This is a genomic window from Streptomyces netropsis, from assembly GCF_014203545.1.
Lineage (GTDB): Bacteria > Actinomycetota > Actinomycetes > Streptomycetales > Streptomycetaceae > Streptomyces > Streptomyces netropsis.
On sequence record NZ_JACHJG010000022.1, the window covers coordinates 1 to 57,671 of the forward strand.

At 72.0% G+C, this 57,671-nt stretch carries 46 protein-coding genes and 1 other RNA gene (1 of these 47 running past the window's edge); 17 read left to right on the forward strand and 30 right to left on the reverse strand.

The features are described 5' to 3' along the window. Nucleotides 1-832 precede the first annotated feature (832 nt). The 3 genes from FHS38_RS33000 to FHS38_RS33010 all read right to left on the reverse strand — a co-directional run bounded on the left by FHS38_RS33000 (nucleotide 833) and on the right by FHS38_RS33010 (nucleotide 4,592). The gene (locus FHS38_RS33000; protein WP_184739962.1) at nucleotides 833-3,232 is read right to left on the reverse strand and encodes a HelD family protein; all 2,400 of its coding nucleotides are present in this window, start codon (nucleotides 3,230-3,232) and stop codon (nucleotides 833-835) included. 146 nt (nucleotides 3,233-3,378) lie between these two features. Continuing rightward, a complete protein-coding gene (locus FHS38_RS33005; RefSeq protein WP_184739964.1) occupies nucleotides 3,379-4,107 on the reverse strand; it encodes an anti-sigma factor family protein in 729 nt (242 codons plus the stop codon). Then, entirely contained in the window at nucleotides 4,104-4,592 is a 489-nt protein-coding gene (locus tag FHS38_RS33010) for a sigma-70 family RNA polymerase sigma factor (RefSeq protein WP_229822898.1), read from the reverse strand. The genes FHS38_RS33005 and FHS38_RS33010 overlap by 4 nt, the downstream gene beginning before the upstream one ends. A gap of 467 nt (nucleotides 4,593-5,059) precedes the next feature. On the opposite strand from FHS38_RS33010, the gene FHS38_RS33015 reads away from it, so the two are divergent. Further along, nucleotides 5,060-6,064, forward strand: coding sequence for a CHRD domain-containing protein (locus FHS38_RS33015; RefSeq protein ID WP_184739968.1), 1,005 nt, complete (start codon nucleotides 5,060-5,062; stop codon nucleotides 6,062-6,064). 22 nt (nucleotides 6,065-6,086) lie between these two features. Here FHS38_RS33015 and FHS38_RS33020 read toward each other — a convergent pair whose 3' ends face one another. Further along, nucleotides 6,087-6,692, reverse strand: a complete 606-nt coding sequence (locus FHS38_RS33020) for a CGNR zinc finger domain-containing protein (protein ID WP_184739970.1) — start codon at nucleotides 6,690-6,692, stop codon at nucleotides 6,087-6,089. A 217-nt stretch (nucleotides 6,693-6,909) separates the two neighbouring features. Here FHS38_RS33020 and FHS38_RS33025 point away from each other — a divergent pair, with 217 nt between their 5' ends. Further along, a complete protein-coding gene (locus tag FHS38_RS33025; protein WP_184739972.1) occupies nucleotides 6,910-7,911 on the forward strand; it encodes a helix-turn-helix domain-containing protein in 1,002 nt (333 codons plus the stop codon). A gap of 179 nt (nucleotides 7,912-8,090) precedes the next feature. Here FHS38_RS33025 and FHS38_RS33030 read toward each other — a convergent pair whose 3' ends face one another. Genes FHS38_RS33030 through FHS38_RS33040 form a run of 4 tightly spaced genes read right to left on the reverse strand, consistent with a single transcriptional unit; the run spans nucleotide 8,091 to nucleotide 10,006 of the window. Next, nucleotides 8,091-8,687 carry an HD domain-containing protein gene (locus FHS38_RS33030; protein ID WP_184739974.1) on the reverse strand — a complete coding sequence of 199 codons (597 nt, stop codon included), beginning with the start codon at nucleotides 8,685-8,687 and terminating at the stop codon, nucleotides 8,091-8,093. Nucleotides 8,688-8,707: 20 nt separating this feature from the next. Beyond that, the gene (locus FHS38_RS33035; RefSeq protein ID WP_229822890.1) at nucleotides 8,708-9,325 is read right to left on the reverse strand and encodes a hypothetical protein; all 618 of its coding nucleotides are present in this window, start codon (nucleotides 9,323-9,325) and stop codon (nucleotides 8,708-8,710) included. Between the two features lie 25 nt (nucleotides 9,326-9,350). After that, a complete protein-coding gene (locus FHS38_RS36480) occupies nucleotides 9,351-9,587 on the reverse strand; it encodes a DUF6255 family natural product biosynthesis protein (protein WP_221495649.1) in 237 nt (78 codons plus the stop codon). Then, a complete protein-coding gene (locus tag FHS38_RS33040) occupies nucleotides 9,584-10,006 on the reverse strand; it encodes an ATP-binding protein (protein ID WP_184739976.1) in 423 nt (140 codons plus the stop codon). Before FHS38_RS33040 ends, FHS38_RS36480 begins: the two co-directional genes overlap by 4 nt. Nucleotides 10,007-10,118: 112 nt before the next feature. Between FHS38_RS33040 and FHS38_RS33045 the strand changes: the two genes are divergently transcribed. From FHS38_RS33045 to FHS38_RS33070, 6 genes are all read left to right on the forward strand, one after another. Then, complete coding sequence (locus tag FHS38_RS33045; protein ID WP_229822891.1) at nucleotides 10,119-10,943, forward strand: helix-turn-helix domain-containing protein; 825 nt, start codon at nucleotides 10,119-10,121, stop codon at nucleotides 10,941-10,943. Next, a complete protein-coding gene (locus FHS38_RS33050; protein ID WP_184739978.1) occupies nucleotides 10,940-11,182 on the forward strand; it encodes a DUF397 domain-containing protein in 243 nt (80 codons plus the stop codon). Before FHS38_RS33045 ends, FHS38_RS33050 begins: the two co-directional genes overlap by 4 nt. Nucleotides 11,183-11,681: 499 nt before the next feature. Then, nucleotides 11,682-12,578 (forward strand): helix-turn-helix domain-containing protein, encoded by an 897-nt coding sequence (locus FHS38_RS33055; protein WP_184739980.1) that lies wholly within the window; start codon nucleotides 11,682-11,684, stop codon nucleotides 12,576-12,578. Between the two features lie 137 nt (nucleotides 12,579-12,715). Continuing rightward, nucleotides 12,716-13,093 (forward strand): hypothetical protein, encoded by a 378-nt coding sequence (locus tag FHS38_RS33060; RefSeq protein ID WP_184739982.1) that lies wholly within the window; start codon nucleotides 12,716-12,718, stop codon nucleotides 13,091-13,093. A gap of 482 nt (nucleotides 13,094-13,575) precedes the next feature. Then, a complete protein-coding gene (locus FHS38_RS33065; RefSeq protein WP_229822892.1) occupies nucleotides 13,576-13,776 on the forward strand; it encodes a DUF397 domain-containing protein in 201 nt (66 codons plus the stop codon). Between the two features lie 211 nt (nucleotides 13,777-13,987). Beyond that, the gene (locus tag FHS38_RS33070; protein ID WP_184739984.1) at nucleotides 13,988-14,428 is read left to right on the forward strand and encodes an LppU/SCO3897 family protein; all 441 of its coding nucleotides are present in this window, start codon (nucleotides 13,988-13,990) and stop codon (nucleotides 14,426-14,428) included. 42 nt (nucleotides 14,429-14,470) lie between these two features. Here FHS38_RS33070 and FHS38_RS33075 read toward each other — a convergent pair whose 3' ends face one another. Further along, entirely contained in the window at nucleotides 14,471-15,439 is a 969-nt protein-coding gene (locus FHS38_RS33075; RefSeq protein WP_184739986.1) for a LysR family transcriptional regulator, read from the reverse strand. Between the two features lie 84 nt (nucleotides 15,440-15,523). Between FHS38_RS33075 and FHS38_RS33080 the strand changes: the two genes are divergently transcribed. Next, nucleotides 15,524-15,688 (forward strand): hypothetical protein, encoded by a 165-nt coding sequence (locus FHS38_RS33080; protein WP_184739988.1) that lies wholly within the window; start codon nucleotides 15,524-15,526, stop codon nucleotides 15,686-15,688. A 53-nt stretch (nucleotides 15,689-15,741) separates the two neighbouring features. Then, nucleotides 15,742-16,443: an antibiotic biosynthesis monooxygenase gene (locus FHS38_RS36255; protein WP_184739990.1), complete on the forward strand. Its 702-nt coding sequence runs from the start codon at nucleotides 15,742-15,744 to the stop codon at nucleotides 16,441-16,443. Nucleotides 16,444-16,509: 66 nt separating this feature from the next. Here FHS38_RS36255 and FHS38_RS33090 read toward each other — a convergent pair whose 3' ends face one another. The 6 genes from FHS38_RS33090 to ftsE all read right to left on the reverse strand — a co-directional run bounded on the left by FHS38_RS33090 (nucleotide 16,510) and on the right by ftsE (nucleotide 21,783). Next, nucleotides 16,510-17,655, reverse strand: a complete 1,146-nt coding sequence (locus FHS38_RS33090) for a hypothetical protein (RefSeq protein ID WP_184739992.1) — start codon at nucleotides 17,653-17,655, stop codon at nucleotides 16,510-16,512. A 188-nt stretch (nucleotides 17,656-17,843) separates the two neighbouring features. After that, nucleotides 17,844-18,213, reverse strand: a transfer-messenger RNA (tmRNA) gene (ssrA, locus tag FHS38_RS33095). Between the two features lie 113 nt (nucleotides 18,214-18,326). Beyond that, nucleotides 18,327-18,824, reverse strand: coding sequence for an SsrA-binding protein SmpB (smpB, locus tag FHS38_RS33100; protein ID WP_184739994.1), 498 nt, complete (start codon nucleotides 18,822-18,824; stop codon nucleotides 18,327-18,329). 18 nt (nucleotides 18,825-18,842) lie between these two features. Further along, nucleotides 18,843-20,081 carry a S41 family peptidase gene (locus FHS38_RS33105; RefSeq protein ID WP_184739996.1) on the reverse strand — a complete coding sequence of 413 codons (1,239 nt, stop codon included), beginning with the start codon at nucleotides 20,079-20,081 and terminating at the stop codon, nucleotides 18,843-18,845. Between the two features lie 91 nt (nucleotides 20,082-20,172). Next, complete coding sequence (gene ftsX, locus FHS38_RS33110) at nucleotides 20,173-21,084, reverse strand: permease-like cell division protein FtsX (protein ID WP_184739998.1); 912 nt, start codon at nucleotides 21,082-21,084, stop codon at nucleotides 20,173-20,175. Nucleotides 21,085-21,093: 9 nt separating this feature from the next. Beyond that, on the reverse strand, nucleotides 21,094-21,783 hold the full coding sequence (ftsE, locus tag FHS38_RS33115) for a cell division ATP-binding protein FtsE (protein ID WP_130878113.1): 690 nt from the start codon (nucleotides 21,781-21,783) through the stop codon (nucleotides 21,094-21,096). Nucleotides 21,784-22,059: 276 nt separating this feature from the next. On the opposite strand from ftsE, the gene FHS38_RS33120 reads away from it, so the two are divergent. Next, entirely contained in the window at nucleotides 22,060-22,254 is a 195-nt protein-coding gene (locus FHS38_RS33120; RefSeq protein ID WP_130878114.1) for a hypothetical protein, read from the forward strand. A gap of 161 nt (nucleotides 22,255-22,415) precedes the next feature. Here FHS38_RS33120 and FHS38_RS33125 read toward each other — a convergent pair whose 3' ends face one another. The 4 genes from FHS38_RS33125 to FHS38_RS33140 form a co-directional block, all read right to left on the reverse strand. Continuing rightward, the gene (locus tag FHS38_RS33125) at nucleotides 22,416-23,465 is read right to left on the reverse strand and encodes an LPXTG cell wall anchor domain-containing protein (protein WP_184740000.1); all 1,050 of its coding nucleotides are present in this window, start codon (nucleotides 23,463-23,465) and stop codon (nucleotides 22,416-22,418) included. 222 nt (nucleotides 23,466-23,687) lie between these two features. Beyond that, on the reverse strand, nucleotides 23,688-24,794 hold the full coding sequence (gene prfB, locus FHS38_RS33130; RefSeq protein ID WP_184740002.1) for a peptide chain release factor 2: 1,107 nt from the start codon (nucleotides 24,792-24,794) through the stop codon (nucleotides 23,688-23,690). A 413-nt stretch (nucleotides 24,795-25,207) separates the two neighbouring features. Then, the gene (locus FHS38_RS33135; protein WP_184740005.1) at nucleotides 25,208-26,527 is read right to left on the reverse strand and encodes a serine/threonine-protein kinase; all 1,320 of its coding nucleotides are present in this window, start codon (nucleotides 26,525-26,527) and stop codon (nucleotides 25,208-25,210) included. 215 nt (nucleotides 26,528-26,742) lie between these two features. Next, nucleotides 26,743-28,539: a serine/threonine-protein kinase gene (locus tag FHS38_RS33140; RefSeq protein WP_184740007.1), complete on the reverse strand. Its 1,797-nt coding sequence runs from the start codon at nucleotides 28,537-28,539 to the stop codon at nucleotides 26,743-26,745. Between the two features lie 513 nt (nucleotides 28,540-29,052). On the opposite strand from FHS38_RS33140, the gene FHS38_RS33145 reads away from it, so the two are divergent. The 4 genes from FHS38_RS33145 (at nucleotide 29,053) to FHS38_RS33160 (ending at nucleotide 36,477) form a co-directional block, all read left to right on the forward strand. Beyond that, nucleotides 29,053-32,616, forward strand: coding sequence for an FtsK/SpoIIIE domain-containing protein (locus FHS38_RS33145; RefSeq protein WP_184740042.1), 3,564 nt, complete (start codon nucleotides 29,053-29,055; stop codon nucleotides 32,614-32,616). Between the two features lie 204 nt (nucleotides 32,617-32,820). Continuing rightward, a complete protein-coding gene (locus FHS38_RS33150) occupies nucleotides 32,821-34,221 on the forward strand; it encodes an ABC transporter substrate-binding protein (protein WP_184740009.1) in 1,401 nt (466 codons plus the stop codon). Nucleotides 34,222-34,234: 13 nt separating this feature from the next. Then, entirely contained in the window at nucleotides 34,235-35,599 is a 1,365-nt protein-coding gene (locus tag FHS38_RS33155; protein ID WP_184740011.1) for a carbohydrate ABC transporter permease, read from the forward strand. Then, the gene (locus tag FHS38_RS33160) at nucleotides 35,596-36,477 is read left to right on the forward strand and encodes a carbohydrate ABC transporter permease (RefSeq protein ID WP_184740013.1); all 882 of its coding nucleotides are present in this window, start codon (nucleotides 35,596-35,598) and stop codon (nucleotides 36,475-36,477) included. Before FHS38_RS33155 ends, FHS38_RS33160 begins: the two co-directional genes overlap by 4 nt. Here the strand turns inward: FHS38_RS33160 and FHS38_RS33165 are convergent. Next, nucleotides 36,470-38,161, reverse strand: a complete 1,692-nt coding sequence (locus tag FHS38_RS33165; protein WP_229822893.1) for a glycosyltransferase family 39 protein — start codon at nucleotides 38,159-38,161, stop codon at nucleotides 36,470-36,472. The two genes, FHS38_RS33160 and FHS38_RS33165, sit on opposite strands and share 8 nt — an antisense overlap. Nucleotides 38,162-38,268: 107 nt before the next feature. On the opposite strand from FHS38_RS33165, the gene FHS38_RS33170 reads away from it, so the two are divergent. Further along, on the forward strand, nucleotides 38,269-40,167 hold the full coding sequence (locus FHS38_RS33170) for a glycosyltransferase family 2 protein (protein WP_229822894.1): 1,899 nt from the start codon (nucleotides 38,269-38,271) through the stop codon (nucleotides 40,165-40,167). 172 nt (nucleotides 40,168-40,339) lie between these two features. On the opposite strand, the gene FHS38_RS33175 is transcribed toward FHS38_RS33170, so the two are convergent. From FHS38_RS33175 to manB, 6 genes are all read right to left on the reverse strand, one after another. After that, the gene (locus FHS38_RS33175; protein WP_229822895.1) at nucleotides 40,340-41,491 is read right to left on the reverse strand and encodes a glycosyltransferase; all 1,152 of its coding nucleotides are present in this window, start codon (nucleotides 41,489-41,491) and stop codon (nucleotides 40,340-40,342) included. Continuing rightward, the gene (locus tag FHS38_RS33180) at nucleotides 41,488-44,310 is read right to left on the reverse strand and encodes a bifunctional glycosyltransferase/CDP-glycerol:glycerophosphate glycerophosphotransferase (protein ID WP_184740015.1); all 2,823 of its coding nucleotides are present in this window, start codon (nucleotides 44,308-44,310) and stop codon (nucleotides 41,488-41,490) included. Before FHS38_RS33180 ends, FHS38_RS33175 begins: the two co-directional genes overlap by 4 nt. A 3-nt stretch (nucleotides 44,311-44,313) precedes the next feature. Next, a complete protein-coding gene (locus tag FHS38_RS33185; RefSeq protein ID WP_184740017.1) occupies nucleotides 44,314-45,576 on the reverse strand; it encodes a glycosyltransferase 87 family protein in 1,263 nt (420 codons plus the stop codon). Continuing rightward, entirely contained in the window at nucleotides 45,573-47,240 is a 1,668-nt protein-coding gene (locus tag FHS38_RS33190) for a hypothetical protein (RefSeq protein ID WP_184740019.1), read from the reverse strand. Before FHS38_RS33190 ends, FHS38_RS33185 begins: the two co-directional genes overlap by 4 nt. Nucleotides 47,241-47,244: 4 nt before the next feature. Next, nucleotides 47,245-48,066, reverse strand: a complete 822-nt coding sequence (locus tag FHS38_RS33195; protein WP_184740021.1) for a polyprenol monophosphomannose synthase — start codon at nucleotides 48,064-48,066, stop codon at nucleotides 47,245-47,247. A gap of 138 nt (nucleotides 48,067-48,204) precedes the next feature. Next, on the reverse strand, nucleotides 48,205-49,284 hold the full coding sequence (gene manB / locus FHS38_RS33200) for a mannose-1-phosphate guanylyltransferase (RefSeq protein ID WP_184740023.1): 1,080 nt from the start codon (nucleotides 49,282-49,284) through the stop codon (nucleotides 48,205-48,207). 325 nt (nucleotides 49,285-49,609) lie between these two features. On the opposite strand from manB, the gene FHS38_RS33205 reads away from it, so the two are divergent. Further along, a complete protein-coding gene (locus FHS38_RS33205; protein ID WP_184740050.1) occupies nucleotides 49,610-50,116 on the forward strand; it encodes a GtrA family protein in 507 nt (168 codons plus the stop codon). Here the strand turns inward: FHS38_RS33205 and FHS38_RS33210 are convergent. The 4 genes from FHS38_RS33210 to FHS38_RS33225 all read right to left on the reverse strand — a co-directional run. Next, nucleotides 50,044-51,207: a putative hexosyltransferase gene (locus tag FHS38_RS33210; RefSeq protein ID WP_184740025.1), complete on the reverse strand. Its 1,164-nt coding sequence runs from the start codon at nucleotides 51,205-51,207 to the stop codon at nucleotides 50,044-50,046. The two genes, FHS38_RS33205 and FHS38_RS33210, sit on opposite strands and share 73 nt — an antisense overlap. 79 nt (nucleotides 51,208-51,286) lie before the next feature. Further along, on the reverse strand, nucleotides 51,287-56,296 hold the full coding sequence (locus FHS38_RS33215; protein ID WP_184740027.1) for an NAD-glutamate dehydrogenase: 5,010 nt from the start codon (nucleotides 56,294-56,296) through the stop codon (nucleotides 51,287-51,289). 473 nt (nucleotides 56,297-56,769) lie between these two features. Further along, nucleotides 56,770-57,432 carry an HAD family hydrolase gene (locus FHS38_RS33220; protein WP_184740034.1) on the reverse strand — a complete coding sequence of 221 codons (663 nt, stop codon included), beginning with the start codon at nucleotides 57,430-57,432 and terminating at the stop codon, nucleotides 56,770-56,772. A 57-nt stretch (nucleotides 57,433-57,489) separates the two neighbouring features. Further along, a protein-coding gene (locus tag FHS38_RS33225; protein WP_184740035.1) for a DUF6912 family protein crosses the window boundary here: on the reverse strand, nucleotides 57,490-57,671 show its 3' end. It continues 322 nt past the right edge of the window; only the last 182 of its 504 coding nucleotides appear in the window; its start codon lies beyond the right edge, outside the window; its stop codon occupies nucleotides 57,490-57,492.

Consider the following 57,671-nt stretch of genomic DNA (forward strand, 5'->3'; position numbering starts at 1 on the left):
GGCCGTGGTGAGCTGGCTGACCGCGGTCCCGCTCGCGGGAACCTCCAGCCGAACCGTCATCGAGTACGAGACGCTAGGCGCCGTTGCCATGGCCGACTTCCCTCTGCTTTCCCTGTGTCGCTTGATACGCGCGAACCTCGGCGGTCGCCCAGGAACGCGGGGTCCGATCGTCCCACCTACTGGTCGGTATACGGTAACCAGCCCCGTTTTTCGGAAGGAAATTTCCGTCATACGGGAGCCGTACGGGTACCGACGAGCCGGGTGGGACCGCTCCCGCCAACGCCGACGGGCGCCCTTCTCCATTGAGAAGGACGCCCGTCGGACATCGCTTGGGTGGCACCGACCCGCCATGCTCGCCTCGCGGCAAGTGGTCGCTCGAAGCGACTAAGGTTGGGCCCGGGGGCTTGGATCGAGCCGGTGCCACACCCAGGCTAACAAACCGTCCCGGGAAGTGATTCCGGTAGCGCGGGTTGCCTGTCCGGCGGATCATCCGAACGGGCGCTGCGGGCCGCTCTCAGCGGCGGACAGGCTTGATTGAGCTGAGCTCAGCACAACCAGCCCGTCCGGCGTTTGAGGACGCGCCCGCAGGGCGCTCGCCGCCGCAGGCGGCAACACGACCCTCAGTCGGCGGAGCCACGGCCCGAAGGGACGCTGCGGGCCGTGTCGTCCGCACCACCGCTGCGCGGTAGTTGTCCTCAATCGCCGGACGGGCTTGATGTGGCTGAGCTCAGCCGAAACCAGCCCGTCCGGCGATTGAGGACGCGCCCGCAGGGCGCCCGCCGCCGCAGGCGGCAACACGACCCGCAGCCGGCGGAGCCACCCCGCGGAGCGTTCAGTCCCGCAAAAGATCCGGCACACCCTCCGTGTCCGGGTCGTCCCGCTCGCCCGACAGGACCGTCAGCCGCTGCGTCGCTCGGGTCAGGGCCACGTACAGCACCCGCAGCCCCGCCGGGGACTCGTCCGCGATCTCCGCGGGCGTCACGACGATCGTCGCGTCGTACTCCAGGCCCTTGGCCTCCAGGCTGCCCAGCACGACCACCCGGTCGCCCAGCCCGGCCAGCCAGCGCCGCGCCTCCGCGCGGCGCCCCATCGGCACGACGACGCCGACCGTGCCGTCCACGTCGGCCAGCAGGTGCAGCGCCTCGTCCCGCACCGACGCCGCCAGATCGCCGCCCGCGACCGCGAACCGCGGCACGACGCCCGTCGAGCGGACCGCCGCCGGGGAGCGCATGCCGGGCATGGCCAGGGCCAGCACCTTGGCCGCCAGCTCGGCGATCTCGGCCGGGTTGCGGTAGTTCACCGTCAGCTCGAAACGACGACGCGGGCGGGTGCCGAGCGCCTCGTCACGGGCCGCGCCCGCCTCGTCCGGGTCGGACCAGGAGGACTGCGCCGGGTCGCCGACGATCGTCCAGGTGGCGGTGCGGCCCCTGCGGCCGACCATCCGCCACTGCATGGGCGTCAGGTCCTGCGCCTCGTCGACGATGACGTGCGCGTAGTCCGTCCGCTCCAGGGCCAGCCGCTCCGCCCGCTCGCGCCGCGTCTCCGAGCGCTCGGGCATCAGCTCCTCCAGCCCGGTGAGATGGGCCAGCGGGTCCGCCTCGCGCGGCTGCTTGGGGCGGAAGGGGACGCCGAGCAGCGTCTCCAACTCGTCCAGCAGCGCCACGTCGTGGACGGACAGCGGCCCCCGGCCGTGCTCGTCCAGCCGCTTGAGCGACCGGGCCAGCAGCCGGACCTCGCGCGGGTTGAGCACCCGGCGCGCCCAGCGGGAGAGCCTGCGCTCGTCGGCCATCGCGGCGAGCACGCCGCGGGGGGTGAGCTCCGGCCACCAGGCGGCGAGGAAGTCGAGGAAGTAGTCCTCGGTGGAGATGTCCTCGTCGAAGCCCTGCCGTGCCTCGGCCAGCAGCTCCGGGTCGGAGTAGCGCTTGGCGGCGCCCGACTTCGACCACAGCGCGTCCAGGATCAGCCGCCGGGCGCGCGGCCGCAGCAGGTTGACGGGCGCGGTGCCGCCGAGCACGGTCTGCCGGATGCGCCGCAGGTCGTCGGCGCCCAGCTCCACCCGGCCGCCGAAGGCGACCACGCGCAGCCGGTCCGGCGTGTCCGCCGGGGCGGCGGTCCCGAGGCCGTCCAGCGACAGCTGGCCGTCGTCCGCCGAGGACGCGGAGCCCCCCGGGGACGGCGCGGCCGACGGTGAGTCGAGCGCCCCCCGTACGGCCTTGCGCAGCACCTTGAGCATGCGCGAGGAGCCCTTGATCCGGGATACGGCGGGCTCGTCGTACGTGTCGGCCTCGGCGCCGTCCACCAGATTGCCGACCGCGCGGATCGCGACCTGGCCCTCCTCGCCCAGCGAGGGCAGCACACCCTCGGTGTAGGCGACGAGCAGCGGCGTCGGGGAGACGACGAGGATGCCGCCCGCGTAGCGCCTGCGGTCCTGGTAGAGGAGGTAGGCGGCGCGGTGCAGGGCGACGGCGGTCTTGCCCGTGCCCGGGCCGCCCTCGACCTCGGTCACCGACGCGGCGGGGGCGCGGATGACCATGTCCTGCTCGGCCTGGATGGAGGCGACGATGTCCCGCATGGTGTGGCTGCGGGCCTGGCCGAGCGCGGCCATCAGCGCGCCGTCGCCGACCACCGCCAGCTCCGCCCCGCCCAGGGTCGCGGTCAGCTCGGGGCGCAGCAGGTCGTCCTCGACGCCGAGGACCTTGCGGCCCTTGGAGCGGATCACCCGGCGGCGGACCACCCGGCCCGGCGCCACCGGGGTCGACCGGTAGAAGGGCGCGGCGGCGGGCGCGCGCCAGTCGATGACGAGCGGCGCGTAGTCGGCGTCGAGCACGCCGATGCGGCCGATGTGCAGCGTCTCGGCGATCTCCGCCCGGTCGTCCCGCACCGCGTCGTCGGCGGGCTCGACGGAGGTGTACGCCCCGTCCGGGCCCTTCTTGCCGTCCTTTCCGAGCAGCAGGTCGATCCGCCCGAAGAGGAAGTCCTCGAACTCGCTGTTCAGCCGGTTGAGGTGCACGCCGGCGCGGAACACCTGGGCGTCCCGCTCGGCGAGCGCTCCCGGCGTGCCGACCTGGCCGCGCTTGGCGGCGTCGTCCATGAGGAATTCGGCCTCGTGGATCTTCTCCTCGAGGCGTCGGTACACCCGGTCGAGATGCTGCTGTTCGGCACCGATCTCGCGGTCGCGGACCCCGTCCGGTTCCGTCACCACGTGCGCGTCCGTGGCGTTCTGCGCGGCCACCCAGGCCCCCTTCTGCTGTGCGTAGGGCAGCCGTCAACCGTACGCGAACAGGGGTACTGAGCGCACCTGTCAGGACATGAGCGGTTTGCTATGACTGTTCACACGTTGACAGATGGCCACGGATGGGCTGACGGGTGCGCGCACCGTCACGCGTTGTCGACCGTGGCGAGCCGTTTGCCGTCGAGCGTGCGGACCTCGAACCGGTCGATCTGGTCGCGGTTGAGGGCGGCGCCGCCGTGCGTGTACAGCGGTTCCTTGTTCCACTTCTCCGTGGCCTTCGGCAGTCCGTAGCCGCCCGCCGGCACGGCCCAGGTGGTGACGACCTGCCGTTCGCCGTTCTTGCCGACGGCGACGAGGTCGCAGCTCAGCGGGCCCTTGACGTTGCCGAGCTTGAGGGCGACGTGGGTGCCCCAGGGCTTGGACTGGAGGGAGACCGTCGCGTCGACCTTGGTGACGGGGTCGACGGTGCCGATCTTGTCGCCCTCCTCGTACATCTCCTTGGCCGCGCTCACCGTGCTGTGGCTGGGCGCGTCCTGCGAGGTGACGGCCGCGCCGACCAGGGGACCGGCGACGATCAGGGCGGCGGCCGCCGCGACGAGGCACAGACGGCGGGTGCGCTGCGCGCGGCGGACGGTGCCGACCTCGCTCAGCAGCCGGTCCAGGAGTGCCGGGTCGGGCCGGGCTTCGAGCACGTCGGGGTCGGGCGAGGACTCCTTGAGTTCGGCGAGGAGCGGGGACAGGCCCATCAGGTCGTCCAGCTCGGCGGCGCACCGGTCGCATACGGCGAGGTGCTCCTCGAAGCGGGCGGCGTCCGCTTCGTCGAGGACGCCGAGTGCGTAGGCGCCCACGTCCGTGTGCTGTGCCGGCGGGTTCATGCCGTCACTCCCCGTTCCTCCAGCGAGAGCTTCATGGAGCGCAGCGCGTAGAAGACCCGGGACCGTACGGTCCCGGCCGGTACGCCCAGCACTTCCGCCGCCTCGCTCACCGTACGTCCTTTGAAATAGGTCTCGATCAGAGCCTCTCGGTGTGCTTCGGTCAGATCGCCCAGCGCCTCGGAAATCGTCATCAGGCGCAGCGCCCGCTCGATCTCGTCGGCGGCGGGGATCAGCTCCAGCGGCCCCGCGTCGACCTCCCGGGGCCGGGACTGCCGGCTGCGGTGGCCGTCGATGACGATGCGCCGGGCGACGGTCACCAGCCACGGCCGCACGGAACCCGTGGCGCCGCGGAGCCGGTCGGCGTTGCGCCAGGCGCGCAGCAGGGTCTCCTGGACGACGTCCTCGGCGCGCTGGCGGTCGCCTCCGACCAGGCGCAGCACGAAGGCGAGAAGCGGGCCTGCGTGCTCGTCGTAGAGCGCCCGCATCAGCTCCTCGTCGGGAGTCGTCCTGTCTGCCACGACGGCATCCTTGCGCAAGCCTTCCCCCAGGTCGATAGCGCGTGGTGGTCTTTCCCGGGGACCTCGCGGGACGCCCCGGGGGCGCGGATCAGTAGCCGTGGCCGCCGCTGCCACCGCTGCCGCCGGTATTCGTCGGTGCACGCATGCCCGATCCCCCAAAAGGTGCTGGATACGGGGCCGTCGTGGCCCCCTTCACCCATGGATACGGGTGGTGCGGGTGATCGACTCAGCGCCGGGTGGATAAATCTTGGAAGGTTTTCGAGAGCCCACGGCGTGCGGATCGGCTTACGGATCGAAAGGGATCCGCGTTCAACGGCACCCCTGTGATTCAGCTCTCGGACCGCGGTTGAGCGGGCCGCTCGAAAGGGCCCGTAAGACAGCCCGAGAGGCCGTTGCAGGGGGTACCGGCCGCCTTACGGGGAGAGAACCGAATCATGAATCGCAGGAGCATCGTCCTGGCCACCACCGCCACCGCCGCCGCGGCCGCCGTCGGCATCACCCTCGCGGTGATCCCCGCCGACGCGAAGGAGGACGGCGCAGGTCGGGCGGGGTCGCACGGGACCGGCCACGAGAGCGCCGCGACGGGCACGCTCGGCGCCCTCGATGCCACCAACCGCGCCGACGCCGTGTTCTTCGCGGGCAGCCTCAACGGGCTGAACGAGGTGCCCACGGCGGGCGGTCCGGCCGTCGGCGACAAGGACGGGCGGGCGATCGCCTTCCTGCGCGTGCAGGGCGACGAGGTGTCGTTCGCCTTCTCGTTCCGGGGCATCGCGCCCCCCACGGCCGCCCATGTCCACCAGGGCGCGCGGGGGAAGAACGGCGCGGTCAGGATTCCCTTCTTCGCGAAGAAGCTGCCCGACGGGCGCACGACGGCGACCGGCACGGCGAAGGTCACGGACAAGAAGCTGCTCGGCGCGCTGAAGTCCGACCCGAACGGCTTCTATTTCAATCTCCACACCGGCGAATTCCCCGGCGGCGCCGTCCGCGGCCAGGTCCACAAGCTGAGCGCGCCGCTCGATATGACCACCGCGACGAACAGTTTCCAGTCGTCCGTGGTGAAGGGCAGCCAGATCTACGCCTGCACGAAGAAGGACGACGGGACGTACGGGTTCACGCAGGACAATGTGAGCGCCACGCTCGGCGGTTCCATCGCCCACTCCTTCGTACGGTCCGGGGGCGCCCCGCAATGGATCGCGCGCGACGGCTCGGCAGTCACGGGAAAGCTGGTCTCCAAGGTCCCGAACGGCGAGAAGAACATCCCCGAACTCGACCTGCGGGCCACCTCGTCGGGTGCCGCCCGGGGTCTCTTCGCCCCGGTCACGGAGATCCTCCGCCTCAACACGCGTGGCGGCGTGGCTCCGGCCGGCCCGTGCGACCCGAAGCTTCGGCCGAAGGCTGCGGTGCCGTACGAGGCGGACTACGTGTTCGTGGCGAAGTAGCAGGGCGTGGCCGGGCCGGGGTTCACCCCCGGCCCGGCCCGCCGACCGCGCGCCGCCGGTGCCGGGCGACGCGCTCGCGGTTGCCGCACACTTCGCTGGAACACCAGCGGCGCCGGCGCCCCCGCGAGGTGTCGAGGTAGACCAGCGAACAGGTCTCCCCCGCGCACCGCCGCAGCTGCCCCCGCGCGACGGGGTCGGTGAGCAGCTCCACCGCGTCCCGGGCGACCCGCCCCACGAGGGCGTCGCAGTCGGGCGCGGCGGCGACCGTCCGGACCAGCGTCCCGTCCCCGGCCCGGACGGCGAGCACGGCGGGCGGCGCGATGGCGGCGAGGGCGTTGACCCGCTCCAGATCCACGTCGGCGGCCCGCCCGTCGACCTCGGTGTGCACGACCCGCTGCAACAGCTCACGCGCCGCGTGGAACCGCCCGAGCCAGCCCGCATCCACGCCACCGAGCGGGGTGCCGGGCGGCACGACCCCGGCGCCGAGCAGCCAGGCCCGCAGCTGCTGCGGCCCGGTCAGCCGCTCCACCGGCTCCTCGCCCAGCCGGCCCCCGCCCGTCGCCAACAGGTCCAGACAGGGCCGCCCGGAGTCGAACCGCAGGTCGAAGGGGGCTCTCGCCGCCGCCATGTGTCCTGTCACCCGTTTCCCTGTGGGGGGCCAGTGGAGAGGGGTACCGCCACCCCTCAGGGTGCCCGGGCGGGAGGGGGTCCGTAACCCCCCGGGGACAGGACCGTGACCTTCCGGGGACGCCGCCGCGGACGGGCCCGGACGAGAATCGGAGCTTGCCTGCGGCGCCTGATCCAGGGCACGGGGCAGTTCGAGGCCACGAGGCGGAGGAGACGGGATGCTGAGCGAGACCGAGTTCCGAACCGAGGATCTCCCTGGTGCGGACCGGTTCGACTTCTGGTGCGAGCGCATCGGGCGAACACATGCGCCGCTGGACCTGCACAGCGAATACGCGAAGGACTACCGGGCGCAGCAGCGCGTCCTGCACCTCGGCGCGGTTCACGTCTGGCCAACGACCCACCAGTCGCTTCGATTTCGCCGAACCCCGAAGCTCATCCGCCAGTCCGACCCCGAGCAGTACCACATCGGGATCCCTCTGCACGGGACCAACCGCATCGCCTGGGCCGACCAGAAGGCCTTGTACGGGCCTTACGACATACAGGTCTTCGACAGCTCACGGCCTGTCGAAGTCGAATCCACCAACGGACCCGATCCGTTCTCCGGGATCGGGATCGAAATCCCCAAAACGCTCCTGCACCTGCCGCAGCACAAAATGGACCGGCTCTTCGCCCGGGGAATGTCCGGACGGGAAGGGATGGGCGCCCTGCTCGTCCAGTTCCTCACCCAGCTGACGGCGGACACCAGCCCCTACCTGCCGTCCGACGGCCCCCGGCTGGGCACGGTCGTCGTCGACCTGCTGTCCGGGCTCTTCGCCCACGCCCTGGAGGCCGAGCGCTCGCTTCCACCGGAATCCTGTAGCCGGACGCTGGTGCTGCGCATTCGGTCCCACGTCCAACAGAACCTGGACGACTCGCTGTTGAGCCCGCGCACGATCGCCGCCGCGCACAACATCTCCACCAGCTATCTGCACCGCCTCTTCCGGAACGAGCACGAGACCGTCGCGGCCTGGATCCGCCACCAGCGCCTGGAACGTGCCCGCCGCGACCTCGCCGACCCCGCGATGTGTTCCACCACCATCCACACCGTCGCCGCCCGCTGGGGCTTCACCCGCGCCGCCGACTTCACGCGCGCCTTCCGCACGGCCTACGGCATGCCGCCCAAGGAATACCGGCACCAGGCCCTCCACCGGCCCGGGGCGACCGCATGGACTCATTGCTAAGAACTGTGAACTCTGTGCGAACGACTTCCGGCGGCGTCCCCGGCATGCTGACCGTGCAGGACGAGATGCACGGCGCGTTTCGATCGCGATATCCGAGTCGGCGCTGCCGGTGAGGGCCGGATCCCATACGGGGGAAGGGATCCGGCCCTCGGCGTCTCCAACGGGCGGATTCGCCCTCGCTACGCGTCCAGCGGATTCGCCGCGATGCGCACGGCGATGTTGCCGCGCATGGCCGCGGCGGCGGCGCTGTCCGGCTTGCGTTCCGCCTGGCTGCGGAAGCACGCCGTGAATTCCTCGGCCAGCCCCAGCCGCGGGTAGCGGGCCAGCACCTCGGCACGGATTTCCGCGGGGAGCGCGTCCGCGCCCCGCCCGGAGATGTCCACCGAAGTGGAGTACTCCAGCAGATGACTCTCCGGGTCCTCCGCGACGTCCGCGCCGTCACCCATGTGCCGGACGATCACCTCGGACGCCCGCGCCCGACGCTCGACCGGCCACCCGGCAGCCGCCCCGAAGACCCACGCCACGTGGCCGCCCGCCTCCTCGAAGGGGACGGTGTGGCTGTCAAACTCCTTCACCAGACCGAGGTCGTGGAGCAACGCGGAGACGTAGAGGAGTTCGGCATCGAAGGCAATGCCGGACTCCTTCGCGTGGGCCGCCGCCCAGAGATACGCCCGTATCGAATGGTTCAACAGCGCGGGCGAGCAGTACGCCGTCGCCACCTCCAGCGCCGCCGAACATGCCGCGGACTCGGGAATCACCAGCTCATTGATCTTCATGCCGGTGATTACACCACCGGTCAGTAGTACCGCGGCCCGGAGTCCGTGGCCCGCACCGGCTGGGCGTACCCCGACGGCTCCTTCCCCTTCATGACGACCTCGCAGCGGTACTTGGACTGGACACCGAGCGGTGCCGCCACGGCCTTGGGGATGTCATTGCAGAGGGCGTGATCGATGCTGTCGCGATAGTTGCCGTAGAGGAGGCGGGCGACACCGTCACGGGTGAGGATCCCCTGGCGCGGGGTCGCCGTGTACTCCACCAAGTTGTTCGAGAAGGAGGACTTGCCGCCGATGCTCACATTCCACTCCACCTTGACGTCTTCAAAGGTGGTGGTGCAGGTCGCCTGCGTTCCGCTCTTCGACCCCAGGTCCTTGGGGCACTCGGCGGTGATCTTTCCCGTCGCATTCGCCATGCTCTGAGTCTTGCGGCGCAACTCGTACGCCAGGTTCTCGCTGAATGCGGCATCGGCGGCCGGGGAAGGCTTCAGCTCCCCCTCCGGCATGGGCGCCGGCTTGTCCAGCCTCTGCGGAAGCACGGTATGGGTCGACTTCGGCTTGGCACCGTCGTCCTTGCCGGACCCACCGTCCGAGCAACCGGTGGCCACCAGGCATACGGCACTGACTACGACGACTGACACGTTCTTTATTCGCACGGCGGTCACCCTACCCAGGGAGCAACCGGTGTCGAATGCGCTGCCACACCTGCCGGGCCGCCGCCCTGTCCGCCGCCGAACGGGCGTGATCGGAGGGAGTCACCGTCTGCGGCAGCTCCGGCGGCCGCAGAGCCCCGTAGTCCGTGAACCGCCGCGTACCGCACTCCACGCATCGGGCTTCGCCTCCGGTGTGCGTCCAGCCCGCATGGTGCACGCACGGGCGCACGAGCCGCCCGATGGCCCTCATGCCTTCCCCTTGGGCGGGGCGCACGCGAACTCGCACCACACCACTTTTCCGGGGTCCCGCTCCCCGACCCCCCAGGTGTCCGCCAGCGCGTCCACGAGCATCAGCCCTCGGCCGCGCTCCTCGGCGGCCGTCGTCGTGCGGGCCATGGGGCGTCCGTCGCCGCTGTCGTGCATTTCCAGCCGCACGACGTAGTCGTCGAGGAGCCACATGTGGAGCAGGAACCCCCGCCCGACCGGCACCCCGTGCAGCAGGGCATTCGTGGCCAACTCGCTCACGCAGAGCAACACGTCTTCGGCTCTGCCTGTGAGGTTCCAACGCTCCAGCGTCTTGCGGCCGAAGTCTCTGGCCATGGGTACGGATCTGGGGGTACGGCGGTAGAACCGCTTGTGGAAGTAGGGGAGTTGAGTCGCGTCGTTCATGCGACCACGGTCGCAGTGGGTAACTAGAGTGGACCAGTGCGTCAGCCCGTACAGATTTTTTGTACGGGTTCCACGCCGGTCATTTGCACCCATGGGTGGGGAGTTGGTCTCCATGCAGACCCGCAGGAACACCAAGAAGCAGGGCACATCGCTGCGGCTGGTCGGGGCGCTGGTCGCCCTCTTCCGCGCGAACGCGAACTTCACCCAGCACAGCCTCAGTGAGCGCTTGTGCATCCACGAGGAGACGATCGCGTCGATCGAGCAGGGGCGGAGGCGACTGCTGCCGGATATGGCGGATGAGCTGGATCGGGTCCTGGAGACAGGGGGTGCGTTGGCGGTTGCCGTGGAGCACTTGCCGGAGCGGGAGAAGTATCCGGTCTGGGCTGAGGCATACATGGCTCATGAGAAGGAGGCCATCGCACTCTCCTGGTACGAGAACCAAGTCGTGCCCGGACTACTACAGACCGAGGGGTACGCCCGCGCCACCTTCCAAACCACCGTTCCTCCACTCACCGAGGATGAGAGGGAGCTGCGCGTCGCAGCCCGCCTGGAACGCCAAGTGGTACTGCACCGCAATCCACCGGTGCGCGTCAGCTTCGTCATCTCCGAGGCCGCCCTCATCAGTCACCTAGGCGGGCAGGAGGTCATGAGGGAGCAGCTCCGCCATCTACGCGACTGCGCAGATCTCGACGGTGTCTCGATCCAGGCCATGCCACTCAACAGCGAGACGCATGCCGGGCTCTCCGGCCCCTTCATCCTCCTGGAGACCCCCGAGTATCAGCAGTTCGCCTACACCGAGACACAGCTCGGCAGCCAGCTCATTTCCGACTCCGACGGAGTCAGCACCCTTGCAGGGAAATATGGAATGCTGCGTACGCAGGCTCTCAACCTCAAGGAGACACAAAGCCTGTTGGACGGGCTACTAGGAGAGACATGAACGATCCGACGTGGTTGAAGTCGAGCTACAGCGGCGATGAAGGCGGCGCCTGCATCGAAGTCGCTTACGCCTGGCGCAAGTCCAGCTACAGCACCGAGCAAGGCGGGGCCTGCGTCGAAGTCGCCACCCTCCCCACCGCCATCCACGTCCGCGACTCCAAGGTCCCCGACGGCCCCCGTCTGACCCTCTCCCCCGAGGCCTGGGCGGCCTTCACGGCCTTCGCTCGTACCGCCGACTAAGCACCCCGTAGGCCAAGCGGCCCAGACGCCGCACGCCGAGTGGAGTAGACGGCGGTCCCCCAGGCATACGGACCCACGCCGACGGCATGTCACACCGCGTGAGCCCCCGGGCGTGAGGCGCGCCCCGGTGCACCCGATCCGCCCCTCACGGTGAATCGCACGGCGACAAGGCGGGCTGCGACACTGCGCCCCTACGGCAAAAGAGTGGCTCTGGCCTGCTGTTTTTAGCCCACTAGCATGATCTTTAAGCCTGCCCGTGAGGGCTCATTCGGCATGAGGCAATAGATCAACATCTTGCTTGGGAGTGCCCTTCCTGCCAACCGTCAGCCATCCGGTGCGCCATCTGCCAGCTGGCACATTGCGCGGGCGAGGTGCCACCTCCCCGACAGGACCCTCCCGGTGGCGCCCGAGCCACTTGCCGGAGGGCTGACAACGACCACACACTGATTTCGTCAGGGCAGTCTCTGATTGCCTGTCCTGCGGGGAAGGACCAGCGATCGTGGCTACTCCGGGCGCCGTGGTACAGCGGCGGCAACTGCGCACCGAGCTCAAGAAGGCCCGCACCAAGGCCGGACTCACTCAGCTGGAAGTGGCTGCCAGGATGGACTGGAGCCCCTCCAAGCTGATCAGGATCGAAGCCGGCCAGGTGGGCATCTCCACCAACGACCTACGGGCGCTGCTCCACGAGTACGGGATCAACGACCAGCAGCGTCTGGACTACTTCCTGGAACTGGCCCGCGCCAGCAGGAAAATGCCGTACCGGGAGTACCGGGGGCTGCTGTCCAAGCCCTACATGGACCTGCTGTCGTACGAAGTCGCCGCAAGCATCGTCCGTTCCTTCGAGCCTCTGGTGATTCCCGGTCTGCTCCAGATCGAGGAGTACACGCGGGCGACGAGCCTCGCCTTCGCCCCGCACCTCACAGGAGATCGACTGGACCGTGCGGTCGAAGCCAGGCTCCAGCGACAGGAGTTGCTGGACAGCGAGCACCGGCCCGAGTTCTTCTTCATCATCGATGAAGCGGCGATCCATCGATGGACCGGCGGCCCGGGCGTCATGAAGAGTCAGCTGCTCCACCTCAAGGAGATGGCGACCCGCCCTGGAATTTCCATTCAGATCGTCCCCTTCAGCGTCGGCGCCCACGTCGGCTTGCAAGGATCGTTCGTCCTTCTCGAATTCAACGGAGAGATGGACGACATTCTCTACCTGGAGAAGACGTCGGGGGACTCCGTCTTCAGCGATGACACTGAAGCGACCAGCCGCTATCTGGAAACCTTCTGGGCACTGGAGGCTCAGGCCCCTCGCGAAGACCTACCCCATTTGATCGACCGGGCGATCGACGGAATGAATGGAGTCCCGGAAGCCAGGCCCTCGGTGGAAGTGAGCGTAGAGGCGTAGGAGAGGCCGTCTCCCGCGTCTACAGCAGTAGGTTGATTCGGAGCGATTCGTGAACAGCATAGTCAGCCCTGCCGCGCCCTGCTTCACGCGCGGCGGAGCAGCACACCTACGGGGACGTACAAACGAGTTGCGGAACCATGGCCGGCCGTAGCGATCGGCCGAGCCCTCGCCGACGCCAGAACCCTGACGACTCGTCCAGCGCCTGGGACATCGCCGTCATCGTCCTGCGGGAGATCGTGACGGACTCCCGCAGGACACGAAATCTGATCCTGCTCGTCATCAGCGTGCTGTTGAGCGCCGGAGCGTTGGTGACCGTGGCCCTTCTGCTGATACCGAACCCCTCGGCCTGGCTCACGGCGGCCGGGTGCTGCGCGGGCACCACCGCGGTCGCGGCAGCCAGCCGTCGACGTCAGCCGCGCGCTTCCCGCAGATCGTCGCTCACCGGGTCGAGCCCGCGCGGCGTGGGGCCCGCGAACTCGTCGAACGAGGGCGAGCCAAGCGATACGCCCAGCTGAGCAGGGACGGCGCCACCCACCCTGCCGCGACAACCACCGCCCCGGAGGCCAGTACGTGCACCAGCACGGACCCTCCGGTGGCGGCCGCGATCAAGGCTCCGAAGCCCGTCGCGGCAATGCCGGCAGCCAGTATGTACACGTACCACAAGGCTCGCCTGGCGCCTCGAGACGGACCGGCCGAGGTCGAGTTCCCCATGACGTCTCCTCTGCCACACACAGTCGGGGCCGGGCCTAACTCAGATTAGGGGATGTACCGCACCGTCGGAACGGCACTCGGCCGTACAAACAGCGTGTACGACCCCGGCGCGCACAGTCCGCAGCACATACGAGCAAATGCCGAATTTCCCAGATATATAATTGCATTCCGACCCACCCTTCCCTGATCACCAATTACTTGCCAACCTGGTGGAGATAGCAGGGGAGCGGGCCGCGACTCTCCCCGACCAGAAACCCGTGGGCGGCCGAGCGGAGGGGAGATTCGCGTGGGCGATCAGAATATTCGGCCACATTGGCGCAGGAGCAGTTTTTCCACCGCCGGCGTCGACAACTGCGTCGAAGTCGCCTTCGTCGATCACGAGGTGTGGGTACGCGACTCGCACTTCGTCCACCTGCCCGCCCTCTCCTTCACCCCACGCACCTGGAGTGAATTCCTCGCCGAGTTAGGGTCACCAACCACCCCCTGATCACAAAACAGGGAAGCAACCCAAGAGCCCCGATCGCTACCAGACGAGGCGAATTCACAGACCCGAGGCGGAAGCGCCCACCGAGACCCATAGCAACACCGAATCCGCATACCAGGCAGCGAATTTGACGGGTCAACAGATGCAGGTAGCCTGCTACGTCGACTCGTCATTGATCTTGATTCGCGCAGCCGACCAACGGGGTTCATCTCTCATGTCCGCACCGCCGCCCTATCAGTACCAGCCGCCGCATCAGCCGATGCACCAGCCGCAGCCCCCGTCCCCGCAGCGGAGCCCGCTACGGGGGCTGATCACCGCCCTCGTCATGCTGGCGGTCTTCGGCGGCGTCGGCTGGTACGTCTGGGACTACAACACCGACCCCAACGGCGGTAAGGCCAAGAAGGAGGCCGACCGGGTCGCGCGGGTCGAGGAGGCCAAGGAGCACAACCCGAAGATCGGCGACTGCGTCAAGGTCCAGGATCCGCACGGCAAGCCGGTGCCGACGATCGTCGACTGCGGCTCCCCCGAGGCCGAGTACAAGACGGGCGCCATTCTGTACGGCCCCGACAAGAAGTGCGGGGCGGAGTACCAGTACGGCATTCAGTACTCGGGCCGCCGTACCGTCGACAACACCATGTGCTTCACCAAGCTCTGATCCCCTTGCCGGGCGGTCGCCACCGCGACCGCCCCCGCCCGATCAGGCGCCCGCGGCCATCGCCACCGCGTCATCCGGCGGCAGCCAGGCGTCCCTCGCCGGACGCTCCAGCCACCCTCGTGACGCGGTCAGCTCCCGCGCGGCGCGCCGCAGCGCGTCAAGTCCCGGATGTCGCAGTCCCTTCCGCCACACCATCGCCACCGGCGACAACGGCACCGGGTCGACCAGCGGTCGCAACACCATGCCCGGGACGTCGATGAAATCGACGCTCGCCAGCACCGACCATCCCCGCTTCAGGATGACGCGGATGAACTCCTCGTCCCCCTCGATTTCCGGGAAGGGCTCGGCGACGCGAATTCCCCGCCCCTCGAAGAGCCGCTCCGCGAGGTCGGTCCACTCGACCGTCATCGGGTTTCCCGCGGCCGCGTAGAGGGTTTCTCCCGCCAGTTCCCCGAGCGGCACCTCCGGCAGCTCCGCCAGCCGGTGCTCCTCCGGCAGCAGCACGGCCATCGGCTCGTACCGCACGGGCAGGTGGTCGAGCCGGGCCCGTACCGCCGCGTCGAGGCCGGCCACCCGGCCGAAGGAGACGTCGAGTCGTCCGGCGACGATCTCCCCCGCCGCGCCCGTCAGCCCGCTGAGGTACCGGGCGACCAACTCCTGCTCGGGGGCCGCCTCCCGGGCCGTCGTCAGAATCCGGTACGCGACGGCGAACTTGGAACCGACGTCGACCAGCAGCGGCCGTTCCTCCCGTGCGCAGGCCGCCGACAGCTCGTCGTGCGCGGCGAGGACCGCCCGCGCGTACGGCAGCAGCCGGGTGCCCTCCGCCGTGAGGGTCACCTGCCGGGTCGTACGCGCGAACAGCTCGCCGCCCACCCGTTGTTCCAGTCGCCGGATGTCCCGGCTCAGCGCCTGCTGGGCCACGAATAACCGCGCCGCGGCCCGGGTGAAGTGCAGTTCGTCGGCGACGGCGACGAACGCTCGCAGCAGTCGCGGCTCTATGTCGTGGGGCACGCACCGCAGTCAACAACACAGGTGCGTGAATGGCCACTGATCAGGTGTTGGACCCCCGCATCACGCTCCGGCGAAGGTAGGGACATGCCGAACCAGAACCCCTCCCCCTTCTTCGCCGTCAGCGGCGGCACCCTGATCGCCATGGCCCGTCCGGCCACCGGCCCCGCGCCCGCCCGGAACACCCCCCGCCGCCGCCCCGGCCGCCTCACCCGCCTGCTCATGAACCGCCTTGACCTCAACCGTGGTTGATGTTTGAGGGTGGGTGCACCCGCCAGCGATCACCGCAAGGAGTCCGGCCACCCATGACCACCACCCCGCGCCTCGAACTGCCCCGCATCGGCCGCCCCGACGCCGGTACCCACCTCGTCAGTGAATGGATCGTCGGCAGCGCCGAGGGCTCCCGAACCGCCGCCGACATGGCCCTCGCCGAGTGGTCGGAGAACAAGGGCCGCGGCCCCGACGGAGACACCGACGGATCCCTCGCCCTGCACATCTTCCTGAACACCGACGGCAGCAGCCTTCTCCACTACTCCCAGTGGACCAGCGACGAGGCCCACCTCGCCTGGGCCCGCAACCGCCGCGATGGCATGATCGGCAAACTCGACGAGGTCGTCCCCGGCATCGAGCGCCCGGGACTGCACCGCACCCGCGTCTACCGGAGCATCACGGCGGACACGACCCTCACGCCCGGCCTGATCGTCCTCGCCACCGTCGACGCCGACACCCCCGAGCGCCAGCGCTCATGGGCCGACACCGTCGTCGCCGCCCAGCAGGAGACCCCGCTCCCCGGGCTGGTCTCCGCCCACTTCCACCTCACCAAGGACGGCACCCGCGTCCTGAAGTACTCCGAGTGGTCCGACGTCGCCGCCCACGAGGCGGCCCTCCCCGTCCTGGCCGCCTCCCCCGCCTGGGGCAAGGTCCTGGAACACGCAGGAACCCGGCACCTGGGCTTCAAGCGGTACGAGATCCACGGCTCCGTGACGCGCGACGGCGCCGGCCGCTAGGGACTGCCGCCTGCGACGGCGAGCGCCCTGCGCGGCGGTGCGCCCCCATGGTCCGCCGGACAGGCACTACGCGCGGCTCCGGACCCGCCTGAAGATCACCACGCCCGCCGCTGCCGCCACGGCCGCCCCGCCCGTGCCCGCGCCGACGATCAGCGCCGTGCGGTCGGGACCGTCGTCCGGGGACTTGGGCGCGGATCCGGCGACGACGAGGTGGCCGGTCCTCTTCACCCGGCCGTGGTGGCTGACCACGGTGACGGGGTAGCGGCCGGATTCCAGGTCGGTCCGGATGCGGGCCGGGCCGAAGTAGCGCGGGTCGTCGCCGTCGCCCGCCTTGCTGTCGTCGCGCTCCAACGGCACCGCGCGTTCGAACGCCGGGGAGGTCGCGGTCAGCCGGCCCTCCTCGCCCGGATCGGGTGACTCGTCGCTCCACAGCACGTTGACCGAACCGCCGGCCGCTATCTTCGCCCCGGACCTGCGGGCGTCCTCCGGCCGGTCCTTGTCGGCGAAGAAGGCGGGGCCGCGCGCCTTGCCCACGTAGTCGCTGTCGCCGGGCCGGGCGGCGCGGACCACGAGCTCCTTGTTCTGGACGGTCCGGCCGTCCGCGCCCGTCAGCTCCACCTTGTACGTACCGTCCTTCGCGTCGGTCGGCAGCCGTACGAGCGCGGAGAACATCCGGGGGTTGTTCCAGTCGGCGCCCTTCGGGTCGTGGGCCAGCCGGACCGGGGCGGGGAAGGCCGGGGAACGCACCGTGAAGGCCTCGCCGGTCTCGCCGGGATAGAGGTCGTCGAACGATATTCCCAGCTGCTCGCCGGGCCGCAGCTCGTCGCCCGGCGTGGTCACATGGAACGTCGGCCGTTCCGAGGGCTTGACCTCCACCTGGTCCCTCGCCACGACCTTGCCGTCCGCCCTGATCTTGAGCGGGTACGTACCGGGCGGAGTGGACATCTCGACGGCGAGCCGCGCGTGGTGAGTGCCGTCCGAGGGCGCCAGCCGGAACGACCGGGCGAAGACCGGCGAGGTGACGGTGACGTCCGCGCCCGCCCGGATGCCCCGGACGTCGATGTCGATCAATTCGCCGGGGCGGTTGTCGAAAGTGCCGTTGATCAGCAGGTTCACCCCGCCGCCCGGTCCGTCGTCGGCCACCGCGAGGCCGGCCGTCGGCCACATCAACCCCACACCCACCACGGCCACCGCCGCCCGAGTCCACTTCACCGCACACCCCCTGTCGGTCAATGAGGAAGATGGCCACCCCGGCCCGATGGTTGCCCGGATCCGGCGGATGCTCCCGGGTTTGCGCAGGTGGCAACAGCGACTCGGGCCGACCCCTTAGGCCCACGGCCGGGCACGAAAAAAACCGTAGGCCCGCGACGGATGTCGCGGGCCTACGGCTCACATGGGATGAGTGGAGATGGCGGGAATCGAACCCGCGTCCAACGGTGCAGAATCAGGGCTTCTCCGTGTGCAGTTCGCTGCGATTTTCTCGGCCCCGGCAATCACGCGAACAAGTCGCCGACGGGCCCAGCCACTGTTTGATTTCCTTCCAGACCCCGTGACCGGGTCTAGAAGTTTAGTTCCCTAGCTGATGCCAGGATCCGGGTCGGGAACAAGCCCGGGCTGACACTTCGCAAGTCGCTACTTAGGCAGCGAGGGCGAAGGAATCGCGCTTGGTGTTGGCGATTATAGGTTGCGACATATGGTTTACGAGATCATTGCCGCTTCCTCGACACGCTTCCCCTGCTTCGACATCCGCTGTCGAAACCGATCATCCCCATGTTGATTTTTCAAAGTGCACACCCGGCACCACCCGGTGGTGTGCGATGCCCATCGTACGTGACCAACGCACGACGGTGCCAGCGTATTCCCGGGGGCGGGCCCCGGGAGGGCTAGACCTTCGCCCGCTGACGCCTGCGCGCCGCGGCGATCGCGCGGTTCGACTCCCGCGTGTCCTGCTTCTCGCGCAGCGTCTGCCGCTTGTCGTACTCCTTCTTGCCCTTGGCGAGGGCGATCTCGACCTTGGCGCGGCCCTCCTTGAAGTAGATGGCCAGCGGCACGATCGTGTGACCCGTCTCCTGCGACTTGGAGTCGAGCTTGTCGATCTCGGCGCGGTGCAGCAGCAGCTTGCGCTTGCGGCGCGCGCTGTGATTGGTCCACGTCCCCTGGGTGTACTCGGGGATGTGGGCGTTGTGCAGCCACGCCTCGCCGCCGTCGATCTGCACAAAGCCGTCCACCAGCGAGGACCGGCCCTGGCGGAGCGACTTGACCTCGGTGCCCGTCAGCACCATGCCGCACTCGTAGGTGTCCAGAATGTGGTAATCGTGGCGCGCCTTCTTGTTCTGCGCGACCAGCTTGCGACCCGGAGTCTCTTTCTTCTGTTTAGCCATAGCGCGGTCATTCTCGCACTAGGACCCCACCCCGAGGCCACTCAATACTGTGCGGGCCCGCCGCTCGGCGTCACCACGAACCACGAGGTCGGGGGTGATGCCCCGGCCGTCGACCGCCCGCCCGGCGGGGGTGCGGTAATGGCCGACGGTCAGCTCGGCCACCGAGCCGTCGGGGAGTCGGCTGGGCATCTGCACGGATCCCTTGCCGAAGGTGGACCCGCCGACGAGGACGGCCCGGCCCCGGTCCTGGAGGGCGCCGGCCAGCAGCTCGGCGGCGCTCATCGTGCCGCTGTCGACGAGGACGACCAGCGCCGGCCGGGTGTGACCGCCGGGCTCGGCCTGGAGCACGCGCTGCTCGCCGTGCACGTCATAGGTGGCGACGAGGCCGCCGTCGAGGAAGGCGGAGGCGGCGTCGACGGCCTCGGTGACCAGACCGCCGGAGTTGCCGCGCAGGTCCAGCAGGATGCCCTCACCGCGCTCGGCGGCCCGTACCGCCTGACGGACCCGCTCGCCGGTGCCCTTGGTGAAGGAGACGACCTTGATCCGGGTGGCGGGCGCCTCGTCGTCACGGAGCCGGTCGACGGTGACGCTCTCGGTGGTCAGCCGCTGCCGGTGCAGGGTGCGCTCCCAGCTGCGGTCCCCGCGCTGGAGGCCCAGGCGCACGGGCGTACCGGGCGCGGCCGCGGCCGCCCGGACCGAGGACTTCCCCGCGTCGCCGCCGGGCGCCTGACTGCCGGCGTCGCCCCGCAGCCGGGCGACGGTCTCGGTGACGGGACGGCCGGTGATGTCCGCGCCGTCGACCGTGCGGACCCGGTCGCCGGGGCGGAGCCCGGCGCGCTCGGCGGGACTGCCGGGCTGGACCCCGTCGATCTCCGTCCCACCACCCGGCCCGCGCCGCGCGGAGAGACCGACACCGACGTACGCGCCGTCTAACGCGCGCTGGAAACCTTCGTACTCACGGGCGCTGTAGACCGCGCTCCAGCGGTCGCCGCTGCGGCTGACCACCTCGGCGGCGGCCTCCGAACCGGACTTGCCCTTCCGCGCGGCCTGCGCGGCGGCGGCCTCCACGGCCCGGCGGTCGACGGCCCTCGCGACCGTACGGGAGGACCGCCCGCCGGCGTGCTCGCCGCCGTCCTGCCGGTCCATTCCCCAGGAACCGGCTGTGGCACCGGCCGCGAGCACACTCGCGAAGACCAGTGTCAGAGCCGCCCCACGACGGACGCGGCGCGGCGGAACGAACATCGTCGGGCCGGGCATGCGCGAGAGTCTAGGACACGAGAGGGCGCCGTACGGGGAGTTGACCGCACGGCGCCCTCGGCGCATGTCATGTGTGCTCGTGCCGCTCCGGCTACACCTTGAGGTACTTCCGCAGCGCGACGAACGCGGCGAGCGCGGGCATCAGCAGGCCGATGGCGAGCACCAGCGGCAGCTTGGCGAGCACCGCGTCCCAGCCGATGAACTGGATCACGTCGACGTGGTGCGTGAGCCAGTTGTTCACCAGAAAGTACTGCCCGCAGACGAGCAGGACGCAGGCGAAACCCGCGCCGAGGAGCCCGGCGAAGGCCGCCTCCATGATGAAGGGGATCTGGATGTAGATGCTGGACGCGCCGACCAGCCGCATGATGCCGGTCTCCCGGCGGCGGCTGAACGCCGAGACCCGGACCGTGTTGACGATCAGCATCAGCGCCACGACGAGCATCAGGCCCATCACGCCGAGCGCCGCGAGATTCATGCCGTTGAGGAGATTGAAGAGGTTCTCCAGCAGGGTCTTCTGGTCCTGCACCACCTGGACGCCGGGGCGCTGCGAGAAGGCGCTGGAGATGACCTTGTACTGGGAGGGGTCCTTGAGCTTGACCCGGAAGGACTCCTGCATCTGGTCCGGCGTCAGGGACCCGGCGATCGGGGATTTCCCGAACTGCTCCTTGTAGTGCTTGTACGCCTCGTCGCTCGTCTCGAACTGGACGCTCTGGACGACCCGCATCTTTTCCAGGTCGGCCTTGATCTGCTTCTTCTGGTCCTCGGTGGCCGCGCCCTTCACACAGGCGGGGTCCGACTCGGCGTCGACCTTGTTGCAGAGGAAGATCGAGACGTTGACCTTGTCGTACCAGTAGCCCTTCATCGTGCTGACCTGCTCGCGCATGAGCAGCGACCCGCCGAAGAGGGCGAGCGACAGGGCGACGGAGACGATGACCGCGAAGGTCATCGTGAGATTACGGCGGAGACCGACGCCGATCTCCGACAGGACGAACTGGGCGCGCATGGCGTCCTTTCAGTGCTGGTAGCCGTAGACGCCGCGCGACTGGTCGCGCACGAGCCGGCCCTTTTCCAATTCGATGACGCGCTTGCGCATCTGGTCCACGATCTGCTGGTCGTGCGTGGCCATGATGACGGTCGTCCCGGTCCGGTTGATCCGGTCCAGCAGCTTCATGATGCCGACGGAGGTCTGCGGGTCGAGATTGCCGGTCGGTTCGTCGGCGATCAGCAGCATCGGCCGGTTGACGAACGCGCGAGCGATGGCCACGCGCTGCTGTTCACCACCGGACAGCTCGCCGGGCATCCGGTCCTCCTTGCCGCCGAGGCCCACCAGATCGAGGACCTGCGGCACACCCTTGCGGATCTCACCGCGCGGCTTGCCGATGACCTCGAGGGCGAAGGCGACGTTCTCGCCGACCGTCTTGTTGGGCAGCAGCCGGAAGTCCTGGAACACGGTGCCCAACTGGCGGCGCATCTGCGGCACTTTCCAGTTGGAGAGCCGGGCGAGGTCCTTGCCGAGCACATGGACCTGACCGTGGCTGGCCCGCTCCTCACGCAGCAGCAGCCGCAGGAAGGTGGATTTGCCCGAACCCGAGGAACCGACGAGGAAGACGAACTCGCCTTTCTCGATCTCCAGCGAGACGTCGCGGAGCGCCGGACGGTTCTGCTTCGGGTAGGACTTGGAGACGTTGTCGAATCGGATCACGAGTGCACCACGCGTCGACCTGGATAGTGGCACGGAACACCGCGCGCGCGGCTCCCGTCGGTGTGCGTGACCATACGCGAACCACCACCGCACGCGCAGTCGGCATCCGGGGTTGGCGCGTTTATTACCGACACCATCGGGGACAAAACGAGGACATTTGGGCCCCGTTTTGCGCTGCGCGCGAGCAGTCGCGCCGAACGGCGGGAAAGCTGGCACAGTGGTAAGGGGAACCACACGGGTATCCCGCGCGTTGGACGTGCCGGAGGAGGAGATCGCATGACATGCGACCGACTGGTGTGCGCCAGCTGCGCGGGCCGGGTCAGCGAGGGCAGGTGCCCGGTCTGCCGGGCCAGCCGACAGCGGCTTGAGCAGCAGGAAGGCGCGTTCGCCGCGCTGACGCCCGCCACACTGATCGCGCTGCTGGTGGCGCTCGTCGCGGTGGCCCTGGTCGCCCACGGACTCGCCGCGTAACCACCCGACCACGCTCGACGACCGGCGTACGGACGGAGCGTATGCGCATCCTCACGCGGACGTAACCCCCGCGGAGCACGAAGACTCACCGTAGACATGACGAAGGCCCGGAGCGTTCGCCCGCTCCGGGCCTTCGTCGTGTCATCGCACGCGGTACCCGATCAGGCCGCGGTGTTCCGGTTGACCAGGCGCGGCAGCATCCGGAAGCCGATGCCACCGGCGATCATCGTCGCGGCGCCGATCATCAGGTAGGACGTCTGTCCGGCACCGGTCTGGGCCAGCTGCTCCTTCGGCTTGGCCTGCTGCACGGGCTTGGAGCCGCCGCCGTCGGTGCTGGTGCCGCAGTTGGAGTCCGTGTCCACCGGGCACGTGGTGGCGTCGTCGCCCTTGCCGCTGCCGCCGGTGGCGGAGCCGCTGTGGTCGTCGTCGCCGCCGGTGGAGCCGCCGGTGGTGGTGCCGTCGTCGTCTCCGCCGGTGGTGCCGCCGGTCGTGGTGCTGCCGCCGGTCGAGCCCTCGGAGGTCGAGCCACCGCTGGTGGAGCCCTCGGAGGTCGAGCCACCGCTGGTCGAACCGCCGGAGGTCGAGCCGCCGGAGGTCGAGCTGCCACCGGTCGTGGTGCCGCCGCTGGTCGAGCCCTCGGAGGTGGAACCACCGCTGGTGGAGCCACCGGAAGTGGAGCCACCACTGGTCGAACCACCGGAGGTCGAGCCACCGGAGGTGGAGCCGCCACTCGTCGAGCCGCCGGAGGTCGAGCCGCCACTCGTCGAGCCGCCGCTGGTGCTGCCGCCGCTGGTCGAACCCTCGGAGGTCGTGCCACCGGTGGTGGTGCCGCCCTCCGACGTGCCACCGGTCGTCGTGCCACCGGTCGTCGTGCCGCCGGTGGTGGTGCCGCCCTCGGTCGTGCCACCGGTGGTCGTGCCACCCGTGGTGGTGCCGCCCTCCGACGTGCCCCCGGTGGTCGTGCCACCCGTGGTCGTACCGCCGGTGGTGGGCGGCTGCGTCGGCTGCGGGATCTCGGTCGGGTCGACGGTCGGGTCGACCGTGGGCTCGACGGTCGGGTCGGCGCCTACGGTCGCCTTCACCCCGATGCCACCGACCTGGACGTCCACCCCGGCGGCCGATGCCGCGCCGGCGGCGGTCAGCGAAGCGCCGGCCACGATCACCGCACCGGCAGCTATTCGCGCGACGCGCAGTCGCGTGTTCTTCGTCATCTGCCTGCTACCCCCAGTAGCTGAACTCGTCATTGGAGCAGCTCTTCACGGGGCCATGGCGCCCTGGGGATCACGCGTAGCTCAACCGGCCGTACCAGCCGGGCCGCTCGCCCCCCGCCACACGCGCCCCAGTGATACGCATGCCGAACGCCACCCTTCATAGTTTTCAGGGTGGCGTCAAGGCAGTTAAGGGCGTGATGTCCGACTATGTCGGCGGTTGGGCTACTTCTCCTGCTGCTTGCGCCAGCGGATACCGGCCTCGAGGAAGCCGTCGATGTCGCCGTCGAGCACGGAGGTGGGGTTGCCGACCTCGAACTCGGTACGCAGGTCCTTCACCATCTGATACGGGTGCAGGACGTACGAACGCATCTGGTTGCCCCAGGAGCTGCCGCCGTCACCCTTGAGGGCGTCCATCTTGGCGCGCTCCTCCTGGCGCTGACGCTCAAGGAGCTTGGCCTGGAGGACGTTCATCGCGGTCGCCTTGTTCTGGATCTGCGAGCGCTCGTTCTGGCAGGAGACGACGATGCCGGTCGGCAGGTGGGTCAGCCGGACCGCGGAGTCGGTGGTGTTGACGCCCTGGCCGCCGGGGCCGGAGGAGCGGTAGACGTCCACGCGCAGGTCGGACTCGTCGATCTCGACGTGGTCGGTCTGCTCGACGACCGGCAGCACCTCGACGCCCGCGAAGGATGTCTGGCGGCGTCCCTGGTTGTCGAAGGGCGAGATGCGCACGAGGCGGTGGGTGCCCTGCTCGACGGAGAGCGTGCCGTAGGCGTACGGGACCTGGACGGCGAAGGTGGTCGACTTGATGCCGGCCTCTTCCGCGTACGAGGTTTCGTAGACCTCCGTCTTGTAACCGTGGCGCTCGGCCCAGCGCAGGTACATGCGCTGCAGGCGCTCGGCGAAGTCGGAGGCGTCGACGCCGCCGGCCTCGGCACGGATGTTGACCAGCGCCTCACGGGAGTCGTACTCGCCGGAGAGGAGGGTACGGACCTCCATCTCGTCCAGCGCCTTGCGGACCGCGGTCAGCTCGGACTCGGCCTCGGCGAGGGTGTCCGCGTCGTCCTCGGCCTCGGCGAGCTCGAAGAGCACCGCGAGGTCGTCGATGCGGCCGCGCAGCGCCTCGGTCTTGCGCAGCTCCGCCTGGAGGTGCGACAGCTGGCTGGTGATCTTCTGGGCCGCGTCCGGGTCGTCCCACAGGGACGGGGCCGCCGCCTGCTCCTCGAGCACGGCGATGTCGGCCCTCATCTTGTCGAGGTCCAGGACGGCCTCGATCGACCCCATGGTCGAGGAGAGGGACTTCAGCTCTTCGGATACATCAACGACTGCCACGCACCCAGCCTAACGGCTGCGCCGGGCTGCACGGCCCGAAGGTCGGCGCCGAAGATCTCCGGGGCGGGTATTTCCGGGCCGCGGCCGAGTGTTTCCGGGCCATAAAGGCCGCAAAGGCCATAAAGAAGGAGGGGGCGCCCCCGTATCCCGGGCGGCGGCGGGCGCTGGTCGCATGGGCGGCGCTCGCGTGGGCAGCGCCGTTCCCTCCGGCCCGGATCCGGCCGCCGGGCCACCGCCGTGGCGGCTCCGCCGCCCGGTCCGACACCGGCACCTGGTCCCCCGACTCCGGGTCCGGGCTCAGGCCGATCCCAGCGGGCTCGCCGGTCCCCACAGCCACCGGCACCGGGACATGGTGCCCCGCCTCAGAGGCCGGGCTCCGGCTGACGCCGACGGGCTCGGCCCGGGGCCGCGAGCTACCTTCCCGGCGAGGGCTCCGTGCGGTGGACGCCCGGCTTGGCGTCGCCGGAATCGTCGTTCCCCACGGCGAACCAGCCGCCCACCCCGGCCGCGGCGGCCAGCGCCACCGCGGCCGCGCCGAGCTTCACACGACGGCGCCGGAGCGCTTCCGAAGCCGACCGGTGGCGCGCGGAGCCCGCCCGGCGCTCCCCCGCCGCGCGCGGGGCGCGGGCCGTGCCGTGGGCGCCGCCCGCCAGTTCTTCCGGGCCGGGCACGCGCATGCTCGTGTGGGTCTCACGGCTGGAGTCGGCGACGGCCCCCGGCACGAGCGGCACCACACCCCGGCGGCGCGGCTCGGCGGCCACGGCCGCCGTCGCGGACCGGTCGTCGTAGCCGCCGTCGCGCCCGGTGTCCGCGGCGCTCTGCCCGTCCTCGGGCTCGTCGATGTCGAGCGGCGGGTACCCGGCCAGGCTCGGCAGCAGCTCGCGCAGCCGCACCGCCAGCTCCGAGGCCCGCAGCCGGGACGCGGGGCCCTTGGCGAGGCACTGGACGATCAGCTGCCACAGCTCGTCGGGGATGCCGGGCAGCGGCGCCACCGTCTCGGTGACGTGCCGCCGCAGGACGGCGCCCGGGTGACCGCCGCCGAAGGGGGTGAAGCCCGCCAGCAGTTCGTACAGCACGGTGGCGAGGGCGTAGACGTCGACGGAGGCGCGCGGCGGCAGGCCCTCGATGATCTCGGGGGCGAGGTAGTCGGGCGTGCCGATGACGCTGCGCGGGTTCGGGGAGCGGCCGCCCGCGGCGGCGGCGCCACCGACCCCACCGGTGGCGGCGGCACGGCGGGGCGTGTCCACGAGGCGGGCGATGCCGAAGTCGGTGAGCAGGGCGGGGTGCGCCCCGGCGGGGCCGAGCGGGCCCGCCATGTCGAGGAGGACGTTCTCCGGCTTGACGTCGCGGTGCACGATCCCGGCGGCGTGCGCGGCGGCGAGCCCGTCCGCGACGTCGGCGACGATGGCGACGGCGGCCTCGGGGGCGAGGCGGCGCTCGTGGTCGAGGCGGGTGCGCAGGTCCGTCCCTCGGATGAGGTCCATGACGAGGGCGAGGTCGGCGCCGTCGACGACGAGGTCGCGCACCCCGACGACGTTCGGATGGTCGAGGCCGAGGAGGGCCGCGCGCTCCTGCACGAACCGGCCCACGAGCTCCTGGTCGGACGCGAGGTCCTCACGCAGGAGCTTGATGGCGACCGGACCCTCGGGGCCCTCGCCAAGCCACACCGTGCCGGCACTGCCGCGCCCCAGGACCTGGTGGGCGGTGTACCGGCTGCCGATCTTCCGTGCCAAGACTCTTCGGCTTCCTTTCCTGGTCCTCCGACCCCCGACAAGGGCGCGTTGGCGACAAAGCTACGCGGCTGAAGGGATGTTAGGGGCACCGATCTGTGCCGACCGCCGCTTCTGCGGCAGAAAACACCCTTCAGATGTCGACAAGTCTCCAAGATCGTGCCGGAGACGGGGCGGCCGGGGGCGACTGCCCCCGGCCGACAGGTGACCTGGCCGGGTTACTTGCCCGAACCGAGGCCGGAGACCCAGTCCTTCACGTCGGTGACCCAGTCCCAGGTGGCGTCCCAGAAGCTCTTGCCGTCGGCGACCCAGTCCTTGAGCGGGGTGAACTCCCAGACCAGCCAGGACCCGAGGACGAGGATGAGGATCATGAACAGACAGCCCTTGAGGCAGCCCAGACCCGGAATCCGCATCGGGTTCGCGCTGCGCTGCCGCGGCGGCCTGGGCTCGCGGCGCGGGGCGGCGGGCTCGGGGGCGGGCGGCGGGGTGTAGCGCTGCGGCTGGTGCTGCTGCTGGGGCGGCTGCTGCGGCTGCTGGTAGCGCGGCTGAGGCTGCTGTCTCGGCTGCCGCTGGGGCGGGCGCTGCGGAGAGTACTGCTGGGGCTGCGGCGGCTGCTGCCCGTACTGCTGCTGGCCGTACTGCTGCCCGTACTGCTGGCCCTGCGGCGGCGGCTGCTGGTGACGCGGCGGCTGCTGCTGCGGGGGCTGCTGGGGTGCGCCGGCCCGGCGCGTGGGGCGGCGGCGCAGCGGGTCCTCGCTGGGGTCCAGGTACTGGACCTGCGTCTGGTCGTTGCGGTCGCGGGCCGCGCGCAGCTGGGTCTGCCACGGGTGCGGGTCGTCGCCCGACGGCTGCGGCGGGCCCGGGGGCACCGGCGGCATGACGCGGGTGGGGTCGCCCGCCTGCGGCCCGCCGGGGCCGGCGGGCAGGACCTGGGTCGGGTCGGCGTTCGGTCCGGCCGGTCCGGGCGGGGTGGTCGGCAGGAAGCTGGTCGCGGCGTTCGGGTCGTACGAGCCCGCGTTCGTCGGGAGCATCTGGGTGGGATCGGCGTCGCCGGGAGCGGCGCCCCCGGCGCCGTCCGCGCCGGTGCCGGGCACCTGGGCGGGCTCGGGGTCCGGGGCGAGCAGCGCGGCGACCCCGAGCGCGGCCTCGGCCTGCGCCGGGGAGGCGTGCACGCCGACACCGGCGGCGACGACGCGCAGGGCACGGGCGAGGCTCTCGGCACCGGGCCGCTCCTCGGGGCGCTTGCGCAGGCAGCGCTCGATGACCGTCCACAGCGGTTCGGGGACGGTGGTGGGGCGGCGCGGCTCCTCGCTGAGGTGGCGGTGCAGGACCTCCAGCGCGGTCGACCCGGCGAACGGCGGACGGCCGGTGACCAGCTCGTACAGCAGGATGCCCGCGCCGTAGATGTCGACGGCGGACGTCTGCGGGCGGCCCTCGGCGGACTCGGGCGCGACGTACGTCGGGGTGCCGACGAATTCGTGGGTGCGGGTGAGTCCGGGTGAGTCCGCGAGGCGGGCGATGCCGAAGTCCGTGAGCATCGGGTGCATCGCCTGGCCGTCGTTCTTCAGGAGAACGTTGGCGGGCTTGAGGTCGCGGTGGACGACGCCGTCGGCGTGACTGGCGGCGAGCGCGTCGGCGATCTGGGCGGTCAGGAGCGCGGCCGCCACGGGGGTGAAGGGGCCGTTGTCGCGCAGATAGCGGTGCAGGTCCGGGCCGTCGACCAGGTCCATGACGAGCGCCAGCAGATCGCCCTCGACGACGAGGTCGCGGGTGCGGACGATGTTGGGGTGGGTGAGCCGCAGCAGGACGGAGCGCTCCCGCAGGAAGCGCATCACGACGTCCGCGTCGTTCGCCAGCTCCTCCTTGAGGACCTTGATCGCGACGGTCTCGCCGGGCTGGCCGGCCACGGCGGCCTCGGCGCCGGCCGCCTCTCGCTGGCGGGCTCGCCAGACGACGCCCGTGGCTCCGCGTCCGAGCGGCTCCTCGAGCAGGTACTTGCTGCCTACCGGCCGCACGTCATGCGCTCCCTGATCGTGATCCAAGCTTGCGGTGGCCGCTGCCCGGCCATTCGCCCACTGTAGTGCCGCCGCACCGACCGTTGACGGGTCTCCTTCAGTGGGGCTCGTGGGAAAGACGCGCGTTCCGGACAGATGGTTGCCGCACGTGTCCCGCCACGCCCCCCGTGCGGGGGACCCGGGCACGTGCGGATGACGGTGAGGGGCGGGGAGCGGGCCTTGGCGAACCCGTAGCGAACCCGTAGCGAACAGGGTGCGGTACGACTTCGCCATCCGGCGTTCGCGACCTCACGTTTTCTCACCTTCGGATCGTCGTTCAAGATCACGAATTGGCTCTCGCCGGGCGCGTCGTCGGTGGCAGGTGCGAGGATGCTCACAGCACGGAAGCGGCGGGGAGGGAGCGGGAGGCCCCGCGCGAACGTGGTGACCTGTACGTGCCGACGCGCCCGTGCGTGGTGGGGGAAGTGCGGAACCCTGCCGGGCACCCCGGGCAGGAAGGGACCGTTGACGGCGATGCAGATCCGGCTGACCGTCCTCGGGCCGCTCAGCGGCCACACCACCCCTCACGCGACGCGCGCCTGCGACGTGCTGGTGACCGCCCCCGCCGGGACGGCCCTCGCCAGTGTGGCGAGCGGCCTCGCGGCCGTCGCCGCGGCGGCGGGCTGCGATCTCGGCAGCGGTGCCGTCGTCGTCTACGCCGGGGCCGAGCGGCTCGACGCGCAGCGCTGCGCGCTGGGCGAGCCGCCGCTGATCGACGGCGCCGTCCTGTCCCTGTGCGCCCCGGCCGACCCCGACCGGCACGCGGGCGTGCTCCTGTCCGGCGTGCCGGAGGCCGCCGCCCGGCTGCACGTGGTCTCGGGCCCGGACGCGGGCGGGGTGCACCTGCTGCACGGCGGCGAGGTCCGCATCGGCCGCTCCAGCTCGGCGGACGTGCCCCTCGACGACCCCGACGTCTCCCGGCTGCACTGCGCGGTCACCGTCACCGACGACGGCGCCGTCACCCTCCACGACCTCGGCTCCACCAACGGCACCGTCCTCGACGGCACCCCGGTCGACGGCCGCGCGGTCCCCTTCCCCTCCGGCACGCTGCTGCGGGTCGGCGAGTCCACGCTGAGCCTGCACAGCCCTCCCGACACCTCGCCGCGCGTCCTTCCCGCGGCACCGGACGGGGAGGGGCACCTCCGGGTGGCGGCCGGCACGGTCCCCGGCGCGGCACAGCCCCGGGGGACGACCTCGTGGGCCGAGGGCTCCGCGGGCTTCCCGGGGCCGGGCGCGGGCGGCGGGTACGCCGGTGTCCCCGGACCCGCTCGCGCCCCCGGCGGCACCGGGCCCGCGACGACCGGCGGCTTCGGCGACGCCGGCGGCGGCCCCGCGATGGCGCACGCGACCGCGGGCCCCGCCAGGACCGCCGAGACCCATCACTCGGTCGGGATCGCCGGGTTCGCGGAGGGGTATTTCGGCTCGCCCGAAGCCGTGGCACCGAGCGGGTACGCCGACCCTTCCGTGCCCGGCCCGCGCCACCACACCGGCTTCGTCGGAGCGCCCGACCCCTACACCCCGGGCTACGCCCCCGGCGGGCACATCACCCACGGCGGCCGCGGCACCCAGTTCGACGTCCCCTCCGCGCCGAGCGCACCGCCCACCGCGGGCGAGGAGCGGGCCGACGGCAAGCGGGGCGGCCGCAACCGCGGCATAGGCGCCTGGGCCCGGCGGCTGGCCGGTGGGCGGGGGGCCGAGCGGGCGGTCGTCGCCGAGGAGTGGCCGCCGTCGGCCGAGGGCGACGCGGAGCGGGCCCGCGCCCTGGCGGGGTCGCTGCGCGAGCGGTGGCCCGACCCCGCGAGCGTGCTGCTGACCGCGCTCGGCCCCGGGCCCCGGCTGTGGGAGCGCGGGCCGGACCACCCGGACCTGCTGACCGTGCGGCTCGGCACCACCGACCGGTACGCCGCCGACGGCAGCGGACTGCTGCCGTCCGTGCCGGTGACGGTCGCGCTGCGGGAGGTCGGGGCGCTCGGCCTGGCGGGCCCCCGGGAGCGGCTGTCCGGGCTGGCCCGGTCCGTCCTCGCGCAGCTCGCGGCGCTGCACCCGCCCGCCGCGCTGGAATTCGTCCTGATCAGCGCCGACCGCTCGCGGAGCGTGGAGGAGCGGCTGGCGGAGTGGTCCTGGCTGGGCTGGCTGCCGCAGCTCCGGCCGACGCACGGGCAGGACTGCCGACTGCTGGTCGCCTACGACCGCGAGCAGGCCGAGGCCCGCACGGCGGAGCTCGTGCGCCGCCTCGACGACGGCCCCCTCGGACCCAACTGGACGACCGCCGCCCCCGAGGCCGTGGCCTCGGTGGTCGAGCACCACACCGGCCCGTACACGCTCCTGATCGTCGACGGCGACCCCGGCTCGGCCGCGCTGCGGGAGACGGTCTCGCGGCTGGCCACGGGCGGACCGGCGGCGGGCATCCACCTCCTGTGCCTGGCGGACGCCCCGGCGACCACCCCCGCCTCCCCCGTCTCCGCCACCCTCGACACGGCCCGCGCGGTCTCCCCCGCCTTCCCGCAGTGCGGCGCGGTGGCGCTGCTGAGCGGGGACGTGGCCACGGTGGTCCAGGTGATCCACCGCGGTGCGGCGTTCCAGGCGGGCGCGGGGCCGCAGGCCGGCGTCGCGGTGCCCGGGGAGTACGGGCCGCCCGGCGGCGTGCCCGCGCTCGGCGGGCACGCCACGCAGTACGGCGGTACGGTCCCGGCGCCCGCCCACGGCACCGGCGTCCACCCCGCGGCGACTCCCGGCGGCAGCACCGTCATCGCCGCCGTCGACGCGGTGTCGGCGGCGTGGGCCGAGCGGTTCGCGCGGGCGCTGGCGCCGCTGCGGATGGCGGACGCGCAAGGGGCGCACGGACAGGCCGGGCGGGTGGTCGCGGCGCTGCCGCGGACCGCGCGGCTGCTGGACGAGCTGGGTCTCGCCCGGGCCACGCCCGCCTCGCTGACGGCCCGTTGGGCGGCGGCCACGGACCGGGGCACCCGGCCCGGCGGGCGGGCCGTCGCGGTCCTCGGCGCCGGTCCGCACGGGCCGCTGACCGTCGATCTGGCCGCGGACGGCCCGCATCTGCTCGTCGAGGGCGGGCCCGGCTGCGGGAAGACCGAGCTGCTGCGTTCGCTCGCCGCGTCGCTGGCGGCCGCCGACCGCCCCGACCGGCTCTCGCTCGTCCTGGTCGACGGGGCGGGCGCCGAGCGCGGCGAGGGGCTGCGGGTCTGCACGGACCTGCCGCACGTGTCGACGTATCTCGCCGCCGCCGATCCGGTGCGGATGCGGGAGTTCGCGCAGGCGCTGAGTTCGGAGCTGAAGCGCCGCGCCGAGCTGCTGGGCCGGCTGGACTTCTGCGGATGGCACGCGCAGCACACCGCCGCGCAGATCATCTCGCCCCGTCGCCCGGCGGACGCGGGGTCCGGCGACCTGGACCCCGCGCCGAGCGGCACCCTCAAGCTGCGCGCGCAGAAGGACGGCCCGGCGCGCACCGCCGAGACCGCCCTGCCCCGCCTCGTCGTCCTCGTCGACGACTTCGACGCCCTCGTCGCCCCCGCCCTCGGCAGCACGGGCCGCCCGGCGGCCGGTTCCGTCGTGCGGGCGCTGGAGTCCGTGGCCCGGGACGGCGAGCGGCTCGGCGTGCACCTGGTCGCCGCGTCCGGGCGCCCGGAGCGCACGGCCGACACGGCGGCGGTCGAGCGGTCGGGGCTGCGCGTCACGCTGGAGATCGCGCCCGCATCCGCGGACGGCGCGGGCGACGGCAGCGGGTCGGGCGAACCCGCCCCGGGGCGCGGCAGGTTGCAGCGGCCGGACGACGACGCGATGACCCCGTTCCAGGCGGGCCGGGTCACGGGGCGGATCCCCCGGACGGCGACGCTGCGCCCGACGGTCGTACCCGTGGACTGGCAGCGCATGGGCGATCCGCCCACCCGTCGCCCCCTGCGCGAGCTGGGCAACGGCCCGACCGACCTGGCCCTGCTCGCCAGCGCCCTGCTGCGCGCCGCCCAGTCGGCGGGCGCCTCCCCGGCGCCGCCCCTCCTCCCGCCGGACCCGCCCCGCCCGGTGTGACGGGCGGGTCCACGGGGGCCGGCGCGGCACGATCGATGTGACGGCGCATCACAGCCCGGTCACGATCGGTGAGTTGATACCGGCGGCGGTATTGCGGCAGCTCCGGACCGGGCGTAGGACTGTCGGCACGGGAGACAGGCCGTACGCCGGTTCGACGTGCGGTGCGCGGCCGTCCACGGGGAACCGGGCACGGGGAGGACGGCTATGCGTACATCGCGTACACCGCTTCGCAGTTCGCCGCGCGGGGCGCGCGCGACGCGCGGCGCGCTGGCTCTGGTCGCGGCGGCGGCACTGGCCCTGACAGCCGCCGGCTGTGGGGACGACGCCGACAAGGATCCGAAGGGCGGCGAGCAGCCGAAGTCGTCGAAACCGCTCCCGCAGACCGTCGACCTTCCCAAGCTCGACGGGCAGAAGCTCAAGGTCACCGCCGTCTGGACGGGCGCGGAGCAGAAGAACTTCACGAAGGTGCTGGACGAGTTCGCCAAGCGGACGGGCGCCGAGGTGTCGTTCGTGCCCAGCGGCGACGACATGTCCTCGTTCGTCGGCTCGAAGATAGCCGGCGGCGAGGCGCCGGACGTGGCGATGCTCCAGCAGCCGGGCGTGCTCAAGGAGTTCGCGCAGAAGGGCTGGCTCAAGCCGCTCGGCGGTGAGGTCACCGCGCAGCTGGAGAAGAACTACTCCAAGGGGTGGCAGGACCTCGCCTCGTACCAGGGCAAGCGGTACGGCGTGTACTTCAAGGCCAGCAACAAGTCCCTGGTCTGGTACAACACCAAGATCTTCGATGCGGCGGGCGCAAAGGAGCCCAAGTCCTGGGCCGACTTCCTGCGCACCGCCCAGGTGATCGCCGACTACGGCGTCCCGCCGGTGTCGGTCGGCGGCGCGGACGGCTGGACCCTGACCGACTGGTTCGAGAACGTCTATCTCTCCCAGGCGGGCAAGGAGAAGTACGACCAGCTCGCCCAGCACAGGATCAAGTGGACGGACCCGTCCGTCAAGGACGCGCTGACCACCCTCGGGCAGCTCTTCGGCAAGCAGGAGCTGCTGGCGGGCGGCAACAACGGCGCCATCCAGGTCACCTTCCCCGCCTCCGTCACGCAGACCTTCGTCGGCGGCGAGAAGGCGAAGGCGGGCATGGTCTTCGAGGGCGACATGGCGGCCGCCAACATCCTCGGCGCGAACGTGAAGATCGGCACCGACGCGAAGGTCTTCCCCTTCCCGGCGGTGGGCTCCGACTCGCCGGTGGTGACCGGCGGCGACGTCGGGGTGGCCCTCAAGGACAGCCGGGCGGCGCAGGCGCTGCTGACCTTCCTCGCCTCGTCCGACGCCGCCGGGATCTGGGCGCACGAGGGCGGCTTCATCTCGGCCAACAAGAACCTCGATGTGGCCGCGTACCCCAATGACGTGCTGCGCTCCATCGCCAAGGCGCTGGTCTCGGCGGGCGACGACTTCCGCTTCGACATGTCCGACCAGGCCCCCGCCTCCTTCGGCGGCAAGCCCGGGCAGGGCGAGTGGAAGCACCTCCAGGACTTCCTGCGGAACCCCAAGGACGTGGCGGGCACCCAGCAGAAACTGGAGTCCGACGCGGCCAAGGCGTTCAAGAACTGACGGCCGCGTCCTCATGTCGACCGCGACAGCGGGCGGCGGCCCGGCCTCCGGGCCCGCGCCGACGCCCGGCGACCCGCCCGTCACCCCGTCCAGGAGCGTGCTCGGCACCCGGCCGTGGGTCGCCGCCTGCTTCCTGCTGCCCGCGCTGGCCCTGCTCGGCGCCCTCGTCGTCTACCCCATCGGCTACTCCGTCCACCGCAGCCTCTTCGACGCCTCCGGCGGCGGCTTCGTGGGCGTCGACAATTACCGCGAGGTCTTCACCGACGACCGGATCCGCACGGCCCTGCGGAACAACGTCATCTGGGTGGCCGTCGCCCCGACCGTCGCCACCGCCCTCGGTCTGATCTTCGCGGTCCTGACCGAACGGGTCCGCTGGGCCACGGCGTTCAAGCTGGTGGTCTTCATGCCGATGGCGATCTCCATGCTCGCCGCGGGCATCATCTTCCGGCTGGTGTACGAGCAGGACCCGGACCGCGGCGTGGCCAACGCGGTGTGGGTCGGCGTCCACGACACCTTCGCCGACCCCGCGCCCTTCCCCGGCGCACACCCCCGGCCGACCGGGGACCTGGCGGCGAGCGGCGGCGGTGCGTTCACCACCAAATCAGCCGTACGGGCGGGCTCCCCGGCCGCGCTGCCGCTGGTGGCCGTCAAGCCGGAGGACGTGAGCGGCGCCAAGGACGCCGTCCCGCCGCGGGAGGTCGCGGGGAAGGTCACCGGCACGGTGTGGCTGGACTTCGCCAAGGGCGGCGACGGCACGGCGGGGCGGGTCGACAAGGGCGAGAAGGCCCTGGCGGGCGTCAGGGTCGAGGCGGTGAAGGACGGCAGGTCCGTCGCCTCGACGACCTCGGCCGCCGACGGCACCTTCACCCTGCCCGACGCCGCGGCGGGCGCCCGGCTGCGCCTTCCGGCCGCCAACTTCGCCGCCTCCTACGGCGGTGTCGACTGGCTGGGCCCGACGCTCGTCACCCCGGCCATCATCGGCTCGTACATCTGGATGTGGGCGGGCTTCGCGATGGTCCTCATCGCGGCGGGCCTGGCGGGGGTGCCCCGGGAACTGCTGGAGGCGGCCCGGGTCGACGGCGCGAGCGAGTGGCAGGTCTTCCGCAGGGTGACCGTGCCGCTGCTGGCACCGGTCCTCGCGGTCGTCGTCATCACCCTCATGATCAATGTGCTGAAGATCTTCGACCTCGTCTACATCATCGCCCCCGGCTCCAGCCTCGACAACGCCAACGTCCTCGCCCTGCAGCTCTACCAGTCGTCCTTCGGTACGGACGTCAACCAGGGTGTCGGCAGCGCCATCGCCGTCCTCCTGCTGCTGCTCGTCCTGCCGGTGATGCTCGTGAACATACGAAGGATGCGAAGGGAGCGGCGGCGATGACCACCACGGACACGGCCGTACGGGCGAAGCGGTCGCTTCCGGCGCGGGTCGCCGCCCGGGCCGGCGGGGGCGTCCTGCGCGTCTTCCTCCTCGTCGTCGGCCTCTTCTGGCTGATGCCGACGGTCGGACTGCTGCTCTCCTCGCTGCGCGACGAGGCCGACATCGAGGCCTCGGGCTGGTGGCAGGTCTTCAGCCACCCCGGCGGGCTGACGACGGAGAACTACAGCGCCCTGCTCGGCAACGACAAGGTGATGGAGTCCCTCCTCACCACCGCTGTGATCACCGTCCCCGCGACGGTGCTGGTCATCCTGATCGGCGCGCTCGCCGGTTACGCCTTCGCCTGGCTCGACTTCCCGGGCCGGGACTGGTGGTTCATGGTCGTGGTCGGACTGCTCGTCGTCCCCGTGCAGGTGGCGCTCATTCCGGTCGCGAAGCTCTTCAACACCCTCGGGGTCTTCGAGACCACACCCGGGGTGATCCTCTTCCACACCGCCTTCGGGCTGCCCTTCGCGGTCTTCCTGCTGCGCAACTTCTTCGCCGAGATCCCCCGCGAACTCCTGGAGGCGGCCCGACTGGACGGTGCCGGGGAGCTGCGGCTGTTCACCCGGGTGGTGCTGCCGCTGGGCGGCCCGGCCATCGCCTCGCTGGGCATCTTCCAGTTCCTGTGGGTGTGGAACGACATGCTGATCGCGCTGATCTTCGCGGACAGCGGCAACCCGCCGATCACGGTCGCCCTCCAGCAGCAGGTACGGCAGTTCGGCAGCAACATCGACGTCCTCGCCCCGGGTGCCTTCCTCTCGATGATCGTGCCGCTGGCGGTCTTCTTCGCCTTCCAGCGCCAGTTCGTCAACGGCATCATGGCGGGCGGGGTCAAATGAGCCGGTCCCGCGCCTGTGGGGGCGGGGCCTGTCTGCGGACGTACAGCGACACCGCGCCGCCGCGTACGAACACCGAGGACTCCTCGCGGTAGAGCTCGCCGAGGACGGTGGTCTTGGCGTGCTCGGCGCGTTGGGAGCGGATCCAGCGGTCGCCGACGTTGGTGTCCGCCACGACCCACACCCGGCCGCTCGCGGGGAGCCGGGCCAGCCGCGCGCGCAGCTCGGCGGCCGGCACCTCCTCGCCGAAGAGGGTGCCGGAGGCGGCGGGCGAGCGCTTGAGGGTGAGGTCACGCAGGCCGGTGAAGTCCTGTGGGTAGGCGAGGGCCACGCGGCGCTCGTGCAGCGGCAGGAACAGCACCGCGTCGCCGGGCCGCGCCAACCGCCCGACCACCGAGGCGGTCCGGGCGAGTTCGTCGCCGCGGCTGGCCGGCAGGCGCTCGCGCTCCTGCTCGGGGAGCTGTCCGACGAAGGCCGCCGCGACGAGGGCGACACCGGCCGCCGCCACGGCCCGCCGCCCGTGCGGGGACAGCGGCAGGAGCCCGAGGAGGCGGTCGGCCCCGGCGGCGGCGAGCAGCGGCACACCCGCGAGGCCGAACAGCAGATACCGGTCGAGGAAGAGCGGCTGCCACTGCGCGGCGGCGTACAGCAGGACCGGCGGGACGAGGGCCAGGGGCAGGGCGACCGCGCTGAGGTGGAGGGCCCCGGTGCGGGGCCGTGGGGCGAGCAGCGCCACGGCGATCAGCAGGAGGGTGCCGGCGAGGACGGTGTCACCGGGGCCCGCGAAGGCGCGCAGCAGTGCCTCGGCCTCCTCGGGGCCGGGCGTCCTGATCCAGGAGACCTGTCCGCTCTGCCCCTGGGAGAAGAGCGCGAGCGGCAGCAGCACCAGCGCCGCGGCCGACGCCGCGCACCCCCACCCGCGCCGGATCCGCCACGTCACGCGGGAGAGCAGCAGGGTCAGGCCGTGGGCGGCCAGCAGCAGGATCGCGAATTCGTGGAGCAGCGCGGTGACCCCGACGGCCGCGCCGTAGCCCGCCCATCGCCCGTACGAGGGGTGCTCGACGGCCCGGATCAGCAGCCAGGTGGCCAGCGCGGCGCCGGTGGCGACGAGCGCGTACGAGCGGCCCTCCTGTGCGTAGTGGCTGACGAACGGGGTGGTGGCGTAGAGCAGCCCGGCCCACAGGCCCACCCGGGGGCGGGCCAGTCGGCAGCCGATCGCGCCGACCAGGGCGGCGGTGGCCGCGGCGGCGAGGACGGACGGCACGCGCAGCGCGAGCTCGTCCTCGCGCACCGCCGCCACGGCGTGCATCAGCAGGTAGTAGAGGCCGTGCACGGCGTCGACCGTGCCGAGGAGGTGCCGGATCTCGGGCAGTGAGCGGCGGGCCACCTGGAACGTCGCGCTCTCGTCCCGCCACATCGTGCCCCGGTCCAGCCCCCACAGGCCGAGCGCGAGCATGACGACGGCGGGCGCGAGGACGGCGGCCACCGCCGTACGCCGCCGACCGCCCCGAGGCGACGGCCCGGCCGCCCGGCCCGGCACCTCCTCCGGCACCCCGTCCCCGTCCGGCATGCCGCCCGGCATCCCGTCCGGCTGTGGGTCCGTGGCGGCGGGTCGTCGCCGTGCCGGCCCCACGAGCCCGGCCAGTCCCGTCAGTCCGGTCCGCCCCATTCCGGTCCCTCCCTTCATCCCTGCCGCTCCTCGTCCCGACCCCGGCCCGGGGCTCCGCACCGGGCGGCCGCGCCCATGGGCGTCATGCCCTGCTTGATGGGTATTTGTAGGTAAAACTGTGTTCTGTGGCAGCGAGCGACAGCGAAACCTTCGAACGCGACCCGGACGCCCCACCCGTCGCACGGGTGTGCGTGATCGTCATCGGCTTCAACGACGCCGGGCACATCCGTGACGCCGTCCACTCCGCCCTCGCCCAGGGCGCCGCCGTCGCCGAGGTCATCGCCGTGGACGACGCCTCCACCGACCGCACCGGCGAATACCTCGACCAGCTGGCCGCCCTCCACCCCCGCCTGCGGGTCATCCACCGCCCGGCCAACAGCGGTGGCTGCGGCACCCCCCGCAACGACGGCGTCCGGGCCGCCACCGCGCCCTATGTGATGTTCCTGGACAGCGACGACGTGCTCCCGCCGGGCGCTGCGGACGCCCTGCTGCGGGCCGCCCTGCGCCACCGGGTCCCCGTGTCGGCGGGCCTGTGCGTACGCCGCGAACTGCCCCGGTGCCACGACACCCGATGGCAGCCCGGGCTCTACCGGCGGCCCGCCGTGCGGATCCCCGGGGACCATCCGGCGCTCGTGCACGACACCCTCTGCGTCAACAAGCTCTACGCGCGGGCCTTCCTCGCCGAGCACGGCATCGCCTTCCCCGAGGGCCCCTTCCCCTACGAGGACTTCGTCTTCACCGCCCAGGTCCTCGCGGCGGCGCCCCGGGTGGCGACCGTGCCCGACACCGTCTACATCTGGCACGTGCGCCGCGACGCGGCCAAGCCGTCGATCTCCCTCGACCGCGACCGGGTCGCCAACTGGCGGGCGCGCCTGGCCGCCCACCGGCGGAGCGTGGAGATCCTCCTCGACTCCGGCGGCAAACCCCTCGCGCACGCGGCGCGGGTGAAGTTCCTCGACCACGACCTGCGCATGTACGTCCGCGAACTGCCCACCCGGAGCCCCGCGTACCGGCGCGCGTGGTGGCGCCTGGCCCGCGACCGCCTGGCCGGGTACGACGAGGTCGAGCTGTGCTCCGCCCGGCTGCCCGCCCGCTGGATCGCCCGGGTCGTGCTGGCCGCCGAGACGCCGCGCGACCTGGACCGCCTCTCCCAGCTGGCCGCCCGCCCGGCCCGGCTGCTGCCGCCCTATGCCGAGACCGACGGCCGGCCGGTGTGGGCGGAGGACCTGCCACGGGTGGAGCTCGACGGGCTCACCGGCCCCGGCTCCCCACCGCCCCACCGGCTGCCGATCACCGTCGAGGCGGCGGCACGCGCCCTGTCCGGCCCCCGCGCCGCGCTGCGCGGGCTGCCGTCGCTGCCCGCCCTGCCCGGGCGCCGCCCGTGGCCTTTCACCCGGGCGGACGACCACGGCCCGCCGCCCTCGCCCGCCCTGCCGGGAGCCGCCGCCTCGCCACGGCCACCCGTCACCCCGGGCTCTTCCCCGTCGCCACCGCCGCCCGCCCCCGCCGGGCCCCGCTTCGAACTGGGGCTGCGCGTCCACGACCTCTACGGGCGACTGGCCACGGCCCGCCCGCACACCGTCGACGTCGAACTGCGCCACCGGGACGGCGGCGCGCTCCTCACCCGCAGCCTCCCGCTGGCCCACGACGGCTCGCAGTGGACCGCGCACCTCACCCTCGGCCTCAACGCGCTGGCCGCCCGGGGCCGCCGCGACGGCACCACCGCACCGCAGGTGTGGGACGTGCGCGTGCGGGTGCACTGCGCGACCGGCGCCTCGTTCCGCACGACCGTGCGGGCCGTCGGCGGCGGGCTGCGCCGGACCGTCCTGCCCAGCCTGCGCTACGGAATCCTGCTGGCCCAGCCGTACGCCACGGCCGGCGGCTCGCTCGCCCTGCGGCTGGCGCCCGGTGCGCGCAGCGCGCTGGACGTCGCCCTGGGCAGGCTGCGCCGGGCGCGGGCGCGTTTCGCCTGCCGCGGGCGCCACGGCCCTCTTCTCGACCCGCCGCCCTCTGACGACCCCTAGGCCGTGTCGTCCGCACCACCGCTGCGCGGCGGTGTCCTCAATCGCCGGACGGGCTTGGTTCCGGCTGAGCCCAGCCCCAACCCAGCCGACGATCCGCCGGACAGCCTTCCGCATCACCGCCCCCTCTCTCCGCTCCGCTCCCACTCCGCCGGCCGCCGGCCGGCCCGGGCCCCTACCGGTCGATCTCCTCGAACAGCGCCTCCCACCGGTCCAGCACGGCGGGCAGGGCCAGCGGGGCGACCTGGCCGCGCGCGGCGCGGCCGTAGCGCTCGCGCAGCCCTTCGTCCTCGACCAGCTGCCGCAGGGCCGCGGTGAACGCCGCCGTGTCGCCGGGCGGTACGAGCGTGCCCGTGCGGCCGTGGTCGACCAGCTCGCGCACGCCGCCGGACAGATCGAAGCTCACGCAGGGCACCCCGGCGGCGGACGCCTCCGCGAGCACCATCGGCCGGCCCTCGCGCTCGCTGGTCAGGGCCACCACGGACAGCTCCCGGTACGCGGCGGCCATCTCCCGCACGCTGCCCCGGAAGCGGACCCGGCCCGCGACGCCGAGCCGCTCGGCGTGCGCGCGCAGCTCCGGCTCCAGCGGGCCGTCGCCGAACAGGTGCAGCTCCCAGCCGGGCCGGTCGGCGCAGGCCGCGGCGAAGGAGTCGACCAGCCGGTCCAGCCGCTTGACCGCTTCCAGCCGCCCGACCGCCCCGACCCGCCGGGTGTCCAGGGGTGCGGGGGCGGCGGGGGTGAAGGGCACCGGGTTCGGCAGCGCCGTCGCGTTCGGCAGCCGTCGGCGGCGGAAGTCCGCCGCGTCCGGCTCGCTCAGGAACACCGCCTTCTCCAGCTGCGGGTAGTGCCGCAGGATCAGCTGGAGGTTCGGGGAGTGACAGGCCTGGAAGAACGACTCGTGGTACTGCCCGATCCCCTTCAGGTGCGACCAGTCGACGGCGTTCAGCCAGACCGCGGCCCAGGGCGAGCCGATGATCACGTAGCCGTCGGGCACCGCCGCGAAGCGCCGGGCCAGCCGCGCCCGGGCCAGCTCCCGCTCCCGTCGCTCGGCCCGGGCCTCGCGCAGCCGGGCGGGGTGCAGCCGCTCGGCGAAGGAGGCGGCCCGCCAGGCGGGCGCGGGCGGTGATCGGTAGAGCGTGGCGTGCCGGTACCCCGGGTCGGCGACGTAGGTGTGGGGTTCGGGGCTCGGCCGGATCCCGATCAGATCGACGCGGTGCCCGCGCTCGGCGAAGCCCTGGGCGAGGGTGTGCAGCACGCGCTGCGAGCCGCCCATGGAGTCCACGTCGATGCCGACCAGGAAGACGTTGCGGGGTGTGCGCGGGCTCACCGGGCCCTCCCTTCTCGTCCCTCTCCGAAGAACAGATCGACGACGGCCTTGCTCGCCCACCCGGTCTCGTGGGAGTTGAACCTCTCCTGGAACCGGCCGTACGCCGCCGCCCACTCCTCCCGCACCGCGCCCATGTCCTTCAGCGCCCCGGCCAGTTCGTCCGTCGTGGCGAGCATCGGGCCGGGGGCGATCTCGGGCAGGTCGTAGTACGTGCCGCGCGAGGTGGCGCGGTAGTGCTCGTAGTCGTCGGTGTAGAGCAGGATGGGCCGCCCGAGGTTGGCGTAGTCGAACATCACCGACGAGTAGTCCGTGAGCAGCGCGTCCGAGGCGAGCAGCAGGTCGTTGAGGTCGGTGAACTCCCGGCCGTCGCGCACCGCGTGGCCCAGCTCGCGGGGCACGGTGTACCGCTCGTAGTAGTGCGGGCGGACCACGATCGTCCACTCCTCGCCGGTGAGGGGGACCAGCCCGGCCAGGTCCACGCGGATGGACTCGCCGCTGCCGCGCGCGCCGTCGCGGAAGGTGGGGGCGTAGAGCAGCACTTTGCTGCCGTCCGGGATCTGGAGCTTCGCGCGGGTGGCGGCCGCCCGGTCGCGCTGTTCGGGGTCGTCCCCGCGGACGAGGACGTCGTTGCGGGGCAGGCCGGTGCGCAGCAGTTCGCCGGTGAAGCCGTTGGCCCGGACGAAGGTCCTCTCGAACTCGGAGCTGGGCGAGATGAGCGCGTCCCAGCGGGCGACCATGTCGCGGTGCTGCTGCTTGCGTTCGGGACTGGCGAGCCGCAGCTCGGGCACGTCGAAGCCCATGTGCTTGAACGCCTGGCCGTGCCAGGTCTGGAGGTAGCGGGTGCCGGGCCGCTTGCCGTAGATCATCGGGAAGCCGTGCGAGTCCACCCAGTAGCGCGCGCGGGCGACCGCGCGGACGTACTCCCAGCTGCCCCGTCTGACCAGCGGCACCCCCTCGGGGTAGGAGGAGCGGCTGCCGGAGTAGGACCACACGGCACGCAGCGGCAGGTCACGCCGGAGCAGCTCCTCGTGGATGGAGCGGGGGCTGTCCGCGTAGCCGCGGCCCTCCAGCGCCTCGAAGATCACCAGCTCGTCGTCGATGGGCAGTCTCTGCAGCTCGTGGTAGGTCAGGGCCTTGGCGCGGGGTCCGGTGACGCGGCGGGTCAGCCGGTGGATCCGGCGGCGTACGGGTCTCAGCCGCGGGGCCACGCTCTCGGCGTGGGCGAGGGCGCCCGCACGCTCCCAGGTGAATTCGAGCCGCCCCGCGCCGCGCCCCTCGCAGCCCACCCGGACGCGGTGTCCCGCGAACGGCCCGTGCAGGGGCAGGGCCGCCCGCAGCACGGGCAGGCCGGCGGGGGCGAGCAGGGGGTCGGTGCGGGTGAGGCCCAGCCGGTCGAGGACGACGACGGGGTGGCGGCGGCCCCTGAAGCCCTTGGGCCCGAGCGGGATCAGCCGTGGGTCGAGGGTGAGTTCGGCGGTGCGGACCTCGCTGTTCCCCCCGTCGTAGTGGAAGGGCGCGGCCAGCGGTTCGCCGGTCGTGGCGAGCCGCAGCTCGGCCGTGACGCTCTGCGCCCCGGGCCCGGTCAGCAGCCGTGCCGGGTCGTAGGTGCGCAGGGTGAGCCGCAGCAGGGGCCCGTCGGCCTCCAGCCGGGCGACTTCGTGCCGCAGCGGTCCGGCGGCGAAGGGCTGGTCGTCCAGACGCCAGTCGGTGATGTCGAGCCCGGCGGCCGCCCGCTCGTCGGCGGGCAGCTCCCGACCCCAGTACGTACGCCCGTCGTGCCGTACGACGTGGCGGGGGGCGAGCTGGGGGCGGTCGAGGGTGCGGGCGCACTCGACCGCCTCGTCGAACCGCCCCGCGCGCAGCAGGTACTGGCAGATCCGCTGCTCGCGCGGCATCGTGGCGAAGGCCTCGGCGGCGATGCCGTCCAGGTAGGGCGTGACCTCGGCGGCGAAGGCCTCGGTCCACGGGCGGTCCCGGAAGGGCAGGTCGCCGAGGTAGAGGCGGAAGTCGTGGCGGAGGAACTTCTCGTCCTTCGCGGGCCGCAGATCCGCGTTGCCCGTCTCCTCCAGGAAGGCGTCGATGAGCCGGGCCACATGGATCCGGTCCGCCACGTTGCGGAGTTCGTGGCGGCTGGAGGAGATGGACAAGCGGTCGGGGTCGGCGGCGAGCCGCCAGGTGTAGACGGGCCAGGGGACGACGGCGAAGGTCCGCGCGAGGGTGAAGGCCCGGGCGCTGAACAGCTGGTCCTCGTAGTGGATGCCCTCGGGGAAGCGCAGGCCGTGCCGGGCGATGAAGTCGGCGCGGTAGAGCTTGTTGGTCGAGAGGTGGTCGAGGAAGAACTCGGGTGCCTGGCGGATGCCCTCGACCAGCCGCACGTCCTCGAAGAGGTCGGGGTACCACAGGCCGGTGGTGCCGCTCTCCTCGAACAGCCGGGTGACCTCGCCGGTGACGAGGTCCGCGCCGGTCTCCTCGGCGGTGAGCAGCAGCGATTTACAGGCGTGGTAGGGCAGTTCGTCGTCGCTGTCGAGGAACATCAGCCGGGGCGCCCGGGCGGCGTCGATGCCCGCGTTGCGCGGGGCGCTGCAGCCGCCACTGTTGACCGGCAGCCGGATGTGGCGCACCCGGGGGTCGGCGGCCGTCAGCCGGCGGGCGGCGGCGAAGGTGTCGTCGGTGGAGCAGTCGTCAACGATGATCACTTCGAGGTTGCGCAGCGACTGGCCGAGCACCGACCGCACGGCGCGCGGCAGTCGCCCGGCGTCGTTGTAGACAATCACGACCACGCTGACGTCGGGGCCGGGAAGGGGGTGCGCGACAGTCACAGTTCACCTCGTTCCGGAGTGATTCCGAGGGTCGGGATCACTACACAGAGAGTAAGCGTCGCCACTGACAGTGACCTCCCTGGCCGGCTGCGGGCGTGCCCGCCACACGGCCGCGCACAGTGCGGCCGTCGCTCCGGTGAACATGACGAAGTCCTTGAAGGCGTGCCGTTCGGCGCTCTGCAACTCCGGCCAGTTCACCCCGGCGACCTGCGGCAGCAGCGGCAGCCAGAACCACACCGAGCGCGCCGCGGCCCTCCGGACCACCACCGACGCGACCAGCGCCGGCACCACCACCAGCGCGTAGTGGAGGAACGACGGCCGGGACACCAGGAACGCCGCGAGCATCAGCAGCGCCGCGCACTCCACGAGTCGCAGCCCCTCGTCTCCCCCGCGTCGCCACCGCAGCCGGGCGAAGCCCAGCACCGCCACGGCGGCGGCCACCGCGAGGAGGGACGCGAGGGAGGGCGGGATGCCGAGGCGGGGCAGGACCGAGGGCCAGGCGGCGTCGTACGGACGGGCGTAGGCGTCCTGCCCGTGCAGCAGGAACGGCAGCGTCCGGGTGAAGAACAGCCCCGGCCGGGGCATCGCCCACGCGGCGGCCAGGGACACCACGAGCGGGACGCCCACGGCCCGGGCCAGTGCCCGCCACCGCCGGGCGAGGACGAACAGCAGCAGAAGGGGCACCAGTATCGGCTTCAGTGCGATCGCCACCCCCACGACCACGCCCGCCCCGCCCCAGCGCCCGCGCCGCGCCAGCAGCAGGGCCGCGGGGAACGCGAGGGCCGAGAACACGGTCCAGTTGGCGAGGTGGACGACGCTGCGCAGCGGCAGGAACGCACCGAGCCCGGCGACCGTGAGCGCGGCGAGCCGGCTGTCCGCCCGTACGCCGAAGATCCGCAGGGCCGTCACGACGGCCACGAGGACGAGCAGGGCCGTGGCGGCGGGCGCCACGAGGGACACCCCGCGATCGGTGAGCAGCGTCTCGGGCACGGCCGCGAAGACGGCGCCGGGCGGATAGAGGAACCGTTTGTCCGCGTAGGGCGAGCCGCCGTCGAGCAGCGTCCGGGCGGCGCGCACCACCACCGCGTTGTCGACGCCCAGCCGGCCCGCGCTCGCCTCCTGCCACACGCTCAGCGCGTAGACGAGCGATGCCGCCGCGAGCACCGGCCACGGCGCGCCGCCGCGCAGCCACCGCCCGGCGGCATCCGGCCCGTCGACGGGGGCCACACGAGCGCGGTCCGGCGACCGGGTGTCGGGCGCGGTCATCCGGCACCCCCGGGCGTGGACGTGCCGGCTCCCCCGGGCGTGGGCCCACCGGCACCCCCGGGCGTGGGCGCACCGACCCCCCGGGCCGAGACGACGCCCCGGCCCACCTCGGCGACCTCGAACAGCGCGAGCCCGCCCGGGCCTTGGGCGGCCTTGCGCAGCGAGGGGTCGTTCTCCGGCAGCCCGGGGCCGCCGATCCGCTGCACCACCCACCGCGCGCCGTACTCCTTGAGGATGCCGAGCCGCTCGGCCCGGGCGGTGGCCGGGTCGAAGTAGCGACGGGTCGCCTCCCGGCGCCGCCGCTCGTCGGGGAGGAAGAAGTCGGGGTAGGCGGGGGCGACGGTGTACGGCCCGTAGGCCGGGAGCATCCGCAGCGCGAAGTAGTTGTCGGTCATCACCGTCGCTCCTTTGGGCACATGGCGGGCCGCCCAGGCGAACGACGGCCAGGGGGCGATCCGGTGGACGTCGCGCAGCACCGGCGGAAGGGCCGCGTCCCGCAGGACGTAGGTCAGCACACCGGCCTGCGTCCAGGCGCCGGCCAGCAGGGCCAGGACCGTCACCGCCACCGCCGGGACCACCGCGCGCGACCGGCGCGCGAAGGCGTCCGCCCCGGCGTCCGCGACCTCGATCGCGAGTGCGAGCTGGGCGGGCAGGAGGACGGCGGGCAGGATCCGGCCCCAGGAGTGATGGCCGCTCAGCCCGCCCGCCGCGAAGACGGCGAGGCCCAGCACGAAGAAGATCGCCAAAGGGTCGCGGCGGTCGCGCCCCCCACGCGCCATCAGGGCCACGACGCCCAGCCCCACCAGGCAGAACTTCGCCGCCAAGTGGTCGTAGAGCGGCCGGTGGATGTCGTCCAGCCCGCCCGCGCCCGGCAGCGAGTAGAAGGGGTAGTACGGCCACAGGGCGAGCACCACCAGCGTCAGCACGCCCGCCACGCCGACCCTCGCCCACACCGCCCGGTCGGGCCACGGCCTGGCGCCCAGCAGCATCGCGGCGGCGCCGAGCACGGCGACCGCGCCCGTGAACTGATGGCTCAGCAGCACGCAGGCCAGCAGCGCCCCGAGTGCCAGGAAGGCGGGCAGCCCCCGGGCCGACTCGGTGCGTCCGCCGAGGGCCCGGCGCAGCAGGGCGAGGAAGTGGAGGGCGAGGCCCAGGGTGAAGGTGCTCGGGTAGGCGAGGGACAGGGACAGCGAGGTGAGGCCCGGGAAGCCGCTCCACGCGAACAGCCGCACCCCGTAGAGCAGCAGCACGCACAGCAGGGCCAGCGGGACGGCCGCCGCCCGGCGGGTGAAGGTGACGACGAACGCCCCGACGCCGGTGACCAGCAGGACGAGACCGACGAACGCGGCCAGCCGCAGCACGAGGAAGGTGTGCCAGCCGGTCGCCTCGGCGACGACCGCCAGCAGCACCGTCCACGGCGAGTAGTACGGGCTGGGGGTGTGCGCGTCCACCAGCGGGTTGCCCGGGTGGGGCAGGTCCGTGCGCAGCCGTTCGAGGACCGCGGCGTGCATGCCGAGGTCACCGGCCCAGGGCAGCCGCACCACCATGAGCAGCAGCAGGGCGGCCAGCAGCAGGGCGGCCAGCAGCAGGGCGGCGCCGCCCGCGGCCCGCCGCCCGGCGTCCGGCCCGGGGCGCGGGAGGCCGGTGGCGCCCCTGGCGGCCACGCGCTCAGCGAGCGGGCTTGTGAGCGGGTCTGCCGGGTTCACGGACGGTCTTCGCACGCAGGCGCCAGGGCATGGCGACGGATTCGAGCTGGACGGACAGGTTCATCTTCGACTCGCCGACGGTCCGGTCCTCGAAGTGGATCGGCACCTCCACGACGGTGAACCCGGCCCGCAGCGCCCGGTACTTCGTCTCGACCTGGAAGCTGTAGCCGGCGCTGTCGACGGAGGAGAGGTCGACGGTGCGCAGCGCGGCGGCGCTCCAGAGGTTGAAGCCGCCGGTGATGTCGCGGACGCGGGTGCCGAGGATGGTGCTGGCGTAGGCGTTGGCCCAGCGGGAGAGCAGTCTGCGGTGCGGGCTCCAGGCCTCGGAGAGGGTGCCGCCGGGCACGTAGCGGCTGCCGACGACGACGTCCGCGCCGGTGGCGAGGGCGACTCCGAGCATCTCGGCGACCTTGCCGGGCGGATGGCTGCCGTCGGCGTCCATCTGCAGGACGTACGCGGCGCCTTCGTCGACGGCGCGGGCCATGCCCGCCGCGTAGGCCCGGCCGAGGCCGTCCTTGGTGGTGCGGTGCAGGACGCCGACGCGGGTGCGGCCCGGCTCGTTGTACTGCTCGGCGAGGCCCTCGGCGACCTTGCCGGTGCCGTCCGGGCTGTTGTCGTCGACGACCAGCAGCCGCAGCCCCTCCAGGGGCAGGGCCATCAGGGCCTCGGCCATCGCGGGCAGGTTCGCCGCCTCGTTGTACGTGGGCATCACCACGGTCGTCGCAGTGCGTGCCCACTCGGCGGGCAGCGGGGGCACGGCGGCGGGGGTGTGCGTGGGTCTCATGGGCCTGTCCTTGTGGGTGTGGCGCCGGGTCGGTCAGGAGGGGCAGCAGGGTCGGGGGGCTCGTAGGGGCGAGGGGAACAAGGGGAGTCAAGGGGGCGAGGGGGGGCGCGGGGACGAGGGGGAAAGGGTCATCGGCGGTCAGGCGGCGGAGAAGCGGATGGCGGCGTCGGGGATGGTCGTGCCGCACCAGATCCGGGCGCCGTCGCACAGTTCGTTGTCCGCGCCGATCTCGGCGTGGTCGCCGATGACGACGCCGTCGAGCACCGTCCGGGGGCCCACCCGGGCGCCGGCGCCGACCATGGAGGCCCGGATCCGCGCGCCCTCCTCGATGCGGGCGCCCTCCAGGACGACGGACCCCTCGACGTCGGCACCCGCCGCGACGTGCGCCCCGGCGCCGACGACGGTGCCGCCGCCGAGCAGGGCCCCGTCCTCGACCCTGGCGCCGGGCAGCACCAGGTATTCGCCCGGCTCGCCGGGGACGGCCGGGGAGCGGACCACGCCCCGTACGAGGTCGGCGGAGGCCTGCACGAAGGAGGCCGGGCGGCCGAGGTCCAGCCAGTACGCGGTGTCGACGACGCCGTGCAGCAGCGCCCCGGAGGCCAGCAGCCCGGGGAAGGTCTCCCGCTCCACGGAGACCGGCCGGCCGGTGGGGATGGCGTCGATGACCTCGCGCCGGAAGACGTAGGCACCCGCGTTGATCTGGTCGGTGACGATCTCGTCCGGGTGTTGCGGCTTCTCGGTGAAGGCGAGGACGCGGCCGTCGGCGGCGGTGGGCACGAGGCCGAAGGCGCGGGGATCCGCCACCCGGGTCAGATGGAGGGTGACGTCGGCCCCGGCACGCCGGTGGCTGCCGAGGAGGCCGGGGATGTCGAGGCCGGTGAGGATGTCGCCGTTGAAGACGAGCACGGGCTCGCCGGGACCTGCGGCGAGGGCCCCGGCGGCGCTGCGGATGGCGCCGCCGGTGCCGAGCGGCTCGTCCTCGGTGACGTAGGTCAGCCGCAGCCCGTGGGCGGAGCCGTCGCCGAAGTACGGCTCGAAGACCTCGGCGAGGTAGGAGGTGGCCAGCACGACGTGGTCGACGCCGGCGGCTTTGGCGCGGGCCAGCTGGTGGGCGAGGAAGGGCACCCCGGCGGCCGGGACCATCGGCTTCGGCGTGTTGAGGGTGAGCGGCTGGAGCCGGGTGCCCCTGCCGCCGACGAGCAGTACCGCCTCAGTCATGCCACCGTCCTCGCACGTCGTTCCCGCACGTCGTCCTCGCACCTGTCGTCGCGCATCGCCACCCCCGCCTCGTCGTCGCCCATCGTGGCGCCGCTGTCGCACCATGTTAGTTTTCGCGGCAATTTACACTACAATCAGCTATCTATTAGCAAATGTCTGCTTTGCGTGGCGCCCGAATCGACCGTATCTGGAGAAGCCCTTGCGACCGGCGAAGCGATCGGCCCCCCTGACGGAAGCGCGAGGAACGCAAGCGGGACGAGGACGACGAAGAACGCGCGGAGCCCGTACGCCGGGAGGGAAGCACGCGGCCGGGCCCACGGGGCTGCTGGCGCTCGGCCGGGAGTTCGCGAAGTTCGGCACCGTGGGCGGGCTGGGGATCTTCGTCAACCTCGCGGTCTTCAACCTCTGCCGCGCGACGACCGGCCTGCCCGTCGTCCGGTGCAGCGTGATCGCGACGGTGGTCGCGATCGCCTTCAACTACCTGGGGCTGCGCTACTTCACCTACCGGGACCGGGACAAGAGCCGCAGCAGCCGGGAGATCGCCCTCTTCGCCGCCTTCAGCGCCGTCGGCCTGGTGATCGAGAACGGCGTCCTCTACATCGCCACCTACGGCTTCGGCTGGGACACCCCGTTCCAGAGCAACCTCTTCAAGTTCCTCGGCATCGGCACGGCGACCCTCTTCCGCTTCTGGTCCTACCGCGCCTGGGTGTTCCGCGCCCTGCCCGCCCGCGAGCCGGAGGGCGACGGGGACGGCTCCCCTCACGGGGATCCCACGAACAGCACGAGCAAGCCGGCCGCATACCACCCCGAGACCACCGCACCTCCACCGTAGAGACAGCCCTGGACCACTAAGGGAGCACGCGCGAGCGGCCGCGCCACCAACAAAAGCGGAACCGGCAGGAACGGCAGCATGAAGCGTGGTTTGGAGAACGGCGAGCCGGGCGTCCCCATCATCAGCAACCACGCCCCGGCGACCACCACGACCAACGGCCAGGGCACGCTCCGGTCCAGCGCCAGGGCCAGCACGGCGACGGCCGTGAGCAGCACCAACGCGAGCACGGCCGCGTTGCGCTGATCGGTGACCCGCCACGACTTTCCGTAGAGCAGCGCGCTCCACAGGAAGTCCCCGGTGCCGACGCCGAAGTCGAAGGACTGCCCCCAGGCCCGTTCCGCCTCGAACCAGCCGTCCACGCGCCCCACCCGGCTGCCCAGGTACAGCCAGCTGCCGATCAGCCCCAGCGGCGCCAGGGCGAGGGCCGCCCAGGCCCGTGCGTCACCGCCCGCCCGCCCCCGCACCAGCGCCCACCCGGCGGCCAGGAGGAGCGTCCCGATCAGCACCACCGCCGTCGGCCGCACCGCGCCGGCCACGACACACAGCACGGCGGCCGTCAGCCAGCTCCGCCGCACCATGGCCACCAGGGCCCACACCAGGGCCGCGCTGAAGACTCCTTCGGAGTACGGCACCCACAGCGCGAAGGCGTACGGCGAGCAGGACCACAGCGCCACGCACGCGTACCCCGCCGCCGCGCTGCCGCCCACCGCCCGCACGAGCCGGTGCACGCCGACGGCGGCCACCGTGGCGGCGCACCAGGAGACCAGCACCCCCGCGTACACCACGGGCAGTCCGGTCAGCAGCCGCGTCCCCCGGACCAGCAGGGGGACGAGCGGGAAGAAGGCGAGCCGGGAGAAGTCCGGCAGCCCGCTGGGGCGGTAGGGGATCCTGCCCGGATAGCCGTGCTCGGCCACGTTCAGATAGTTGCCGCTGTCCCAGCGGCGCAGCAGCCACGCCACGCTGTGCCCGAGATGGCGGTTGACCAGCAGCAGGACGACGAACCCGATGGCCGCGAGCGACAGGTGCACCGCCGCCGCGACGAGGGCTTCGCGACGCGGCGCGGTGGACCAAAGCCGTGAAACGACCTTCATCCGTCTCTCTTAGCACGGCGAAGGGGCGACCCCGGGAGAACTTCCCCGGGGCCGCCCCTTTCAGCCGTTCGGCGGCAGATCAGTTGTGCGTACGCAGCAGCGTGCGCATCGTCCTCATCGCCACCGACAGGTTCGCCAGGTCGAACGCGTCCGAACCGCGGATCTCGTCCAGCGTCGTGCGCGCCCGGTTCAGCAGCGCGGCGTTCTTCTCCTCCCACGCCTGGAAGCGCTCCTCCGGCGTGGAGCTGCCGTTGCCGACGGCGAGGATGTCGGAGGTGAGCGCCGCGTGGGCCGCGTACAGGTCCTCGCGGATGGAGGCACGGGCCATGGACTGCCAGCGGTCGGCCCGCGGCAGCTCGATGATCCGGTCCATCAGCTGGCTGATGTGCAGCCGGTCGCCGAGGTCGTAGTAGACCTCCGCCACGTCCAGCGGGTCCTTGCCCGTGCGCTCCCCGGTGGCGACGATGTCGAGCGCCGGGAAGACGGACGAGAAGCCCGCGACCCGCACCGCCAGGTCGTCCGGGACCCCGGCCTCGACCAGCTCGTCGTGGATCGACTGCCACCACTCGCTGTCGGCGCCGCGCAGCAGCTTGGGCAGCTGGAACCAGACCACCGCCACGCCGTCGCGGAAGAAGTCGATGGTCTCGGCGAGCTGGAGCGGCTGCGGCCGGTTGTTGAGCAGCCAGCGGGTGCCGCGCTCGACCAGACGCCGCGAGTGCAGCCGGATCCGGGTCTGCACATCCGCCGCGACCGTGTTGTCGAGGGTCTCGACGGCGTCCCAGACCCGGCCCAGGCCGAAGATCTCACGGGCCGCGGTCTGCGCCCGGACGATCTCCTCCAGGGAGGCCCCGGTCTCTTCCCGCAGGCGGTGCAGGAAGGTCGAGCCACCGCTGTTGACGGTGTCGTTGACCAGCACCGTCGTGATGATCTCGCGGCGCAGGGCGTGCGCGTCGATCTGCTCGGCGAAGGCCGTCCGCAGCGCCTCGGGGAAGTACGCGAACAGCAGCCGCTCGAGGTACTTGTCGTCCGGGAGGTCGGTGGCGAGCAGTTCCTCGGCCGTGGTGATCTTGATGTAGGCGAGCAGGACGGCGAGCTCGGGCTGGGTCAGCCCACGGCCCTGGGAGAGCCGCTCGCGGATCTGCCGGTCGGTGGGCAGGAACTCCAGGGCACGGTCCAGGTGCCCGTCACGCGTCAGCCGGCGCATGATCCGCTGGTGGGCGTGGAGCAGGCTGGGGGCCTGCTCCACCGCGTTGGCGAGCGCCACGTTCTGCGCGTAGTTGTTGCGCAGGACCAGCTCGCCGACCTCGTCGGTCATCTCGGCGAGCAGCTTGTTGCGCTGCTTGACGGTCATGTCGCCGTCGGTGACCAGGGCGTTGAGCAGGATCTTGATGTTCACCTCGTGGTCCGAGGTGTCCACGCCGGCGCTGTTGTCGATGGCGTCGGTGTTGATCCTGCCGCCGGTGGACTCCGGCCCGCCGGACAGCGCGAACTCGATCCGGCCGAGCTGGGTCAGGCCCAGGTTGCCGCCCTCGCCGACGACCTGGACCCGCAGGTCCTGGCCGTCGACGCGGATCGGGTCGTTCGCCTTGTCGCCCACGTCCGCGTGCGACTCGGTGTGCGCCTTCACGTAGGTGCCGATGCCGCCGTTCCACAGCAGGTCGACCGGCGCGTGCAGGATGGCCTTCATCAGCTCGGCGGGGGTCATCTTGCTGACGCCCGCCTCGATGCCGAGGGCCGCCCGCACCTGCGCGTTGATCGGGATCGACTTCGCGCTGCGGGGGTGGATGCCACCGCCGTGCGAGAGCAGCGAGGTGTCGTACTCGGCCCAGGAGGAGCGGGGCAGCTCGAACAGACGGCGGCGCTCGGCGTACGAGGTGGCCGCGTCCGGGGTGGGGTCGATGAAGATGTGCCGGTGGTCGAAGGCGGCCACCAGGCGGATGTGCTCGGAGAGCAGCATGCCGTTGCCGAAGACGTCACCGGACATGTCACCGACGCCGACGACCGTGAAGTCCTGGGTCTGGGTGTCGTGGCCCAGCTCACGGAAGTGCCGCTTGACGGACTCCCAGGCGCCGCGGGCGGTGATGCCCATGCCCTTGTGGTCGTAGCCGGCGCTGCCGCCGGAGGCGAAGGCGTCGCCGAGCCAGAAGCCGTACGACTGGGCGACCTCGTTGGCGATGTCGGAGAAGGTCGCCGTGCCCTTGTCTGCGGCGACGACGAGGTAGGTGTCGTCCTCGTCGTGGCGCACCACGTCCTTCGGCGGCACGACCTCGCCGCCGACCAGGTTGTCGGTGATGTCGAGCAGACCGGAGATGAAGGTCTTGTACGAGGCGATGCCCTCGGCGAGCCACGCGTCACGGTCCACCGACGGGTCCGGCAGCCGCTTGCCGACGAAGCCGCCCTTGGCGCCGACGGGCACGATGACGGTGTTCTTCACCATCTGCGCCTTGACCAGGCCGAGGACCTCGGTACGGAAGTCCTCACGCCGGTCGGACCAGCGCAGACCACCGCGCGCGACCTTGCCGAAGCGCAGGTGCACACCCTCGACGCGCGGGGAGTAGACCCAGATCTCGAACGCGGGGCGCGGGGCCGGCAGGTCGGGGATCGCCTGCGGGTCGAGCTTCAGGGAGAGGTAGCCGTGCGGCTTCCCCTCGGCGTCGCGCTGGAAGTGGTTCGTACGCAGCGTGGCCTTGATGACGGTGAGGAAGGCCCGCAGGATGCGGTCCTCGTCCAGGCTCGCGACCTGGTCGAGGGCGCCGTCCAGCTCCTCCAGCAGCCCGTCGATCAGCTCGCGGCCGGCGCGCTGGAGCGCCGGCGACATGCGTGCCTCGAAGAGGTTGACCAGCAGCCGGGTGGTGTGGACGTTGGTGCTGAGGGTGTCCTCCATGTAGGACTGGCTGAACGGCGAACCGGCCTGCCGGAGGTACTTCGCGTACGCCCGCAGCACCATCGCCTGCCGCCAGTCGAGACCGGCCCGCAGCACCAGGTTGTTGAAGTTGTCGTTCTCCGCGCGGCCGGTCCAGACGGCGGCGAAGGCCTCCTGGAAGCGGACGCGGGCGTCCTCGCCCTCGACGCGCTCGGGCATCCGCAGACCGAAGTCGTAGATCCACGCGTTCGACCGGTCCGAGCAGCGCAGCTCGTACGGGCGCTCGTCGACGACCTCGACACCGAGCCGCTGGAGCACCGGCAGCACGACGGACAGCGAGACGGGCTCGCCCGTGCGGTAGATCTTGAAGCGGCGCTCGCCGGGGGCCGCGCCGACCGGCTCGTACAGGCTGAGCTCGAAGTCGTGCGGGCCGCCGGCCGTCGTCAGCTTCTCCAGGTGACCGAGGTCGGAGACGGCGCTGCGCGGGCTGTGGTCGGCCTTGTAGCCCTCGGGGAAGGCGTGGCCGTAGCGGCGCAGCAGCTCGGCGGCGCGCTCCTCGCCGACCTCGGCGGTCAGCGTCTCGGCGAAACCGTCCGCCCAGGAGCGGGCGGCCTCGACCAGGCGGGCCTCGATGCGCTCGACGTCGGCGTCGGTGAGGTCGGGCAGGGTGGCCCCCGGCTCGACGCGCACGACGAAGTGGAGGCGGGAGAGGACCGACTCGGTGTTCCAGGCGGTGAAGTCGACGCTGGTGCCGCCGAGCTCCTCCTTGAGGATCTCGATCAGCCGCAGCCGGACGCCGGTGGTGTACCGGTCGCGGGGCAGGTAGACGAGGGCCGAGTAGTAGCGCCCGTAGGTCTCCTGGCGCAGGTACAGCCGCAGCCGGCGGCGCTCCTGGAGGTAGAGCACGCTCGTGACGATGGACCGCAGCTGGTCGGCCGGGGTCTGGAACAGCTCGTCGCGCGGGTAGGTCTCCAGGATCTGGAGCAGGTCGCGGCCGTCGTGGCTGTCCGGGGAGAAGCCCGCGTCGGCGAGGACCTGCTCGACCTTGCGGCGGACGACCGGGACGCGGCGCACGGACTCGGTGTACGCGGCGGAGGAGAAGAGACCCAGGAAGCGGCGCTCGCCGGTCACGTTGCCGTCGGCGTCGAAGGTCTTCACCCCGACGTAGTCGAGGTAGGAGGGGCGGTGCACGGTGGCACGGCTGTTGGCCTTGGTGAGGACCAGCAGCTTGTGCTCACGGGCCTTGGCGCGGGCGTCCGCGGGCAGCCGGCTGAAGGACGGCGACGCGGGGCCGGTGAGGTGGGCGTCGGGCCCGGCGTGGTGGCCCTCGCCGTGGTGCGAGGGGTCGGAGCGCAGAATGCCGAGGCCGGTGCCGGGGACGGCGGCGAGCACGTCCTCCTCGCCGTTCTCGGTGGTGACCTTCGTCAGCTCGTACTCGCGGTAGCCGAGGAAGGTGAAGTGATCGGCGGCCAGCCAGCGGAGCAGCTCGCCGGCCTCGGCGACGTCGGTGCCGACGACGTCGGAGGGGATCGGCTCGGCGGGCAGGCTCTCCGCGATGCGCAGCGCGGCGTCGCGCATCTTCTCCCAGTCCTCGACGGTCTCGCGGACGTCGGAGAGCACGCGCAGCAGGTCGGCGGCGATCTGCTTGAGGTCACCGCGGTCGGTCTCGCGGTCGATCTCGACGTGGATCCAGGACTCGACGAGGGCGTCGTGCGGCTTCTCGGCGTCCTTGCCGGTGCCGTGGGCGTCGCAGTTGGAGCCGAGGACCTCGAGCAGGCGGCCGGTCAGGTCACGGCGGACGATCACCTGCGGGTGGATCACGACGTGGATGCCGCGGCCCTGGCGGGAGAGCTCATTGGTGACGGAGTCGACCAGGAAGGGCATGTCGTCGGTGACGACCTCGACCACGGAGTGGCTGCACGTCCAGCCGTTCTCCTCGACGGTCGGGGTGTGCACCCGCACGTTCGCGGTGCCCTGCGGCCGGTTCTCGGCGAGCCGGTAGTGCGAGAGCGCGGCCCCGTAGACGTCGACCGGGTCACGGCCGGTGAGGTCCTCCGGGGCGGTGTGCAGGTAATAGCGCTGGAGGAACGCGGTCAGGGTCTCCGGGTCGAGACTGCCCTCGCCCTTCGGCCCAGTCGGTTGTTGCCCCCCGGCCGGGCTGTTCTCAGCGACACGGGCCGCCCGTTCGAGCAGCTCGGCCTTGGCTTCGTCCAGCTTGGTCTGCATGTCCTCTGGCTCCTGTCGCGCGCCGTTGCGAGACATAGATGGTGATGGCATCCCGTCGCGACGCGGGGTGTCCGGTCGTATTCGACGGTATGCCGGAATGAGGGAAGACCGGGCCGTTCCTGACGAACTTCGTCGGACGCACCCGGTGGAAGGGATCAGCGGCCGCCCGGGCGAGGTGTCGCTCGGGGCGCAGGACAGGGGCGTCGTCGCCCCTGCTGGATATCGCGCTGATCACCTGGTAAGGCTATCGCTCTTCCGGGGGTTGCCGTCATGAGCCGGTTGTGTACAAAACCCGGGCCCGAAGTTTGACGATCTGGACAGCGACGCGGAGCCGTTCGACCCTCTTCCGTGGCCGAAAGCCGACGCCGCCCCGGCCGAAGGGCTGCTACCACCCCGGCCGAAGGGCTGCTGCCGCCCCGGCCGAAGGCCCAGGGTTCCCGGCACCGATACCCTCCGGCGCGGCGGCCCAACCCTCAGCCGACGAGCCGCTCCGCCTCCGCGACGGCCTCCGCGAGGCTGTCCACGACGGGCACCCCGGCCGCCACGAGGCTGGCCCGGCTGTGCGACCCGCCCGTGTACAGCACGGCGTGCGCGCCCACGTGGGCAGCGGCGACCGCGTCGTCGACGGCGTCCCCGATGACGACCGCGTGCCGCGCGGGTATGCCGTCGAGCCCGACGAGGTGGCGGGCCATGTGCTCGGTCTTGCTGCCGCCCGAGGGGCCCGTACGGCCGTCGACCCGGACGAAGTGCCGCTCGATGCCGAAACCGCGCACCAGCGGCACCAACTGCTCGTGCCCGTACATCGACATGATCGACTGCGTGCCGCCGGCGCCCTGCCAGCCCGCCAGCAGCGCCTCGGCGCCGTCCGCGAGACCGCACCGCAGATGATGGTCCAGATAATGCCGGTGGAAGACCACGTCCATATGGTCCCACTCGGCCTGGGTGGGGAGGCGGCCCATCAGCCGTTCGTAGAAGCGCGGGATCGGGACGCAGTACAGCTCGCGGTACCGCTCCAGGGTGATGGGCTCCAGGCCGATCTCCGCGAAGGCGGCGTTCGTCGCCGACATCACCGCGTCGATGTCGTGAAAGAGCGTGCCGTTCCAGTCCCAGACGATGTGTGCCACGTGCTTCCCCATGACAAGACCGTACCGACCACCTGTGACAACGCGCCGCCGACGCCTCCGCGGCGCAGGTCAGACGAGGTTCGGGAGCTCCTGCACGCCGAACCACATCAGCTCGTGGTCCTCCGCGCCGTCCACCGTGAAACGCGCGTCCTCGTCACCGTGGTCCGCCGCGCCCAGAGCGGCCGCCGCGGCCGCCACATCCGCCTCGGCGTCGTCCGCGTCGACGTGCACGGCCGCCGCCTTCGCCAGCG

Bases quoted from the DNA above. Each gene is read 5' to 3' on its own strand.
- FHS38_RS33005 (WP_184739964.1), bottom strand. From the start codon at position 4,107: ATGAACCCGCCGGCACAGCACACGGACGTGGGCGCCTACGCACTCGGC.
- FHS38_RS33010 (WP_229822898.1), bottom strand. From the start codon at position 4,592: ATGCGGGCGCTCTACGACGAGCACGCAGGCCCGCTTCTCGCCTTCGTG.
- FHS38_RS33015 (WP_184739968.1), top strand. From the start codon at position 5,060: ATGAATCGCAGGAGCATCGTCCTGGCCACCACCGCCACCGCCGCCGCG.
- FHS38_RS33020 (WP_184739970.1), bottom strand. From the start codon at position 6,692: ATGGCGGCGGCGAGAGCCCCCTTCGACCTGCGGTTCGACTCCGGGCGG.
- FHS38_RS33025 (WP_184739972.1), top strand. From the start codon at position 6,910: ATGCTGAGCGAGACCGAGTTCCGAACCGAGGATCTCCCTGGTGCGGAC.
- FHS38_RS33030 (WP_184739974.1), bottom strand. From the start codon at position 8,687: ATGAAGATCAATGAGCTGGTGATTCCCGAGTCCGCGGCATGTTCGGCG.
- FHS38_RS36480 (WP_221495649.1), bottom strand. From the start codon at position 9,587: ATGAGGGCCATCGGGCGGCTCGTGCGCCCGTGCGTGCACCATGCGGGC.
- FHS38_RS33040 (WP_184739976.1), bottom strand. From the start codon at position 10,006: ATGAACGACGCGACTCAACTCCCCTACTTCCACAAGCGGTTCTACCGC.
- FHS38_RS33045 (WP_229822891.1), top strand. From the start codon at position 10,119: ATGCAGACCCGCAGGAACACCAAGAAGCAGGGCACATCGCTGCGGCTG.
- FHS38_RS33050 (WP_184739978.1), top strand. From the start codon at position 10,940: ATGAACGATCCGACGTGGTTGAAGTCGAGCTACAGCGGCGATGAAGGC.
- FHS38_RS33060 (WP_184739982.1), top strand. From the start codon at position 12,716: ATGGCCGGCCGTAGCGATCGGCCGAGCCCTCGCCGACGCCAGAACCCT.
- FHS38_RS33070 (WP_184739984.1), top strand. From the start codon at position 13,988: ATGTCCGCACCGCCGCCCTATCAGTACCAGCCGCCGCATCAGCCGATG.
- FHS38_RS33080 (WP_184739988.1), top strand. From the start codon at position 15,524: ATGCCGAACCAGAACCCCTCCCCCTTCTTCGCCGTCAGCGGCGGCACC.
- FHS38_RS36255 (WP_184739990.1), top strand. From the start codon at position 15,742: ATGACCACCACCCCGCGCCTCGAACTGCCCCGCATCGGCCGCCCCGAC.
- smpB (WP_184739994.1), bottom strand. From the start codon at position 18,824: ATGGCTAAACAGAAGAAAGAGACTCCGGGTCGCAAGCTGGTCGCGCAG.
- FHS38_RS33105 (WP_184739996.1), bottom strand. From the start codon at position 20,081: ATGCCCGGCCCGACGATGTTCGTTCCGCCGCGCCGCGTCCGTCGTGGG.
- ftsX (WP_184739998.1), bottom strand. From the start codon at position 21,084: ATGCGCGCCCAGTTCGTCCTGTCGGAGATCGGCGTCGGTCTCCGCCGT.
- FHS38_RS33120 (WP_130878114.1), top strand. From the start codon at position 22,060: ATGACATGCGACCGACTGGTGTGCGCCAGCTGCGCGGGCCGGGTCAGC.
- FHS38_RS33125 (WP_184740000.1), bottom strand. From the start codon at position 23,465: ATGACGAAGAACACGCGACTGCGCGTCGCGCGAATAGCTGCCGGTGCG.
- FHS38_RS33145 (WP_184740042.1), top strand. From the start codon at position 29,053: ATGCAGATCCGGCTGACCGTCCTCGGGCCGCTCAGCGGCCACACCACC.
- FHS38_RS33150 (WP_184740009.1), top strand. From the start codon at position 32,821: ATGCGTACATCGCGTACACCGCTTCGCAGTTCGCCGCGCGGGGCGCGC.
- FHS38_RS33155 (WP_184740011.1), top strand. From the start codon at position 34,235: ATGTCGACCGCGACAGCGGGCGGCGGCCCGGCCTCCGGGCCCGCGCCG.
- FHS38_RS33160 (WP_184740013.1), top strand. From the start codon at position 35,596: ATGACCACCACGGACACGGCCGTACGGGCGAAGCGGTCGCTTCCGGCG.
- FHS38_RS33165 (WP_229822893.1), bottom strand. From the start codon at position 38,161: ATGAAGGGAGGGACCGGAATGGGGCGGACCGGACTGACGGGACTGGCC.
- FHS38_RS33185 (WP_184740017.1), bottom strand. From the start codon at position 45,576: ATGACCGCGCCCGACACCCGGTCGCCGGACCGCGCTCGTGTGGCCCCC.
- FHS38_RS33195 (WP_184740021.1), bottom strand. From the start codon at position 48,066: ATGAGACCCACGCACACCCCCGCCGCCGTGCCCCCGCTGCCCGCCGAG.
- manB (WP_184740023.1), bottom strand. From the start codon at position 49,284: ATGACTGAGGCGGTACTGCTCGTCGGCGGCAGGGGCACCCGGCTCCAG.
- FHS38_RS33210 (WP_184740025.1), bottom strand. From the start codon at position 51,207: ATGAAGGTCGTTTCACGGCTTTGGTCCACCGCGCCGCGTCGCGAAGCC.
- FHS38_RS33215 (WP_184740027.1), bottom strand. From the start codon at position 56,296: ATGCAGACCAAGCTGGACGAAGCCAAGGCCGAGCTGCTCGAACGGGCG.
- FHS38_RS33220 (WP_184740034.1), bottom strand. From the start codon at position 57,432: ATGGGGAAGCACGTGGCACACATCGTCTGGGACTGGAACGGCACGCTC.